29 protein-coding genes and 1 pseudogene are annotated in these 41,893 nt (G+C 40.3%); 18 read left to right on the top strand and 12 right to left on the bottom strand.

The genetic code is table 11. The annotated features are described in order from the left end of the window. The first annotated feature begins 194 nt into the window (after nt 1-194). The 5 genes from PHY84_RS09445 to PHY84_RS09425 are packed head-to-tail and all read left to right on the top strand — an operon-like array spanning nt 195 to nt 3,568. Nucleotides 195-1,247 (top strand): OmpA family protein, encoded by a 1,053-nt coding sequence (locus PHY84_RS09445; RefSeq protein ID WP_299859199.1) that lies wholly within the window; start codon nt 195-197, stop codon nt 1,245-1,247. Continuing rightward, a complete protein-coding gene (gene mobA / locus PHY84_RS09440; protein WP_299859197.1) occupies nt 1,248-1,835 on the top strand; it encodes a molybdenum cofactor guanylyltransferase MobA in 588 nt (195 codons plus the stop codon). It begins immediately after the preceding gene. Between the two features lie 27 nt (nt 1,836-1,862). Continuing rightward, a complete protein-coding gene (gene moaC / locus PHY84_RS09435) occupies nt 1,863-2,333 on the top strand; it encodes a cyclic pyranopterin monophosphate synthase MoaC (protein WP_299859195.1) in 471 nt (156 codons plus the stop codon). Continuing rightward, complete coding sequence (locus tag PHY84_RS09430) at nt 2,314-2,583, top strand: DUF493 domain-containing protein (protein ID WP_299859193.1); 270 nt, start codon at nt 2,314-2,316, stop codon at nt 2,581-2,583. The genes moaC and PHY84_RS09430 overlap by 20 nt, the downstream gene beginning before the upstream one ends. A gap of 13 nt (nt 2,584-2,596) precedes the next feature. Further along, the gene (locus tag PHY84_RS09425; protein ID WP_299859191.1) at nt 2,597-3,568 is read left to right on the top strand and encodes a DUF6781 family protein; all 972 of its coding nucleotides are present in this window, start codon (nt 2,597-2,599) and stop codon (nt 3,566-3,568) included. Between the two features lie 11 nt (nt 3,569-3,579). Here PHY84_RS09425 and PHY84_RS09420 read toward each other — a convergent pair whose 3' ends face one another. From PHY84_RS09420 to ccoG, 9 genes are all read right to left on the bottom strand, one after another. Further along, nucleotides 3,580-4,431, bottom strand: coding sequence for a nitrate- and nitrite sensing domain-containing protein (locus PHY84_RS09420; RefSeq protein WP_299859189.1), 852 nt, complete (start codon nt 4,429-4,431; stop codon nt 3,580-3,582). Between the two features lie 80 nt (nt 4,432-4,511). Beyond that, on the bottom strand, nt 4,512-5,588 hold the full coding sequence (aroC, locus tag PHY84_RS09415; protein ID WP_299859187.1) for a chorismate synthase: 1,077 nt from the start codon (nt 5,586-5,588) through the stop codon (nt 4,512-4,514). Further along, complete coding sequence (gene rnc / locus PHY84_RS09410; RefSeq protein WP_299859185.1) at nt 5,585-6,265, bottom strand: ribonuclease III; 681 nt, start codon at nt 6,263-6,265, stop codon at nt 5,585-5,587. The genes aroC and rnc overlap by 4 nt, the downstream gene beginning before the upstream one ends. After that, a complete protein-coding gene (rnhA, locus tag PHY84_RS09405; RefSeq protein WP_299859183.1) occupies nt 6,262-6,693 on the bottom strand; it encodes a ribonuclease HI in 432 nt (143 codons plus the stop codon). The genes rnc and rnhA overlap by 4 nt, the downstream gene beginning before the upstream one ends. Beyond that, nucleotides 6,668-7,714 (bottom strand): tetratricopeptide repeat protein, encoded by a 1,047-nt coding sequence (locus PHY84_RS09400; RefSeq protein ID WP_299859181.1) that lies wholly within the window; start codon nt 7,712-7,714, stop codon nt 6,668-6,670. Before PHY84_RS09400 ends, rnhA begins: the two co-directional genes overlap by 26 nt. Continuing rightward, complete coding sequence (locus PHY84_RS09395; protein WP_299859180.1) at nt 7,714-8,181, bottom strand: hypothetical protein; 468 nt, start codon at nt 8,179-8,181, stop codon at nt 7,714-7,716. Before PHY84_RS09395 ends, PHY84_RS09400 begins: the two co-directional genes overlap by 1 nt. A 64-nt stretch (nt 8,182-8,245) precedes the next feature. After that, entirely contained in the window at nt 8,246-9,292 is a 1,047-nt protein-coding gene (locus PHY84_RS09390) for a YeiH family protein (RefSeq protein WP_299859177.1), read from the bottom strand. A 37-nt stretch (nt 9,293-9,329) separates the two neighbouring features. Next, complete coding sequence (locus tag PHY84_RS09385) at nt 9,330-12,854, bottom strand: DUF748 domain-containing protein (RefSeq protein ID WP_299859175.1); 3,525 nt, start codon at nt 12,852-12,854, stop codon at nt 9,330-9,332. A gap of 58 nt (nt 12,855-12,912) precedes the next feature. After that, complete coding sequence (ccoG, locus tag PHY84_RS09380; RefSeq protein WP_299859173.1) at nt 12,913-14,346, bottom strand: cytochrome c oxidase accessory protein CcoG; 1,434 nt, start codon at nt 14,344-14,346, stop codon at nt 12,913-12,915. 174 nt (nt 14,347-14,520) lie between these two features. Here ccoG and metH point away from each other — a divergent pair, with 174 nt between their 5' ends. Both metH and PHY84_RS09370 read left to right on the top strand, forming a co-directional pair. Continuing rightward, nucleotides 14,521-18,012 carry a methionine synthase gene (gene metH, locus PHY84_RS09375; RefSeq protein ID WP_299859172.1) on the top strand — a complete coding sequence of 1,164 codons (3,492 nt, stop codon included), beginning with the start codon at nt 14,521-14,523 and terminating at the stop codon, nt 18,010-18,012. Nucleotides 18,013-18,099: 87 nt separating this feature from the next. Next, a complete protein-coding gene (locus PHY84_RS09370) occupies nt 18,100-18,663 on the top strand; it encodes a YceI family protein (RefSeq protein ID WP_299859170.1) in 564 nt (187 codons plus the stop codon). Between the two features lie 17 nt (nt 18,664-18,680). On the opposite strand, the gene PHY84_RS09365 is transcribed toward PHY84_RS09370, so the two are convergent. Next, a complete protein-coding gene (locus PHY84_RS09365; protein WP_299859168.1) occupies nt 18,681-19,439 on the bottom strand; it encodes an ATP-binding protein in 759 nt (252 codons plus the stop codon). Nucleotides 19,440-19,477: 38 nt separating this feature from the next. Here PHY84_RS09365 and PHY84_RS09360 point away from each other — a divergent pair, with 38 nt between their 5' ends. The 6 genes from PHY84_RS09360 (at nt 19,478) to PHY84_RS09335 (ending at nt 25,542) form a co-directional block, all read left to right on the top strand. Further along, nucleotides 19,478-20,191, top strand: coding sequence for a TnsA endonuclease N-terminal domain-containing protein (locus tag PHY84_RS09360; protein ID WP_299859166.1), 714 nt, complete (start codon nt 19,478-19,480; stop codon nt 20,189-20,191). Further along, a complete protein-coding gene (locus tag PHY84_RS09355; RefSeq protein ID WP_299859164.1) occupies nt 20,181-22,100 on the top strand; it encodes a Mu transposase C-terminal domain-containing protein in 1,920 nt (639 codons plus the stop codon). Before PHY84_RS09360 ends, PHY84_RS09355 begins: the two co-directional genes overlap by 11 nt. Further along, complete coding sequence (locus PHY84_RS09350) at nt 22,093-23,022, top strand: TniB family NTP-binding protein (RefSeq protein ID WP_299859162.1); 930 nt, start codon at nt 22,093-22,095, stop codon at nt 23,020-23,022. Before PHY84_RS09355 ends, PHY84_RS09350 begins: the two co-directional genes overlap by 8 nt. Further along, nucleotides 22,994-24,085, top strand: a complete 1,092-nt coding sequence (locus tag PHY84_RS09345; RefSeq protein WP_299859160.1) for a TniQ family protein — start codon at nt 22,994-22,996, stop codon at nt 24,083-24,085. Before PHY84_RS09350 ends, PHY84_RS09345 begins: the two co-directional genes overlap by 29 nt. A gap of 255 nt (nt 24,086-24,340) precedes the next feature. Beyond that, entirely contained in the window at nt 24,341-24,661 is a 321-nt protein-coding gene (locus PHY84_RS09340) for a hypothetical protein (protein WP_299859159.1), read from the top strand. Nucleotides 24,662-24,687: 26 nt separating this feature from the next. After that, nucleotides 24,688-25,542, top strand: a complete 855-nt coding sequence (locus tag PHY84_RS09335; protein WP_299859157.1) for a hypothetical protein — start codon at nt 24,688-24,690, stop codon at nt 25,540-25,542. A gap of 13 nt (nt 25,543-25,555) precedes the next feature. Here the strand turns inward: PHY84_RS09335 and PHY84_RS09330 are convergent, their stop codons facing one another. Then, nucleotides 25,556-27,388 (bottom strand): hypothetical protein, encoded by a 1,833-nt coding sequence (locus PHY84_RS09330; RefSeq protein WP_299859155.1) that lies wholly within the window; start codon nt 27,386-27,388, stop codon nt 25,556-25,558. A gap of 345 nt (nt 27,389-27,733) precedes the next feature. Here PHY84_RS09330 and PHY84_RS09325 point away from each other — a divergent pair, with 345 nt between their 5' ends. From PHY84_RS09325 to PHY84_RS09305, 5 genes and pseudogenes are all read left to right on the top strand, one after another. After that, nucleotides 27,734-28,858 (top strand): DNA methyltransferase, encoded by a 1,125-nt coding sequence (locus tag PHY84_RS09325; protein ID WP_299859153.1) that lies wholly within the window; start codon nt 27,734-27,736, stop codon nt 28,856-28,858. Between the two features lie 12 nt (nt 28,859-28,870). Continuing rightward, complete coding sequence (locus tag PHY84_RS09320) at nt 28,871-33,151, top strand: AAA domain-containing protein (protein WP_299859151.1); 4,281 nt, start codon at nt 28,871-28,873, stop codon at nt 33,149-33,151. Nucleotides 33,152-33,243: 92 nt separating this feature from the next. Next, nucleotides 33,244-33,486, top strand: coding sequence for a hypothetical protein (locus PHY84_RS09315; RefSeq protein ID WP_299859149.1), 243 nt, complete (start codon nt 33,244-33,246; stop codon nt 33,484-33,486). Between the two features lie 136 nt (nt 33,487-33,622). Further along, nucleotides 33,623-33,958, top strand: a pseudogene (locus PHY84_RS09310) (DDE-type integrase/transposase/recombinase); the annotation flags it as partial. Nucleotides 33,959-34,209: 251 nt separating this feature from the next. Then, nucleotides 34,210-34,623 carry a TRCF domain-containing protein gene (locus PHY84_RS09305; RefSeq protein ID WP_299859147.1) on the top strand — a complete coding sequence of 138 codons (414 nt, stop codon included), beginning with the start codon at nt 34,210-34,212 and terminating at the stop codon, nt 34,621-34,623. A 140-nt stretch (nt 34,624-34,763) separates the two neighbouring features. Here PHY84_RS09305 and PHY84_RS09300 read toward each other — a convergent pair. Further along, nucleotides 34,764-41,893: Ig-like domain-containing protein (locus PHY84_RS09300; protein ID WP_299859146.1), on the bottom strand; the 7,130-nt coding region annotated here is incomplete at its 5' end.

Genomic DNA, 41,893 nt, shown 5'->3' with positions numbered 1-41,893 from the left:
TCATAAAAAAGCACCTTGTATTGGTCTGTTGTCGTAAACAAATTATACTTTAAAGTGCCTATTTATGGGCTTTATTTATGCTTTTGAATGTAGGAAATTTAGGATTTTCTATGTGCGAAAGTTGAGCTCTTAAGTTATAGTTATCTTAAGAGGTAACCCGTTAAAATTCCAAAAAAATACGGAGGGTACAAAAAATGAGAAAAACACTACTGATTTCAGCACTTCTTGCAAGCAGTCTGTTGATGGCACAAGAGTATAATTATGAGATTACACCTGTAATTGGCGCAAATATTCCTGAAGGAAATTTAGATTTAGACAACCAGTTTTTGGCTGGGGTTGAACTTCAGTACAATGGTTGTGACTCACTGTTGAAGCCTGAGTTAAGCTTGCTTTATTCAAACAACGTTGACTATGAAAAAAACTCTGCGCTCGATACAGACATCTACCGTATCGCACTTAATGGTGTTTATGAGTATAAAACAGATAGCATGATTAAGCCTTTGGCAAAAGTTGGTGTCGGTTATGAAACACTTGATAAACATTTTGCAGACAACCGTGATAGCGTATTTTTAAATGCGGGTGTCGGCGCAAAGCTTCCTTTGGCTGAAAGTATCGCACTCAAAGTTGAAGCGCTTTATATGCTTAAAGAAAACGATACAAGATGGGATAGCAACTTGGCTCTCTTAGCCGGTCTTAACGTTGCGTTTGGTCCTAAGGCGCAACCGGCAGCTCCGGCACCTGCTCCTGTAGCTGCTCCGGCACCTGTTGTGGCACCTGCACCAGCTCCGGTTCCTGCTCCGGCTCCAAAACCTGTAGATGGCGATGATGACAAAGACGGTGTACTTAACTCAAAAGACAAGTGTCCAAAAACACCTGCAGGACATAAAGTTGATAACGATGGATGTTCTGTTCTTGTAAATCTTCATGTAAATTTTGATAACAACTCCTACAAAGTAGGCGATGCGTATATGTCAAAAATCAAAGAGTTTGCAGGTTTCTTAAAAGATATGCCAAACTATGATGCAAAAATCGTAGGTCACACAGACAGTGTCGGAAGCGATAAGAGCAACCAAACTCTCTCTGAAAACAGAGCAAATGCAGTGAAAAACCTTATCGTAAAAGAGGGTGTCGATGCGAGCAGAGTATCTTCTAAAGGTATGGGCGAAAAGGCTCCTGTAGCGTCAAACGACACTAAAGAGGGCAAAGCACAAAACAGAAGAATCGAAGCAGAACTGCTTAAAAAATAGATGTTTGACACCCCTTGCGTCATATTTGCAGGTGGCAAATCAAGCCGGATGGGAGAAGATAAATCTCTTCTTCCTTTTGGCTCTTTCTCCACGCTTAGCGAGTTTCAGCTCCATCATCTCTCAAAAATTTTCAAAAATGTATATATTTCCTGTAAAGACAAATCAAAATTCCATTTTCAAGCCTCTTTTATAGAAGATGCCAAGAACTCTTTGACTTATGCACCTACTGCCGGATTTATGGCTATTTTTGAACATTTGACATGTGATAGATTTTTTGCGCTCAGCGTTGACACCCCTTTTGTTAGCAAAGATATCATAGAAAAACTCCTCAGTACCGACAAACCGGACTATGACGCTACTATCGCCAAAACCGCAAGCGGTATGCAGCCTATGTGCGGTGTCTATCATCGTACACTTGCACCGAAATTTGAGATGATGCTTCAACAGCAGAACCATAAACTGGGCTTTTTACTAAAAAGTGCAAAAACTGTATTTGTGGATTTTGAAGATGAAAAGCCGTTTTTAAATCTTAACCATCCGCATGAGTACAAAGAGGCGTTAGCAAAATTGGCTAACGATAGGTTATAATAAAGATAAATTTTAATTGGAACAAAGATGAACTTAACGCATTTAGATGAAAAAGATAGGCCAAAAATGGTCGATGTGAGCGAGAAAAACTCCACCACCCGTGTTGCTGTTGCAAGCGGTATCATAGAGATGAGCCAAGATGCTTATGATGCTATCGTGAGCCAAAAAACAAAAAAAGGACCCGTGCTTCAAACAGCAGTAATTGCGGCTATCATGGGGACAAAAAAGACGAGTGAACTGATTCCGATGTGTCACCCGCTCAACTTAAGCGGAATCAATTGTGATGTTGAAGAGCTTAGTGAACTTCCCGGATTTAAGCTTACGGTTACCGCAAAACTTACGGGGCAGACGGGGGTAGAGATGGAAGCACTGACGGGAACAAGCATAGGGCTTTTGACCATTTATGATATGGTAAAGGCGATTGACAAGGGGATGATTATCCGCAACGTACAGTTGGAAGAAAAGTCTGGAGGCAAAAGTGGAGATTTTAAACGCTAGAGGCGAAAAACTTGAGCTTACATATCCATGCTCTTGGTCTTATAAACTAATCGCTAGCGAAGTAGAAGCTTTGAAGCAGGCAATCCGAGATGTTATCAGCGAAAGAGAACACAAACTCACGCACTCGAAAAATTCCAAAGGCGGCAAGTATATAAGCATGAATCTCGACATGCTTGTTCATAATGAAGATGATAGAAACTTTATATATGAAGCATTAAAAGCACATCAGCATATCAAAATGGTACTTTAAAAAAAGGAAGATAATGAGCATACAAGATTTACACACAATAGCGTTTGAAAAAATGGATTTGCATGAGATTAAAGAGGTTGCGGAGAGTCTTATAAATGAGAGAACAAGAGAGTTGCATGATGTACTTGCCGAACTTTTGGTGCAAAAAGAGCTTCTTGAGAAAAACATCCAAAAAAAACAGAGTGAACTTCAAGAGGCAAAATATGCAATTTTTGATGAGATTGAGTCTCTTATAGACAAAGAGGATGCACTTACACTCTCAAAGCTTCATCAAGCAAAGCTCCAGTCTATCGACCTTTTTGATATACTGAGCGAGACCGTTGAAGGGGCCATCATCACTGCACTTGAGAAGTCTAAGGATTCTGAAGCAAAAAACATGATTCAGGAGATAGTGAGAGAGCTAACTTTTGAAACAATCAAAGAAGGAACGCTCAACACCATACGTGTAAGAAAAATCCTCTCCACCATCTTGCACTCAAGTATAGAGATTGCAGAGGCATCGCCGAACATATCCGAAGATATTTTAGAAGCTACTCTTAAAGGGATGAGAACAGGTTTGCTTGAATCAATTGATAGATTCAAGAGGAGACTTGCATATATGCCGCTTGAAGCAAAACATATCCTTATAGAAGATTATGACACTATCATGGAGGATTTGAACCAAACTGACACCCTCTTTTTACAAGTTGTTCAGACGCAGGCAAACGAGAGTGACCCAACCATAGGAAAGATTCTTTTAGAACTTAACAAAAAGATGCGCTATGACCTTGAAGAGCTTATCCATATCTCCAAAGAAACAGCAGGTGTCATGAAGGATAGATTTTCTACTTTGGCAAAAACAGCGGTTAAAAAAGCGGACAGTGCCTTGAAATCTGAAACTGCAAAAGAGGCAAAAAGGGTAGGTATTCAAGCATGGGGAATCGCAAAAACAGCGCTTGGAACTGCTATAAAATCAGCAAAAAGCAAGATGGAGCCAAAAGAGTAACTCTCTTTTGGTTACAGCCACCCTTTTGAATCTTCTAAAATAGCTTTGTTTGTTGTGTCATATATCGCGATAATTTGTGTGATTATCTCTGTTCCGTTTGTGAAGTAACTGTCAGGGTTGATGGAGATGCTCTCTTTATAAAACTCTTTTTTTGCAAACTCTACATAAGCTTCAAGTGAGCTGTTCATTTTTGTAACTTTTTCTTCCACATCCTGCGGATAATACTTTCTACCGCTGCTGAGAACATTTTTAATACGCGCCTGCAACTCATTGTTTAGAGAGGTCAGATTTGCAATAATTACCGATAGATTCTCTTTTTGTTCTTGTGTTATTGCACCTTTGGCAGCGATTCCAGAGCCATAGCCCCTTAGCTGTCCGACATACTCTGTAAGCGGCAGCATCTGCTCCATCATCACAAAAGATGCATCTTTTGCAAATGGACTCATGTGGTCTGCGCTTCTTTTGCTTACTGTTTGCGCAAGCATTAAAATCTGCTCAATCTCTTGCGTGTAGCGCTCAAACGACTCTTCGGGTTTGAGCTTAAATGCCTTGCGGTTAAGATCTGTAAGCTTGCTGCTCATATCGGTGGCTCTTTGATTGATAACAGGGTCTGAAGCAAGCTTCAAAGATTCCATAGAACCTATGGCTTTTTTCATATTGCTTTTGGCATCTTGCACAAGCATCAAAGCTATAAGATTACCGTTAAGATAACTGTTTGTCAAGCCTCTGGTTTTTTGTGTAGCAATAACAAGATTTTTTAAAGCCTCTATATACTGAGAGCTGTCTGCCTGGTCGGTATTGCTAAAGATTGGCTTTGCCTGCAAAGCAAGCACAAGAATAAACATAAATAAAATAATACGCATCAACATCACCTCTTTTGATTTTTCAGGGACATTTTAGCTATATTAAAATTAATAAAAACTTATTACTTCAATAATTTAAACTACTGTTTATAATATCTAACAACCCCGTCCATCTTGGAGCCCATATTTAAAAGCACCATATCGGCGATAACAAGTGCTGCCATAGCTTCGCATACTACGGTTCCTCTGATGGCAACGCACGGGTCATGGCGCCCTTTGAGCGAGAAGTCAACCTCTTCGTTTTGGCTTGTAATAGTTTGCTGCTCTTGAAAGATAGAAGGTGTCGGTTTGAAATAGACATTCATAACAATCTCTTCGCCGTTGCTGATACCGCCTAAGATACCGCCTGCATGGTTGGAGAGAAATCCGCTTGCTCTTATGGCATCATTGTTTTGCGATCCTTTCAAAGAAGCACTTAAAATCCCATCGCCTATCTCAACCGCTTTTACTGCATTGATACCCATCATGGCATCCGCTAAAACACTATCTAGCTTATAGTAGAGCGGCTGACCCAGTCCTATTGGTGCACCTCGCACCACTACCCTTGATACACCGCCGACTGAATCGTGTGTATTTTTAGCTCTAAGCACTGCCTCTTTTTGTGCCTCCTCTTTCGCAGCATCAAGCGCATAAATGATGCTTTTTTTTGCTGCTTCGTAGTCAAAAGTTTCAGATTTTATTCCGTCAATCTCACAAATACCGCTAAGTACCTCAATGTCAAGTCGGCGCAACATCAGTTTTGCTATGGCACCTGCCGCCACTCGTGCCGCCGTCTCTCTCGCAGAACTTCTTCCACCGCCACGGTAATCACGTAAACCGTACTTGTGAAAATAGGTAAAATCTGCATGCCCGGGGCGAAAAATATCTTTGATATTTGAGTAGTCTTTGGATTTTTGGTCTGTGTTGTAGATAACCATAGCGATGGGTGTTCCAGTGCTTTTGCCCTCAAATACTCCGCTGAGTATCTCTACTTTATCATCTTCTTTTCTTGCCGTCTCAAACTCGCTTTTACCAGGTTTTCTGCGGTCTAGCTCGCTTTGAATAAACGCCTCATCTATCTCAAGCCCTGCTGGAATGCCATCAAGCAGACATCCGATTGCCCTGCCGTGCGACTCTCCAAACGTGCTTATTTTTAATTTTTGTCCAAAACTGTTCACTTTGCTTCCTTTAACAATTTTACCGCCACCGCTGCTGCCTCTTGTTGTGCAATTTTTTTGCTTTTTCCTACAGCCCTTGCATATTCTTTGTTTTCTATGATAACCGCTACCTCAAACTCTTTTTTATGATCAGGTCCTCGACTTGCCACCACTATATACTCCGGGGTCTCTCCAAATCTTGCCTGTGTAAGCTCTTGAAGCGTTGTTTTGAAATCACGAAAGAGCGAATCAAGCGATATGTCAGGATGGTTCTTCTCTATAAGCGCAATCGCAATCTCACGCACACGCTCTAACCCGCTCTCAAGATAGATAGCACCCATCACCGCTTCAAAAGCGTTTGAGAGCAGTGAGGCTTTTTCGCGCCCGCCGTTATTCTCTTCCGCGTTTGATAGATAGATATGCTGCCCAAGCCCTATGGAGCGTGCAAGTTTTTCAAACCCATCTTCATTGACAAGCGATGCTCTGATTTTTGACAAAGAACCTTCATCTGATTTTGGAAATTTGAAAAAAAGATACTCTCCGACAATCAAATCCAAAACCGCATCACCCAAAAACTCAAGTCGCTCATTATCGTAGGGCTGTTTATGGCTTTTGTGCGTCAGCGCTTCGATAAGGAGCTTATTGTTTTTAAACTTATACCCCAAAACCTCTTCTAAATCCTCTATTTTTTTACTCATTGTCTTTTCTCTTTCATTTTTTGAGCTTCATCTTTTGCCAAAATGTCGCACCGTTCATTTTCGGGATGTCCGTCATGTCCTCGTACCCATGTTGCACTAACTCTATGCGGTTTTGCTACTTTTATATACTCCATCCATAAATCCGGATTTTTTACCTTTTTAAAATCTCTTTTGACCCAATCACCCAGCCACTCGTTAATCCCCTTTACGACATAAGATGAGTCTGATACGATAGCAACTTCGCACGGCTCCCTTAATGCTCTAAGCCCCTCGATAACCCCCAAAAGTTCCATTCTGTTGTTAGTCGTATGCAACTCTCCTCCGCAAATCTCCCTCTCTTTGTCTCCAAAGCGAAGGATGGCGGCGTATCCGCCCGGTCCCGGGTTTCCAAGCGCGCTTCCGTCACTGAAAAGAGTTATTTTCTTCACTAAAATCCTTATGATAATCTTTTACAAGAGTGATTTCTGCTCTTGAAGTGTCTATAGCATGGCAATTGCTGCAACGATGAAATGCAAACGGGAAAACAACTTTACAGTTATTGCAGATATACTCAAAACCAAGCGTTGCATTGACTTTTGCATCAAGGTTTATAAGGATATCAAGCTCAAAAACAGAGCTTCTGTTTGCCACTTTTATATACCCTTTGGCGCTGTAAAGCTCTCTTAGGTAGCTATTTTGCATAATAACTTCAAGGTTTAAATCTTTTTTGTCAACACTCCATAAAACATCAATAAGTTCTTCTGCTTTTGAAGCGTCAAAGTTCTCCCAAGCGCTCTTAGGATTTACTCGAAATAGATACTCAAAAACAAGGTGAGTAAGTGCATGAGAACTTTTATAGATTTGCAACAACTCCTCTGCCTTTTGCTGTGGCGTGAGCTTTGTATAGTGAAGCACAAGCAGCGCCTCAAGATAGGCTCTTTGCACTACCGTATCCTTTCCAAGCTCCTCTAATGGCTCCAAAATTTCCATCGCCGCTTTATAGTCACGTGTCTGCTCATAAACCAAAAGGAGATAGTTTAATGCTTGCGGGGTTCGCGGATTTGCCTTTAGTATTTCCAAAAAAACGGTTTTGGCACGCTCTAAAAAACCGGCTTTAAAATAGGTTTTTCCTAGCAAAAACATAGTATCTCTATAATTCGCTTTATCTCCGACTTTTAAAAGTTCACTGTAAATCTCAATGCTTTTTTCATAGTTACCGCTCTTCGTATAAGCATTTGCAAGTAAAAACCAAGATTTTTCAGAGAGTTCGCCTTTAGCGATAAGCACTTTAAGCTCGTTTTGTGAAGGAAGCGACTGAAATTGTTGTAAAAACATGTCAAGATGCTTGTGGTCTTCTCTTTTTTTATATTTGGAAAGCCAGTAGGAGAAAAATGTGATGACAAAAATAAGAACAAAAAAGATAATAATCCCAAAAAGCGGGTCTTTGGACTCCAGAAAAAAAGCATCCATCAGTCGTACACCACTATGCCGTAATCATTTTTTAGGTTGTAAAATGTTGCATTTGGCGCAAACTCCAAATCTTTTATCTTCCCAAGCTGAATAATAGAATTTTTCCCAACTTTTATACCAAACTCTGTAAAAAATTTTTTGATATTGACAAACTTTACATCCTCGACAAATTTGTACTCAAACTCTTTGTAGAGCTTCATCTTCTCGTAGGAGAACAGATGCTCATTGACATGAAGTTTGTCAGAAGCGTACTTGATGGGAAGATGCCCGGAGAGATCTGTGAGTATCTTCTCCACGTACTCATATTTTTGAGGAAGCGTGTTTTTTTGTACAAAAAGATACTTGTTGTTAAGCTTAAGATTTGGAGTACTTTTCCAATACCGATAAGTCGGGTTTGAGACGCCAAGTTTTGCGCAGACCTCTCTCCAGAGCCAATAAGAGTTGAGTGTATTTGGCAGGTGAGGCATACTTGTTTTTTGTCTCCTTGAAAATAGAGCTTTATTATATAATGATTTAGTTAAAACTCTACCCCTAAAATGTCGCTACAACCCATTTTGTAATAAAATATCCTCCGACAACAAGCCATGCAAACATTGTTCCCGCCGCATAGATTGGTGCCAGTCCAAGTCCTTTAAACTTAGAAAATACCGTCCCGATGCCCAGCGCAGTCATCGCCATGGTGAGCAAAAATGTATCTATCTGGTTGATAAGCGCAACGATATTTTGCGGCACGATACCAAGCGAGTTAAATCCTGCCATTCCGATAAAGTAAACCGCAAACCACGGGATAACAAGCTTTACGCCGCCTGCCTCGCCCCCGCTCTTTTTTGCACTCATAGAGAGGTAAATCCCAAGAAGGATAAGCATCGGCGCAATCATAATAACTCTCGTCATCTTCACAATGACCGCCGAATTTGCCATCTCTTCACTCGCCCCCGGTATAGAAGCAGGAACTGCAACAACCTGTGCCACTTCATGGATAGTCCCGCCCACATAGATACCAAACTCTTTTGCGCTCATATCAAAAATGCCCATGTTGTAGAGTGCGGGGTACAAAAACATCGCTATGGTTCCAAAGAGAACAACCATAGAGACGGCGATGGCTGCTTTATGCTCCTCCGCTTTTAAAACAGGCTCTGTCGCTAAAACTGCCGCTGCTCCGCAAACCGAAGCCCCGGAAGCACTGAGCATGGCTGTGTCTCTATCCATCTTAAAAAATCGCTGCCCTGCCCATGTTCCGAGTATAAATGTAGTCGAGAGCATGATAAGTGAGACCAAAAAGCCCTCCGCGCCAACCTCCGCTATCTGCTGAAAAGTGATGCGAAATCCATAAAAAACAATAGCAAAGCGAAGGATTTTTTTGGCAGAAAATGTTATCCCGCCACTCCATGCTTTTGGGGTGTTGTTGTGTAGTGTGTTGGCATAAAAAATCCCGATAACAATCCCGATAACAAGTGGTGAAATACCAAGCGATTTTACAAAAGCAATTTCTGAAATCATCGTTGCCGCTGCGGCAAAGATGGCTACGAAAATCACTCCGTTTACCGTACCTTTTCTATTTGTGGGTGAAAATGGCATAAACTATCCTTTAAAAAAATGTAATTATAGCAAAAATTTATAATGCATCTATTCTAAGTGTGCTTTTTACCCACTGCTCTTTGGTATCATCTCTTTTTTGTACTTTCTCTACGACAACTTTTGTTGCATCTACGTTTTTTACCCCTATAAGATAGGTCGCTATGGTATCTGCCCTACTGTTTGCCAGAGCCACAAGCTCCTCATCCAAAACACTCCATGTTGTCATACACTCATCTACAAGTGCTTTTTGGAACTCTGCCCTAAAGAGTTCTTGATGATATTTTTCTCCTATTTTGGCTCTAAGGGACACTACCTTCTCTTTGCCAAGACGAGGGATGCAAAGCATTTCAATAGAGTTTACACTAACGCTACCGCCATCGTTACCTTGTTTGATAACCTCCTCCGTAAGCTTTTTAGCCTGAATTGCCTCTTTGTCTTTTTGGGTATCATATCCGCCGGAAATTTTAAGCGAGAGTTTTGGTTTTTCATGCAGTATTTTTGCAATATTGTCAAGCTTTTCTCTCTCGGGAGGCAATAGCCCAAACTCGGAAGCACCAAACTCTATAAACTCAAGCTCATCGGATTTTATCCCAAGCGCAGCACCCAAAAACTTAAACGGAGACGCCACTGCCTTGATGATTAGATTTGCAAATGTTTTAAGAACCATTGCGCCATATTTAAAATCAGGTTTACTCAAATCGCCATCTACTGGCATATTGATATCTATAACCCCCTCGCTGTCTTCTAGGAGTGCAACCGCAAACCCTAGAGGAAGCTTGGTGATATTTTCATCCTCTATCTCCTCTCCGAGTTTGATTTTTTTGATGATAAGACTGTTTTCGCCAAGAAGCTGTGAGTCAAAAATCTTGTACTGCAAATCTAGGAAAAATTTTCCCTCATCTATTTTGTAGCCTGCAAACTGGGCACTGTAACCGCTAAAAGAGTTAAGACTTAGATTGCGAAAGTTTAGATTCAAATCCATATAAGATTTAAAATCCGAAGCCTCCACGCTACCCTTGAGTTTCGCAGAACCATAAGCGTCCACCTCTCCGTCCATCTCAACATAACTCACGCCGCCTTTGATATTAGATAGTGCATAGATGTCGCCGTTTAGGTCGTGAATGGATGTTTTAAAATCAATTGGCAAAGAGTAGTCCGCAAAATTTGCACTTCCGTTTTTGACTTTGAGCTTAAGAAGCCTCGCATCAAAAGGCTCTTTCTGCTGTACGACCTCTTTTTTTGTCTCCTTTTTTGGTTCTTGCATCTCTTTGGTTAACTTTGCAAGATTCATACTTTTGTCTTCATTGATTTGGGCATCAACATAAAAAGAGTCAAGCAAAACCTCATCGACACTCAACCTGTTTGGCGTACTTTTAAACGCAAATGAGTTAACATCTGCTTTGACAAAAGAGGCAATCGTACTGTTGTCCCGCGTATCATGCAAGAAAAAATCTCTCACATTGAGACTTCCATCCACAGAAGCGTCAAACTTCTCGTCTCTTTGCTTATAGCTGTTTTTGCTGTTCAGAGTTAGATATCCGTCGCTGATTTTTAAAAATGTACTCTCTTGCAGATAAGGGGTAAGCTCTTTTAGGGAGATTTTTTGAAGCCTTAGCGTCCCTTTTTGCTCTAGCGGTGTATGTTGCAGCGACCCTTTTGCATCTATCTTGCCTACTTTGTTGACTCGCATATCTATGGCATACGCTAATGTGCTCTTTGCATTTGAGTCTATATTTTTTGCACCTGCGTGAATCTTGTCTAAAACAACTTTCGCACTGTTTTGTACACTTTTATCCTCAAAAATAACCTCTGCATCATTCATATCAAAAGCCCCTATCGCTACCCTGTAGGGCTTCTCTTGAGGTGTGTCTTTTGCGATATTTGCTTCGGCGCCTTTTTTGACCTCTTTTAGCTCTACAAGCTCTGTAACGTCTATTAAGCCGTTTTTCTCTTTTTTGAGACCAAAAGAGAGCTTCTCTAGCGTTGTGGTTGCCACATGCGCCTCTTTTTTAGCGGTGTCTATAGAAGCATTTTGAATGGTAAAAGTTTTAAAAGCGAGAACTTTTTCTCCGCTTTTTCTTTTTGCAAGATGGAAATTCTCAAGCTTCAGATCTGCTTTATCGATAACCGTACTAATTTGCGCATTTTTATCCTCAATGGCAACATGCGCATTAAAACCTACAACCCCGCCCTTTAGTGCCACGTTGTATGTTTTTAGTTGCTCTAAGGCTATCTTGTCTATATATGGAACATAGTGCAAAAGTCCTAAATTTGAGCATTTGGCGCTGGAATCAAGCATGAGGTTTTTATGTTTGAGCAATCCTTGAAAGTTACACGCAGCTTCACCCAATCGCACATCTGCTTTATAAGTTAACGCCTCTTCTCCCAAAAGTGTCACATTTTTTATCTCTGCATTTACCACATCCATTTTCGTTTTAACGCTAGGCGTGATACTTTTATCTTCAAAGAGCGCTCCAATGCCATTAAGTGAAATCTTTGCGACCTCTGCACTCCACGGCGCATTCTCTTTTTGCGGCTTCTGCTCTTTTGCGCTTTGCTGTTTTGCCTCCAGATAACCAATCCAGTCTATATTGCCCTGCGTATCTCTTTTTGCGTTTGCGCTTAAAGATTCGATGATAATATCCTGTACAAACAGCTCTTGACGCATAGGTTTTATGCGTACATCCTCTAAACGAAGAGTTTTTAGCGTAAGCAAATCATGGTTTTTACTCTTTGGTTTGACGCGAAGATTTTCAAGAGAGATAAAAAGATTTTCAAGCGTTGTTGCGTTGATATCTGCTGCATTAAAATGGTAGTTTGTGACAAAAAAGAGCTTCCCGTCGGCAATCTCAAGCTTGAGGCAGTCTTGCATATATTTCCAAAATGTATAGAGCTGTGTCGCTTCAATGTTGACATTGCCATCAATGATAAAAGGGTCGTAACTTGCGATATCGCCTCTCACATCGACGCTTCCTCCATCTCCAAGCCGTGAAGTAAGGCGTACTTTTGCACTCTTTGCATCAAAACTTTGCGTATCAATATCACTCACTTTAAGGTTGATGGCATCTGCCACAAGCTCAAAAGGGGTTGGATTTCTCAAATCATGCAAAGCAAAAGAGCCATCCTCCAGTGCAACCGTATCTATGACGATGTGAGGAAGTTCGCTGCTTGAGCGTGTCTTATTCGGTTCGTTTTGCGTACTGTTTTTGACAAGATTGTCAAAATTTAGTTTTCCCTCTTTATCAAAGTTCAGAAAAATTTGTGGCTTTTGCAGAGTGATGTTTTTAAAATAAACCGACCCGACAAAAAGCAGATGAGGTTCAAAATTTGCTCTAAATACTTCAAAAGAGGCGAGTTTTTGTTCTCTTTCATCTTGAAGCTCTACCCCATAAACATCAAGATGAAAAAGAAACGGATTAAAAGAGATATCTTTGATAGAGAGTTTTGCGTGAAGCTGATTTGAGACAATTTTTGGTATTTGCATCTCTAAAACAAAAGGAATGACAAAAAAACCTAAAAGCGTATAGAGCATAAAAAGAGAGAGCAGAATTTTTTTTATCATCGATAGACCTTTTAAATGCCAATTTTTAAAGTCTATCGAATTGTGTTTTAAATGAAGATTATTTCGCCTCTTTTAAAACATCTGCTTTTGGATATGTAAATGTTGACTCTCTCAAAACAACGATTTTGTCTTCATGCCCCAGTGCATACGCACGAATCGTGATTGGGATGATAGTATCGTGACGTGCATCATTAGCAAGCTTATCGTATGTTTTTAGCACAACAATCTTCTTCTTTTTGACATCAGGCGTAATATCAAAAGGCTCCGTTGGCTTAACAATCTCAAGTTTCCCTTCCATGCCTTGCGGTAAATTTACTTCAAAATAAAATTTGAGCGTCTCGCTTTGTGTGTTTTGAAGTAAAAACTCATAAGCATTTTCCACCGCCACTCTTCCTTCGCCTTCTTTGTTGATGGAGTAGAGACGATTTTCTTTGTTGATGTTAAGGAGCATATGCTCTTTTTTACTTCCCATCACAACCATAGCAACCGCCAAACCGACAAGAAGCAGAGCGTATGCAATAATCTTTGGACGGAAGTAGCGTGTTTTTCCCTTCTTTTGGATAATCTCATACTCACTCGACCAAGTAACAAGCGACGGTTTACCCAGTTTGCCCATAACGACGGTACAGGCATCCACACACTCCAAACAGTTGATACACTCAAGCTGCAACCCTTTTCGGATGTCTATATGGGTCGGACAGACCGTTACACAACTCTCGCATGCCGTACACTCCGCGTGCGGCTCAAAGGCTTGTAAATCTTTTTGTTTTGTAAACACCTTCTCTTTATGCTCATTATAGATATGCCCGCCACGGTTAGTGTTGTAGAGTGCCATAACGGTGTGGTCATCATAGAGAACAGACTGAACCCTTGAGTACGGACAGACATAGATACAGTAATCTTCTTGCAAAAAGACGATATCATAGATAAGAAAAAGAGCGGACGAAACAAGCGTTCCAAGCAAAATCATATGCTCAAAAGGGTCTGCCATATAAGCAAAAAAATCCTCAGGCGGCACAAAATACCAGATAAGATTTGCGCTTGCCACAAACGACAGTGCTACCCACAAAACAACGGCTATAACTTTTTTTATCTTGTTTTCACTCAGTGACATATCCGGTTCTTGCTGCTTGTTTTTGATGCGTTTTCTAAGCTTGAGAAGTTTTGTCTCAATCACATCACGGTAGATAACACGAAAAATAGTCTGCGGACAAATCCAGCCGCAAAATACTCTTCCGCCCATAACAGTCATCCCAAAAATCCCCAAAAAGAGTATCATCAGCAAAAACGGCATAAGGTAGAGTTCTTGCATATCAAACTGCACAAACCCAAGATGCAGCTTGAGTTTGTCAAAACTCAGCAGAAAAAAGTGGCTTCCCTCTATCTGTATCCACGGCATAACCAAAGCCGTAACTGTTAAAAAAGTAAAGAAAAAATATCTATTATATCTCCACGGAGTAGGCAACTTGATGCCTGAACTACTCTCACTCATGTAAACTCCTCGTCAGTTTGACATTATTTTGCCAAAATTATAGCAGATTTTATAAAAAAATATATTATCAATCATAATAATTATTATAACTTTACATATCTTTTTTCTAAAAGTCTCTTTTATGCTCTCTTTTGGTAAAATCAAATCACCATTTACCTTACCAAAAGATTATGCATGACAACGAAAGAGTATATCTTAAAAACCATAAAAACCAGACCGCTTATTATTGACGGAGCCATGGGAACACAGCTTCAACAAAGAGAAGCAAAAATCCCAAAAGAGGCGTGGGAGGGCAATGAGGGGTGTAACGAACTCTTGAACACCACGTGCCCCGAAGTTTTGAGCGAGATTTACCGTGCCTATCTGAGGGCGGGTGCAGACCTTATCACAACCAATACTTTTGGTTCATTCTCTTGGGTTTTAGATGAGTACGGCATCTCTCATCGCGCTTATGAACTGACCCGTGAGGGAACAAGACTTGCAAAAGAGGAGTGCGAAAAATTTTCCACACCGGAGCATCCGCGCCTCTGCTTAGGCTCCATCGGACCGGGGACAAAACTCCCATCTTTAGGGCATATAACTTATGATGAGATGCTTGAGGGCTACACGGAGTTTTGTCTGGCACTAATTGACGGCGGTGTGGATGTTTTCTTGCTTGAAACTTGTCAAGATCCGCTCCAGATAAAAGCCGCGCTTCACGCATGCGCCGAGGCTTGCAGGCAAAAGGGCGTAGAGATTCCTATTATGGTTTCCGTAACTATCGAGCTAAGCGGAACTATGCTTATAGGAACTGACGCTTCGACTATTGCGACTATTTTAGAGCCTTTTGACATTATATCACTTGGATTTAACTGCGGAACAGGTCCTGAGCAGGTCGAAAAACATGTAAAAACTCTAAGCGAGATTTGGCATAAACCCATCAGCGTACACGCAAACGCAGGACTTCCGCAAAACCGAGGCGGCTACACCTACTACCCGATGGGACCAGATGAGTTTGCCACAAAGCAGGAAGGTTTTTTAAAGTATGACGGAGTTGGCTTTTTGGGCGGATGTTGCGGCACGACACCTCAACATATCCGTGCACTGGTAAACCGTGTAAGCAAAACCGCTCCAAAAGAGCCAAAAGGTTCACAGCCCAACTCTCTTGCCTCACTATTTAACACCGTCTCACTTACTCAAGAGTCATCCGTTTTGCTTGTCGGAGAGAGAAGCAATGCAACGGGTTCAAAAGCGTTTCGTGAACTGCTTTTGGCGGAGGATTATGAGGGAACTCTTAGTGTCGCTCAACAGCAGGTAAGAGTGGGTGCGCATGTACTTGATGTAAGTGTGGGTTTTGCGGGGCGAGACGAGACAAAAGATATGAACAGGGTTATGAGTTTGTATGCTCAAAAGATAGCACTTCCGCTTATGCCCGACTCCACACAGACACCCGCACTAGAAGAAGCGCTAAAACTCATCGGCGGCAAGCCTATCATCAACTCCGTAAACCTTGAAGACGGGATAGAGAAGTTTGACAAGGTTTGCGCTTTAGCTAAAAAATTTGGGGCGGCTCTTGTTTGTCTGACCATAGATGAAGAGGGAATGGCAAAAACGGTTGAGAGAAAACTTGAGGTTGCCGAGCGTATATATGAACTTGCCACCAAAAAACATGGCATAAAACCGCAAGATTTGGTTTTTGACCTACTTACATTTACCCTTGGAAGCGGTGATGAAGAGTATGTGGATGCCGGTATAAACACCATCGAAGCCATAAGGGAGTTGCGTACCAAACATCCAGAAGTCGGGGCGATTTTGGGGCTTTCAAATATCTCTTTCGGACTAGACAAAGATGCAAGACCCTACCTGAACTCCATGTTTTTGCACCACTGCACACAGGCAGGGCTTACAAGCGTTATCATAAATGTTCAGCACATTATACCCATAAATAAAATCAGCGAAACAGACCAAGAGATATGCGACAACCTTATCTTTAACCGCAAAGCAGGCGGTGCGGCTCTTTTTGAGTTTATAGAACACTTTAGCACAAAAGAAAAAGTCGATAACAGCGCAATAGACGAAGCCTATCTTGCCATGAGCATGGAAGAGAAAATCGCAAAACTACTTATGGATGGCGACAAAGAGCGGATGATTCCTTTAGTGGAAGAGGCAAGGCACTCCATCGCACCGGAAAAAATCGTAAATGAGATTTTGATTGATGCCATGAAAGTCGTCGGCGAACTTTTTGGGCGTGGCGATATGCAGCTCCCCTTTGTTCTGCAAAGTGCCGAAACCATGAAAAAAACGGTTGACTATCTAAATCCATATTTGCCAAAGATAGATAAAAAAGTAGATACCACGCTTATTTTGGGAACGGTAAAAGGGGATGTTCACGATGTCGGCAAAAACCTGGTTGACATCATCCTCTCAAACAACGGATTTAAAGTCATAAATCTCGGCATAAAAGTTGATATAGAGGCGTTCATAAAAACCTTAAAAGAGTCAAATGCAAGCGCAATCGGCATGAGCGGGCTTCTGGTAAAATCTACTCAGGTTATGAAAGAGAACCTAGAAGCACTTCAAAGAGAAGGGATAAAAATCCCGGTACTTCTAGGCGGTGCGGCGCTTACTCGCTCTTTTATAGATGATTTTTGCCGCCCTGTTTACGACGGACCTATCTTTTACTGCAAAGATGCGTTTGACGGCGTAACTGCCATGAGCCGCATAGAATCTGGCAATCTTGATACCGACCTGCACGGTAAAGATGGCGAAGAGAAGATGGTTAAAGTCAAAGAAGAGATAATTATCCCGCCGTTTTCTGAACTTAAAATGCCCTCTCGCGATGTCAAAGTCCCGACTCCGCCGTTTTGGGGAAGAAGAGAACTAAAACTTACACAAACGCAAATTGAGATGGCGTTTGAGTGGCTAAACCACAAGCTTCTTTTTAAAGCTCGTTGGGGCTACAGCTCAAAAGGATTGAGCAAAGAGGCTTATGAAAAACAGTTAAATGAAGTCGTTTATCCCGCATATGAGAAGCTAAAAAAACGCTTTATCGAAGAGAAACTCTTTGAACCGACAATTATTTACGGCTACTGGCCATGCAGAAGCGATGATGACACTCTTCTCATTTTTGACGAGAGCGAAGGCTACAACAGCGAGAGTGAAATAAACCGTGAGCCTCTATATGAGATTATGGGCAGAACCAAAGAGAAATTTACTTTTCCTCGTCAGTCAAAACAACCACACCGTGCATTAAGCGACTTTTTTCATAGAGACAGACACGATGTGGTAGCCTTTACCTGTGTGAGTGCGGGAGCAAAACTTAGCGAGGTCGAGAGAGAGATTTATGAGAGAGGCGACTACACAGAGTATTATCGATTTCACGGACTAGGCGTTGAGCTTGCTGAAGCTTTGGCGGAGATAGCACATAAGCAGATACGGCTTGATCTCGGCATAGCAAAAGATGAGGGAAACAGACTAAGCGATGTAAAAATGTCGGCGTACGAGGGATGCCGCTACTCATTCGGTTACGCAGCCTGCCCAAACCTTGAGCTTAACCGCCCACTCTTCAATCTCTTAAAACCTGAAGAGTTCGGCATAGAGTTAAGCGAGACATTTCAAATCCACCCTGAGCAGTCCACCTCTGCGCTAGTGGTTTACCATCCAAGTGCAAGTTACTATAATGTATAAATTAAATAATGTCACTAATTGACATTATTAAGAGCGAAAAAGCAAAAAAAAGCGGATAATGCTTCAAACCAAATTAAAGGATTGAAGATGAAAATATTACACTCGTTGGCGGCTTTGCTGCTTGGATTTAGCTCTCTTTTTGGTGCATCTTATAATGTAGATGTTTCACATACAAATGTTGCTTTTAAAGTAAAACATATGATGGTAAGTACCGTTGGCGGGGAGTTTGAGGAGTTTTCAGGAACATTTGAGCTAGATGACAAATCTGCTCTTTTGACAAAACTTCAGGGCGAAATCGAGGTTGCTTCTATCAACACAAATATAGAAGACAGGGATGCGCATCTTAAATCATCTGAGATTCTTGATGCGGAAAAATACCCAAAAATCAAGTTTGTGCTAGACAAGGTAAAAGGCGACAAGGCATACGGGAAACTGACCATAAAAGATGTCACAAAAGATGTGGTGCTTGACTATGAGTTTGGCGGAACCGTTATAGACCCAATGGGCAAAAAAAGAGCCGGATTTACACTTATGGGAACAATCGACAGAAGAGATTATAATGTCAAATGGAACAGAGTGCTGGAAGCCGGCGGCGTTGCAGTAAGCGAAAAAGTAAAACTTGAGATATCTGTTGAGGGTATCGCTAAGTAACCACTTGCTTTTAGAGGCTATCTTCTTCTGTAGCTGAGTGCCTCTAAGATATCGCCTTTTTCTATCACATCTCCCGCACGCAAATCTGCGATGGTTCTGGCAACCTTTTGAATCTTTTTGATACTTCTAAAAGAGAGTGCAAATTTATGAACCGCCATATCCAAAACGGCTTTTGCCTCTGCACTTAAAACACAAAACTTGTCTATCTCTGCATCGCTGAGTTTTGCCGTAAAACTTTTTTGTCCCCGCTGCTTTACCATGCGATATACCTCAAGTATCTTTTCGTGCATCTGCCGTGAACTTATGCTTGATGTGTCACTCGGAGCGACTTGTTGCATCACCACGCACAAATCTATCCTATCCAAAAATGGATCGGAAAGCCTGTTTTTATACCGTACTATGTCAAGTTCACTGCATCTGCACTCTTTATGCGCATGAAGCAGGTTGCCGCATGGGCATGGGTTCATAGCAGCCACAAAAAGAAAATCGCTTGGGTACTCTACTTTTGCGTTAACTCTTGAAATGTGGATTTTGTTGTCTTGCAGCGGCTCTCTGAGAGCTTCAAGAACACTTTTGCTAAAGTGCGGCAGTTCATCAAAAAATAAAATCCCACGATGCGCAAGCCCTACTTCACCTATTTTAGCCTTATGGCTTCCCCTGACAGTTCCAATAAAAAACGCTAAAATAACCCAAATAAAGGCTGAAAAATGAGATTTTATCCAGCGAAAAACGCTAATATATTCAATAAAAAGCAATACAAAGTGAAAATAACCCATTTAAATACGCTACAAAGTAACAAAAGCGAGTATATGAAATGAAAATATCTCTGAAAAATCGTACTGCGGCATATACTTACGGCAGTTCATCCGGATACTATCCCTTCAGGGGTGAAAAGAGCATATGGCATGAATCACTCCTTGAAAGAGACTTGCTGATCTTGCTTGAGTTTAATGACATGGTTCTTGATGTGGAGGAACAGCCTGTTACCATTGAATACGAAAACAAAAATGGGAAAACAGTAACCTACACGCCGGATTTTCTTGTCACTTTTAAATCCTTGCCTCAATACGACTCTCAATCTATCTATCCAAAATCGCTACTCATTGAGGTCAAGCCCCATGAAATATTGAAGAAAAAATTTCATGAGTTGCGCCCAAAGTTCAAAATTGCGACACGCTACGCACAAGAAAATGATTACATTTTCAAAATTTACGATGACAATAAAATACGAGGTATCGAGTTAGAAAATATTCTACTACTAAAACGCTATAAAAAAATGTCATTTGACCAACGTGAAGAATCACGTATTTTGGAATATTTGCAAGCCGTAGGGCATACACAGATTGACCATCTTATAGAAGCTTTGTATGCTACCAAAACCCTACAGGCCATTGCGATATCCCAGTTATACCATCTAATCGTCCATAAAAAGATTGCTATTGATATTGGGCAAGAAATCAATGCGTGGAGCACCATTTGGCTTAACATCGATGAAACTTATGAAGAAGGAATTTTAAATGAACTCTGAAAACTCATATAAAATAGACCGCCGGAAACTAAAACTGCTCGCTAACGAATATGTCCAGTACAACAACGACATCTACAAGATCACGCAAATACTTGATGCATCCGAATTGATAGGCGTAAACATAAAGACAAAAAAAGCAAAGCGCCTTCTAATCAATGATCTAAAACCGGTAGATATGGAACAAATTCCCGAAAATGATTTTATCCATAGGGATCTTTCCGATATCTCTGACTCTGACTGGAAAGAAATGGAAAGGCGATTTACTGCGATTCAGCCGATACTCAACAACGGTTCCAGAGAGGAAGTTGAAGAATATGCCAAAAAAGCCGGAGCACATTTTACAACAGTATACAAGTGGGCGAGAGGATACACCTCTACAGGAACACTCACAGGTCTTTTACCAAGAAAAAGGGGGAGATCAAAAGGAGAGGTTCGCATAGAACAGCAGGCTGAGAAAATCATTCAAAAGGCGATTGAAGAACATTATTTAAAAAGAATAAAGCCATCCGTACAATATGTGATCAATGTCGTTTTAGCGGAATGCCAGAAGAAAAACCTCACGCCGCCAAGCAAAAATACCATTCGCAACAGAATCAGCCAAATCAGCGAATACCAAAGGGCAAAACGACGAGGCAGCAAAAGCGAGACAAGAACAAAGTTTGAACCCGCTCCGGGTGAATTCATTGCAGACTATCCGCTGCAAATTGTACAAATCGACCACACCAAAATGGATGTCATTATTGTAGATGAAGAGACACGCCGACCTATTGGCAGACCATTTATCACACTAGCGATTGATGTCTACAGCAGGATGATTACCGGCTACCATATGTCGCTTGATGCCCCTTCCGGTTTATCTGTGGCAATGTGCGTAGCAAACTCCATTTTGCCAAAGAATGAATGGCTGATGAAAATGGGCATTGAGTCAAATTGGGACGTATGGGGTTTCATGGATACGCTTCATGCCGATAACGGAGCCGACTTCCGGGCTGAAGCGCTCACGGAAGCTTGCCGTATTCACGAAATCAATCTTCAATGGAGACCTGTAAACAAAACCAATTACGGAGGACATATTGAACGTCTTATAGGAACGCTTATGAAAGCGATCCATACAATACCGGGAACAACTTTTTCAAATATACGCGAACGCTTGGATTACGATTCTGAAGGTAATGCCAGCATGACGTTTCATGAACTGGAATTATGGCTTGTAACATTTATTACAAAAATTTACCATAAGCAAAAACACTCCACGCTGGGGATGTCTCCAGAGGCAAAATGGGAAGAAGGGGTATTTGGAACTCCTGCTCATAAAGGAACAGGACTTCCGCCAAGACCCGCTGATGCTGAAACCCTATTGATTGATTTCTTGCCTCTAGTCAAGAGAAAAATACGCAAAACCGGGGTACACATCAACAGTCTTAAATATTATGACTTTGTATTGAGATCTTTCATCGAAGAAGAAAACTCTGCAAACGACACTTCTAAAAAAGACTATACGTTCAGAATTGATCCCAATGACATCAGCTACATATGGTTCTATGAAGAAAAGAGCCGACTGTATCACAAAGTTTCTTTGGCAAATCGCGCAATCCCAAGTATGAGTTTATCTGAGTACAATGCGATCAAAGCGAATCTTACGCCTCAGCAGAAGTCATCCGCCTATGATGCGCAAATCATCAGAGCGCATGAGGAACTGAGAGAGATGGCGTCAGACTCGGCGAAAAAGACCAAAAAGGTCAGAAGAGCCGAAGAGAAAAAGAAAATACACCAAAAAAGCAACAGCGTTACAAACCTTCATATCCAAAAGATGAAACCTCTTAAAGAAGAGGCGGAAAGTGTTGAAGAGTTTGATGAAGGCGATATCCCGGTATTTGATGTTTTTATTGAAGGAGGCGACAATGCCTGAGACATATGCCCACCTTTTGCCCGAATCCAAAGAGGTTGTCATCCATAAAAATACGGAAGAGAGAATTGAGTATTTAGAAAACAAGGTTTGGATCAACTATCCGCTTGCCCAGAAAGTCATACTCTATCTCAATGATCTTCTCAAGTATCCCAAACAGGACAAAATGCCCGGACTTTTGATTGTGGGCGAACCCAATATCGGGAAGAGCGCCATCGTTTCCCAATTTGCGAAACTGCATCCCGATAAAACTCTCGAAGATGACACAGGGATGTCCAAAGCCATGAAGACCGTCGTAGTGGCGAATATGGAAGGAGGCGATGACAGGACGCTGTATATCTCCATCCTTGAACAATTGTGGACGCCGTTCCGCCCGACGGATACGACCCAAAAGCTTCGCCATCAGACCATCCACCTCCTGAGAGAACTCAACGTCAAGATGCTTATATTGGATGAAATCCATAATCTTCTCAAAGGAACTGCGATCAAACAGCGGGCTGTCATGGATGCGATCAAGAATCTTACAAACTCTCTCAAAATACCTATCGTGCTTGTGGGAATAATGGATGCGGTTACCGTCCTCAATGAAGCCCAGCACGTCAGCAGATTCGAGATAGTGCAATTGCCAAAATGGTCAAACGACAAAGAGTTTGCAGGACTTCTTGCGGCATTTGAAAGATGGCTTCCTTTAAAAAAACCTTCGGGACTATACAAGGCGGAAATGAAAAAATTACTTTATGAGCATTCCAACGGAAATCTCGGACATTTACGCAGAATTTTAATCACCTGTGCCAAATATGCCATACAAAACGATGTCGAGCAGATCACACCGTGGATCATCAAAAACGTTCCGACAAAAAATTCAAAAAATCCTATGGAAAGAATAGTCAATCTCGATGTACTATACGGCGACACCTCTACCTGACGAGCTTCTCAGCTCATGGCTTATAAGAAGTTCGATTCTTAATGGAACCGACCCACTTGGGTTTGCCGATGGCTTATGGTTCAATCAAAGGATATGGACAAAAGACCTTGACAGGCATTTGTCAACAGATCAAATCATGCAGCTCAAAAAAAATACCAACCTCTCTTTTGAACAAATAGAGAATATGACACTGGAACCGATCTATAAGGCTCTTGTTCATCCGCATACAGTCAATCCAAAGAAGTCATGGGAATATATTATTCCAACTGGCATAAGAAACAGAACAGCTACAAACGGACTTCATTTTTGCCCGATGTGCCTACAGGAACCAAACCCATACATGAAAAAGCAATGGAGACTCTCATGGAACTGTATATGCGAAAAACATCATATTCTTTTACAGCTTGCTTGCAGTAAATGTGGTCACTGCTTTGCTCCCCATCTTATCGCCTATACCGATACGGATTTCTCCAGATGCCAGTATTGTCAATCTTCCCTGATCAGGGGGAAGATGATCCCTGTAAGCAAATCCGTTTTGAACCTTCAATCCTTTTTGAACCGCACCATTAAAGAGCGGCAAATTCCCCCTCATACCTATCCCATCATCGATGAAAATGCAGCCGATCTCTTTGCAACCGCAAGAGGACTCATGCTCTTCTTTAGGGACTTGATCCACGCAAAGATATTCCAGCCACATGCGGAATATCTTTTTAAAGAAATAGGCTATCACTATGAACCTGTTAAAAGAGAAGATGATTCTAGGCAGTTAAGTATTGATGCCCTCTCGTCAGAAAAAAGACATCAACTATTGGATATGGTTTCCCATCTTCTTTATTTTAGCCTTTCAGACATTGTTGCAATACTTAGAGAAGCCGATATATCAAAACAACTGTTTATGCGATCCATAAAACTTCATTCGCCTACGCTTAGCCATATTGCAAACTCGCTAAAAGAAAGAAAACGGACTGCGAACAAAGAAATATTACGGACATATTCAGACTTTCAGCCACGCCCCAAAGAGGAGGTTGAGCTTCTGATGGATGAGATCAGGAAATACCTTTGAGATTTCAAATAACCCAGCCAAATTGCAGCTATTGCAAAAACAAACTCTCAGACTGGGACTATAGGTTTCAAGGCAAGCACTACTGCCGATCATGCTATGAACGCTTCTTTGAGTTGACCACGTGCAGCAAATGCGGGAAATCAAAAAAAATCTTTATCTTCCTGACAGAGCGTATCTGTAAAAAATGCCTTGTAAAAGACAAACCGTGTATCCGGTGCGGAAAGACAGAGTACAAACATGGGCTTATAAACGAATATGGACCTGTATGCGCCTCATGTTCTCGATATTTCAGAGAGCAAAAGCGATGTTCTTCATGCCATCAAGAATCCAATCATATTTCAAACAGAACTCTGCTTGACGGCAGCACGAAACTTCTTTGTACGAATTGCTATAATCGAACCTTGCCTATTTGCACTAGATGCCATAGACATACAAAGCCATATGAACTCATCAACGGCAAAAATGTATGCAAAGTATGCGCCACACAAAAAGATAGAATCTGCAAACAGTGCCAGTCTCCATTCCCAGCGGGAAGGGGTAGAATATGCAGAGAGTGCTCATACGATAATCTTTTAAAGAGAAAAACAAAACAATATTCTTCATTGCTTTCCTCCCACACGGCACATTTGCTTCAAGGCTTCTCCGATTGGCTCAAACAAAGAAGAGGTGCTATATACGCTTCTTTAAAACTTCAACGATATTACAAGTTTTTTTCCAAACTTGATCAAGTAGCCAAAGAGCTTGACAGATTCCCGACTTATGAGGAGATGGTGCAATTCCTTAGCGTAATGGAAGCAAGAAAATATCTTCTTGTTACACTATATCTACAAGACATCAAACAAATCATTATAGACAAAGCCGTTCAAGAAGAATATGCGAACCTTGATATGATCGACAGGCTTTTGCAATATTTTGAAAAAGATGATTATCGATACAAGCTCCTTTTTGAGTATTACACCGCACTCAGGACAAAAGCCGATCAAGGCAAAACAAGTATCCGATCCATCCGCTTGGCATTGACTCCGGCGGAGAAGTTTCTAAAGTATTGTGATCATTTTGAAAAGAGTGAGATTAGCGATGAAGCTCTGAGCGGATATTTGTGGGTTTATCGCGGTCAAAAAAGTGCTATTTTTGGCTTTGTGTCATTCCTCAATCAGAAACACAAGTTTTCGCTTGAAGCCCATAGAAACCTACTGCCGATCAAGACACCAAGATACTCAAGAAAGCAGCTCAAACAAAAATTTATAGAACTGCTTCAAAATCCTCAAGATGATTTAAAATATCAACAAAAACTGCTGCGCTTCAGCTTGGGATATCTTTATCATATTGATATTCCTAACAATGCATTTATCAATCAAAAAGATATTCAAAAAGACAAAAACGATGCATACTGCCTGCGCTTGGTAGGCAAAAAGTTTTACCTTCCGAATGAAATTACACGACTAATGCTGGATTGATACGGATTCCCTCCTAATAAAACTCATTATTTATATCATCAATCATTTTAGAAAACAACATCACAAAAAGTTTTGTATACTTATCTTTGTAGTGGGTATATGGAATACTTTTAGCCACGCTTTCCAAATCAACCGCCTGCAAACTTCCATTTTTTGTTCTAAATCTTCCTCTTAGCTGTACGATTTCCAAAAGCAGTTTCTTTATGTCAGATGCCGATAATATTACAGATATAGGATGAAACATCAAACCAGAAAACCCTTTTTCTTCTGCCTTCTGCTCAATCTCCAAAAGATAGACCCGCTCTCCATCTTTTAATAGCAACTCCAAGACCAACGCTCCCCGTGGTTTAAAGATTTTCTTTTTTCTGTCGTATTCTTTATATGCCCACTTTGTCCCCGAGTTTGCCAATTTCGCTTCTTTATACAAAAAACTGCACAGTGCTGCTTCGCTTGATCTGTTGCTCTTATTGTCTATATACAGAAAATCTGTCAACGGGCAATTTTCATCGTCTTTCAATAAAGAAAGCGACTTGATCACCTTGGTGAACATGTCGGATTCATCAATACATTCCTGAGGATTATCAATTGTTTTTTCGACTTGATTTAGTTTTCCTGTTCCTTGTGTATCTTGTGAATTTTGATCGTCTCCCGAAGATAGATTGTTTGGTGCCTCTTTAATAGTGGGTTCATCTTGATCAGTTTTATTGTCGGATACTTTAATCGGCGTATCACTCTCCTTGGTTATTATTTCTTTTGACACTATGTCCTTAATGCTCCCGACAGTCACTTCGGATCCAATATATACTCTCGGTGATCTTGGATTTGGATTATTCTCTGGAGTAACCGGCAAATCATCTATATCAAAATCCTGAACCTGTTGTTTTGGGCTTGATTCAACAGGCGTGTTTTCTTTTTCAATAGGCTTTTTTTCTCTTTCAGATTCTTCTTTTAAATTAAAATCACGTGGCAGATCCATGTGTGTGACTCTCAAGCACAAAAATGTTTTGTTATCCATCCAAATCCCATCACATACGATGTTTAATCCGGAAGGGTGATAAGGCAAAACGACTGGATACTTTGGACTATATCGTGATCCAGATGCAACACTGCTGTAAATTTTCGATATTCTTGCTCTTGATATTTCATTCATGGCAAGATAAGCGAGGAATGACAAATTGGTTTCCTGCTTTGAATTTCCAAAGTATTCAACAACATAAGTATTACTGTCGGCATCATGACGATAGCTTTTAAGATACTCATTTACGATAAAATCCATTGGATTTATAATAAGCTTACTTCTTATTGACTGTTCAGCCGGAACGAGCAAGGCAGTAAGTACTTCATATGAAGGTATCAACACCGATACACCATTATCTGTGGTAAGTTTGGTGAGTGGGCTTCTTAGAAAACGGGCTTTGACCGCTTTATCACTTATTGCATCAAACGAAAACTTACTTTTCCAAATGTAATATTGGCCGTCTTGGTTCTTAGCTCCAAAATGAATACTCTCCGGCTCGTTATTCCGAAAATCAAAAGAAAAATTTACATTTTCTCTATATCCTTTGAAGTCTACCCATATCTGTTTTGTCCTTCTGTTTCCAATAAAAACGGTACCGAATCTTACGGTATCTACTTGAGGTATTCCAATCTTCGCTATATAAATTTTATCAGATAATTTTTCTTTATTTTCATACTCGTGCACTTCCACCAATAATACTTCAACCAACGGTATTGCTGGGTTTGTCTCATTGTAAAATACTGCCCCACCAGCCAACACAACTCTTTTTGCTTTATCATCCGGTAAACCACCAATCTCTGGTAATTTTGCATACTCTTCCGCTTCCATCTTTTCCTCAACTTTTAATAGTTGAAAGATTGTAGCGTATTTTGTAGGAAAAAAATTATCTATTGAATTGATATGAGGAGATAGTCCTGGAAATACTCATATATTTTAGATACTTATTATGGAAAATTTAATCCGAATCCATTGCTAACCCAAAAAGTACAAGAAAATGGTAGACAAGACTGGTTGGGATGTTCAAATTTAAAAGTCAATAATAATACTGATATTTCTCAGTATTATACTTATTTTTATCATTATTTTTATAAAAAAACTGTAAAAAAACTGTTTTTCATGCTATACTCTCTTTTATGTATTCATAATATAACTAAAAATATAGGAGGAGAGGGCATGAAGCAACTACAATACACACAAGAAGAGATATCAAGCCTTCTTTCTCAAAGGACACCAGAGGGTAGATGGGCTACATTTGGACCATATTATGCAATGTTTCCTGTTGATTTTGCATTGGAAGTTATAAACAACTATTCAAATGTAGGAGATTTTGTTCTAGATCCATTTAGCGGAAGAGGAACAACAATCTTTGCTTCATCAATACTCAATAGACAAGGTGTTGGCATTGATATTAATCCTCTTGGATGGCTATATGCTGCTGTAAAAATCAATCCAGCAAACAAAAAAGATATTTTAAAAAGACTTCATGAAATAGATTTTCTTGCAAAAGAGGTATATGCAAATGAATATCAAGAGTATGATGAGTTTTTTAATGCATGTTATTCCAAGAAAGTCTTAAATTTTTTAATAGCAGCACGAGCTGAATTAGATTGGAAGAAAAACAAAATAGACAGAACACTAATGGGATTCATAGTTGTTCATCTTCATGGTAAACACGGGGTTTCTTTATCTAATCAAATGCAATCAGTTAAAGCATGTGGAACAAACTATGCCTTGAAATGGTGGAAGGAAAAAGGTTTTGTTGCTCCTGATATAGATCCTATTGAATTGATTTCAAATAAAATCGAATGGAGATATGCAAAGGGTCAAATACAATTCAAAAACACTAAAATTTATTTAGGTGATTCTACTGAATATCTCTCAAAACAGCCTATACGAAAAAACGAATATAACTTATTATTCACTTCTCCCCCATATTATGGTATTACAGATTATTTTCATGACCAATGGTTGCGATTATGGATGCTTGGTGGTATTGCTAAACAACAAAAACAGCAACACAAAAATAAAAATTCATTTTCAGATAAAGAGCATTATGAAAGTTTGATTCATAATGTATTTAAAAAAGCTAAAAGGTCTTTAACTGATACAGCATCAATATATGTTCGTACAGATGCTAGAAAATTTACACAAGAAGCTACAATCAAGATCCTTTCTGATTTATTTCCTGAAAAAAATATGGAAGTAATACACAGACCTTATACAAAAAGAACACAAACCGCACTTCATGGCGACAATCGACAGAAACCTGGTGAAATTGATATCATCTTAACAGCATAAAGGAAAAAATATATGGCAACTCCAAAACTAACAAAAAAAGTAATCTCTGATTATTTCAGAACTGACTGTGAACGATTTTTGGCACTTTCACTTTATCGTACATCTACAAAAGAAACTCCAAAATACAATATGCCTAAGCCTATTATTGCAAGAAAAAGCCAAGGTGTGTTAAGTGCCCCTGGTAAAAAAGCAGAAGAACTAATTTATAAATTATTAATAGATGAGTTTGGTAGTTCAACTGTGAACTACCGACTACTCAAAGACATTACACTTGAAGACACTTTAAAAGCTGGACTAGATGATGTCATATTTTTATGCGAAGCAGAGTTTATCACAAATGATCTAATTGCAGATTTCTTTGCTAGCTTGGGAGTTGATGTAAGCCGTTTTAAAGATATCATCGATATGTCTGATATGAGACCAGATATCATTGTTAAATTGATTGATACAGATAAAACTTACTATGAAGTTTTAATAGATGGCACATTGAAAGAAATTCCATCAAATGACACTCGTATAAAACTTGGTGTAATTGATATTAAGTATACTGAGCAGTCAAATAGTGGTTATGATGCAGAAGTGGTCTTATACTCAATGATTTTCTCTTTGTGGCTAAAAAAACATAATTTAGACACTCAGTATGTTGTTACAAGTGATGCAGGTATTTTAACGGGTGCACTACAAGTAAATGCATTCACAGAGGAATGTGATCCGCTTATTGGAGGTAATCAAGAAGAAAAATACCATTTCTTCTCTACTTTTACTTCATATGTAGAATTTGATCAATTAGCCATAACATTACGAAAAGTTTTACAGGAAGATATTGTAAAAATTTTATCTGATCCAGAAAATTGGGAAAATTTAAAATGGCATGTTGGACAAAAATGCGGTATGTGTGACTGGCTTGCATTTGAAGAATGGTTAAGTGATGAAGATAAAAAACTAGTAACTCCACAACACTGTTATTTATGCTCTAATACAAATGATAAATTATGCAAAATCCCTTTTGTGTCAAGAGGGATGACAAGTGTTTTAAACGATGCATCGATTTCCACAGTTAATGATGTTGCATCAACAGATGGTTCAGAAGAAGTTTATTCAGAGCATACTGGACTTAAAAAGAATTCTTCCATTCTTCCAAAAAGAGCACAAGCCTTAACAGGTGAATCATCACTTGAAGAACGATTTATATTATCTATGCCTAGCTATTCTTTCACTTCTATCTGTATCACAGTTAATTTTGATCCATCCACTGGTGTAACATCATCAATTGGGTTATATGCATATTGGCGAGAATATTCCACATTTCAAGATAAAGATCAATATACAAATAGTAAAAAATGGAATGAGCAATTCTTTACAGATATTCCGAATCAACAAAGTGAATTCGATATGCTTAGCAGATTTTTAGTGAAGTTAAGCGATATTTTTCAATATGCTATCAGTCCTGAAAACAATACTCATCCAATGTACGACCCTACAAAAATAAAAACTTCACAGACATACCAAATGTATTTTTGGGATCAATCACAATTTGAACAGCTACAAAAAAGCATAGGTCGTCACATCGGTACAATTATGAGCAACCAAAATTTAAAAGGCTTAGTGTGGATGTTCCCGCCAGAAGAAATATTGGAAGATCCTTTTAAAATAACTAGCCAGCCAATAACATATATCAAAGATGTGTTAAGACAAAACATTGCATTAACAGTACCATATGAATACACATTATTCAATGTTGCAAAAGCTTATCTAGATGATCCAGGTTCATTTAACTATATATCAAAAGCTTTTTACGATCCTTTTTCTGATGCTATTCCAAAAGATAGATTATACGAAATTTGGCAAAAAGTCTCTCGTCCTAACTATCAAGAAGTTATGGCAAACTACATGAAAACAACTAAGCAACAAGCACTTGCTTTATATCTGATTGCGAATAAAATTCGTGCTGATTTAAAGCCTTATCTTAAGGGAGAAGCAAATCGTTTAAACCTTTCTGTATTTGACGAATTAAGAGGCTTAACTAGATGGCCGAATGATAGCCAATTATGGTACTTACACGATTTATTGAATGAAAAATACACTACTCTCGAAAGTACATTAATTTCTTCAACACCAGCATCTGAGTTAGAAGCTTCTTATAAAGCGATTATTTTAGAAAGAAGATTAACCCCAGAAGAAAAACAACAAGTATTATCTGATCATTTTCCTGATCTACATAGTGGTGGAATTGAAATATATACTGTTTCAAATGATTCTAAAAATACAAAAATTAAAGATGATGCCAGTTATTTGTCGGTTGGATATAGATATGAAGAGGGATTACCAAACAGAACAATTGCAAGCCTTCTTTATGAACATGGAGTAGATCAAGCTCCATATGGAGACAAAATCTATGCAAAAATAAAAAATATTTTAATTGTAGATATCAAGTCGTTTGATAGAGTTGAAGGGTATATTGCTATTAGCTTTAGATCCAGTAATAAAGAAAATAGAGATGCTATGATTCAATTACTAAGTGATAGGGTAATCAATATAGATTCTGATTTATGCTTAATGGATATAGGTGCCTACCCTTCATCAAAAAACACATGGGGATATTTGAAGCAGATCAACAATCCATCCATTGCAAATGCTCATGAATCTACAATCGCTTCATTAGGTATACTAACACCGAAACTTGGTGGAAAATCTAAAATATATACCATCTCTAAATTGTTATGGGATGCTAAATCTCTTGAATTAGCTAACTCAGACTTATCAGATTCAGATGCATCTGGAAGTTTAAAAACAGTTGTATCAGAAATGAATGAAAAGTTAAATGTTAGTCAACATGATGCTGTCATGAAATCACTCACAAAACAGTTAAATATAATTTGGGGACCACCAGGAACTGGAAAAACAAAAACAGCATCTGTTCTGCTATCATCTCGTATTCATGCGAGCCAAAGCAGAAGATCCTCACTTCGTATATTATTAACTGCACCGACATATCAAGCATGTATAGAGTTGTTTGAGAGAACTTCTCCATTTATCATGAAAACATCTGGTATCACAACCTATGCTTTACAATCATCTTCTAGATCAGATTTTCAATACCTAAAAGATTTAATGAACGGAGCTAAATCTGATTTCATTTTATTTCAAGGCAAAACAGAAAAAGATAATTCACAAAACACCTTAGATAATCTTAGACATGGATTGAAAACCAATACTTTTGATGGAATAACTATCGTTCTTGCAGCTACTGCAACTCTAAATGGTTTCTATACAACAGGTACAGACAGTGCGAAGAGACCAATTTTTGAAGGTATAGGGGAACTGTTTGACTATGTAATGCTAGATGAAGCATCACAGGTAGATGTAGCAAGTAGTTTGAGCACTATGTTTGGTTTAACAGATACAGCTCAATTTACATTACTTGGAGACCACTTACAAATGCCACCTATTCATAAAGTTTCTCCTCCTGTCGGTATAGAGTTCATGGTAGGTTCCATACTGGAATATTTCATTAAACGATTTGATGTGCAACCTTATATGCTGAATATAAACTATCGTTCATCTAAAAAGATTGTTGATTTCATTAAAACAGTTGGTTATCCAAATTTACAAGCTAAAAATGATGTTATTGAAATTGACTATCTACCTACACCTAGAAATACCAATAAATTTGAAGTAGATCTCAACAACAATGATGTTTTTAAGTTCTTACTTGATCCAGCATACGAAACAATGGCTGTAACATATGAGGATGGAAGAAGTTCTCAAGCTAATGAATTTGAAGCTACATTAGTTGCTGGAACAATCTTAGAGGCATATAATAATTTTGATTCTAGTTCTGCAAACTATGACGAATGGTTTTGGAAAAACGGTATTGGTGTTGTTACGCCACACAAAGCTCAAAAAGTGGCAATTGCAATAAAACTCTATGGAGTGTTCCCAAAATCTCAACATAAATTTATTGATGAAGCTATTGATACTGTTGAGAGATTTCAAGGTGGACAAAGAAAACTCATATTAGTTTCTTTCGGTGTTGGTGATCCAGATATCATAGCCCAAGAAGAAGAGTTTTTATTAAATCTAAACAGAACTAATGTAGCTATTTCACGAGCTGAGTCAAAAGTTATTGTATTTATATCAGAGAACTTAATCCATCATCTTCCACAAGATAAAGAGATTATAAAAACAGCAAGAGCTATCAAAAGTTACACACATCAATATTGCGACAAAAAAGATATATTACAAGTAAGCTTCAAGAGGAAAATAAAGGATTTATATGTTAGATATAAATAATATACTTAATTTTTTCAGTATTTTTATGAATAAAGTCCATAAAGAACTTATTTCATTCTATAATATTCTTTTTACTGAACAAGGTATACGACATGAGTTTAGATAAAGTATATAGAAAAATACATCGTTTAGTTAGTGACAATGAAGATAAAGATATTTCTCAAAAAGAAATGTCAGAAAGAATTGGTTGTTCTTTGGATTCATATAGTGCCCACTACAGAGGCTCGAATAAACCAAAGGCAGCAGCACAATTACTTGAATTATTAAATATGCTAGATGATGAGCAAATTGTCACAGCGGTTAGAACATACAAAGAAGAAGATTTAAAGGATTGATCTGTCAACCCTATATCATACTCAGAATACAAGATTCTAAGCAGCTGTTTCATTAAGTGCCATTTTTTCTTCAAACTCAATAGGTGAGAGATTGTTGTTGGCACTGTGCATCCTTTGTCGATTGTAAAAAACTTCGAGAGTACTGACGACAGATTCAAACCATAACTATGCTATCGCTCCCAATAGACTAAGACAAGACTTTTATGCTTCACAGCCTGATCAAGTCTATGTGGGAGACATCACCTATATTCCTACTTTGAAAGGATGGCTCTATCTTGCAATAGTGATAGATCTTTATTCACGACGGGTTATCGGTTGGTCTATGGATGTACATATGACAACAACCCTTGTGAATGATGCACTGTTTATGGCTTTAAGGAAGCGCAACCCTGATCATGGATTGATCTGGCATACCGATAGGGGAAGCCAATATGCTTCCAATGCGCATAAAACACTGCTTAAGGAGTATGGGATCACTCAAAGCAGTAAATAGCAAACTACCTCCTGTTGTCACCATTCCGACAGAGGAACTATTGGGAAAAAATGAAAGTCAATTCGGTAATCCCTAAAATATGAATTACTTACGAAAACTAAATACTTTATTTAAAGATGGCCTGCACATCTTTTCTCTGAATATAATTGTCTTTTAACAGACTATCTATTTCGGCTTTTTCAAGCGCATTCAAATACTTATTAAGATATTTAGCCCTACAAGAATTGCGTATGCTTGAAGATGCGATCAAAGAGCTGAGCGGGCAGGACAAAGAGGTCAGCCAGCATGTGGATATGAAGCTCAATGTCGATGCCTACCTGAATGAAGAGCTGATCGAGGAGGACAGGCTCCGCTTGGAGCTCTACCGCCGTCTTTCGCTCTGCGAGAGTACCGGAGAGGTCTACGAGATCAGCGCCGAGATCGAAGACCGCTTCGGCAGACTCGACAGGGTCACCAAGCAGTTCATCGATGTGATCGTGATGAAGGTGCTTGCCCGCCAGAAAGGGATCTCAAAAGTCTCTTCCTACGGGGAAAATGTCTTTATCGAGTTCATTGAGGAAGGCAGAGAACGGGTTGTGCTGAAGTCTCCAAGCAAAGACGACGATGATATCATCGCAACGGCGATGGGGTATCTCAAGGGATGAGATAATCATTATAAAAACGCCATCAAACCAATAAAACTTTCTGATCAATTGCTCCTGTCTCAGTGAGATAGGAACTTTTCTGTGATCTTCTCTTTTCGTTATACCGGCAGATGCCGGTATAGATTCGATTGACATATAGCTTAAATGACCACAAAATCTGTATAATCAATATCTGCAGGCTTATTGCTAAGCGTTGCAAACAGTATGGCAGCACCAGCTCCATTTCCATCGGCATCGTACCAAGTGTTACCGGTAGTGCTATCGTAGATGATATAATCATCTGCATCTGCCGCTTCGGTTCCGCTCACAAAATTATCAGCAGACAATGCACCTGCACTAAGTGCACTGAAGATACTGCTATCTAATGAAATCGTATCATCATTGTGGCTAAAGTCCAAAATCGTATCTACATTGAGCAACTCATCCAACGCTGTAGTAAATACAAAAGTATCCGATCCGGTGCCACCTGTAAGCGTATCGTTTCCTGCGCCACCATAGAGGGTATCATTCCCAGTGCCACCGCTGAGGCTATCATCCCCACCACGACCATCGATTGTGTCGTTACCATCCAATCCAGTAATTGTATCACTACCATTGTATCCATTGAGTGTATCATCTCCCGTTGTCGGCGAGAGAGGATCAATATGGAGTGTGAGGTCATCTGTTACTGTCGTTGAAGTGCTTGAGCCGTCAGTTGTATAGACAGTGGTTGTGAGGGTATAATCTCCTTCTTTATACAAAACGCCAAGATCTAACATCTCTTGATAAGTAAGACCGCTTAATGTATAGGTATCACTTCCGCTATCGTATATGGCATTTAGTGGTGTAGTGTCTGTATAAAATGCGGCATCTGCCCCAACCCCTGCGATGGATATAGTAACCAATTCATCAATATCAGGCATTTGAATGTTGTAGTTAAGAGGAATAATTTCTCTATGATTTCCAAATGAATTTGCCGGAGCTATACTAATACCATCTGCAACGCCATTCACCGTAAGTTCAAACAGCGCAGTTGTATCAGTTTTCAAATCCGATCCATCTTCAGAAACAACACTAAAGCTAAGCCCAGTTATATCGCCACTTTCATTTTCAGGCGGCAGAATATAAACATGCTGGTTAGGATCTACGAGCCAAGTGTTAGCACCGCTTCCATTGTCTCCGAGATTACTCGCCAATACGGCAGTAGCTGCGTCTGCACCGATATAGACCAAATAGTCGTTAGGAACATTGTTGAGTGTCATATTCAAAATGGTTTCTGAAGAATCTATTTGAGAGAGAGTAAATGGAACCTCTATTTTTGTATCTTCATCGCCGCTGATAGGAAGAACAGGAGTGATATTGACACCATCAGCAACAGGAGTCACCGTAAAACTATCTGTTGCGCTGCTAGTAACCTGATTTGCGGCATTGGTTTCTTGGGACACCACATAGGCGTTCACGGTGACGCTACCTGATTCATTTGTAGCAGGAGTGTATTCCAGCGATAAAGAGGAGTTATATGCAACATTATCGATGACATAATACTCTCCGTCACTGATGCCCGCTACACCACTAATCGTTTGTTTTGTAACCACGTTTCCGTCATATTTAAGCGTTCCGTCAGTCGTTCCGTCATCTATTTGCATATAAAGCTTGCCGTCTATGATATTCGCATTAGCACCATCGGCAGGATTTGATAGATCAACCGTGAAGGTTGTTGCGATATCTTCTGGCGTATCATTGGTGGTTATAACGATTGTCTCATTATCGCTTACAGGAGTGATAGGCTGAGTAATGTTAAGTGAACTGGTATCTTGATCGCCACTACTACTGTAAGTAGTAAGCGTTGCGTCAAATTGCAATCCGCTTGTAGTATTATTGTCATTACTGTCTGACGGAGGCGTTACTGTAATGCTCTCAAGTAAAGCGGCAAGAGCGGCATTATCTCCGGAACTTGAAGCGGTATAAACGGTTTCTCCATTGATCACCTCAGCGGTCATACCGGTCACGATCGTTCCTGCAGGAAGACCTGTAAGAGTGATACTAAATGGGCTGCTGCCTGTAATCTGGGCATCGATCAGATCTGATAATGCGATTGGTGTATCTTCATCGGCACTGATAGTGTTTTGACTAAATGTATCAATCGTGGCAGGTTCATTTGGAACATAAGTAGCATCGGTGATAGTTACGCTGCTGTCTTTTGTAAGCGTCCAATTTTGAGAAGAGCCCTCATAAACCGCCGGCGTATTATCTTGGGATAGTGCCGTGATCGTAATGGTTTGATCATTTATAGCGTTTAACTGATCGGCATTTCCGGCAATATCAAATTGAATGATATTGGTTATATCTTGAGTATTAAATGAGTCTCCGACTTCTACTATCCATCGTCCTGTATTTGGATTACTCGGCGTAGCTCCGACATATGTTCCGCCTACAACAGTTACCCCTTCAGGAACGCCATCGATAACAAATCGAACCAGTGTTTCACTTCCATCAATATCGACTCCGTTGGCCACGCCTCCGTTTTCCGTGCCATCATCTACTTGAGAAACTTTGACTTTTATATCCACTATGGTTCTTTCTGTGAAGGTAACAGTAGTGCCTGATACGCTCATATCGGTCGTGCCATCACCATCATTTTCGCTAAAGCTTACCAACTCTTCTGAGATAGGATCGGTAACCGCCGTTGTGTTTATGGTATATGTAGTATCGTCTGAAGTAACCGTTACAGGTGCTATTGTGCCGTCATTAGATGGATCGCTGATAGTGTATTTGACCGTAAAGCTGCCATCGGTATCCTTATCGGCCGCATTTTGCGCATAGATATTATCGATAGCCGAACCGCTTAAAACATAATATGTCCCATCATCGGTTATATCTCCTGCATCTGCTGCATCACTTAAAGAAGTTTTATCAGTTCCATAATAGAGAGTAAACTCTTGTCCGTCGAGAGAACTTTTTAAGATATAAACTTCAGTTAGCGTTTCATTAGTATCTCCGTTTTGGTGGATAACGCTAAAATCCACTTGAGTGAGCGTATCTTCATTGATAGTAGTCGCTAAACTCATCGTCGCTTCAGGGGATGGCGATACGGTTACAGAGATAGGAATTTGCGTACCAGTCGAAAAATCTCCGTCATTTTCGGTTACAATGCCTTTAGCGTTAAAATCAATCGTTCCGCTATAGTTTTGCGGAGCAATAATATTTACATTGTCAATATCTGCATAATCAAATACCCATTTGCGATCTGCTCCAGTTCCGCTAATATAGGTCGCACCCTCGACATCAAATTGCGCATCAAGTCCGCTTATAATAACGATTACCGTTTCAGAACCATCGCTGCTATCTGATTTTATGATACCGCTGCATGCGGTAGTAAATGGGATCTTTCCTCCGGCGCTATCAACCGTTGCTTCTGCTGTACCGTCTTTGGATAATGAAGGGGTCGCGGTGTCTGCTACTCCTTTTATACTGATCGGTAGATCAAGAACATCTGTTTCCGGACCCGTATCCGTGTCATCAACACTGTGCGCTGAAACTTGCAGAGTTACATCTACATTACTATCCGCTATAGGGATATAATTGAGTGTTTTTGAGCTGTCAAAATTCTCTATCACTACTTTGGATGTACCATCGCCATTATCGGTCAATGCCAATAAAGCTCCGTCATAATAGATAGCGCTTCCATTAGGAATGGCATCTATAGTAACCGTAAAGGTTTCAGAGCTGTCCGACGAAGTCGGATTGACGACAAGCGGTATGCCATTTGCTGCGGATGCTGCATCAACGCTTCCATCTGGATTTCTTCCGGCATCTTCTAAGCCCCGAGCTTGTTGAATTGTAATAGTTGCCTGGTCGCCCACTGGGTCAATGACAAGATTGGACAACGTGGCAGAACCGGAGGTACTGGTAACAGTTGTCCCTGTTTCAGGATCAGTATCGATAGTCTTTGCCTGAACAGATATATCAAATCTTCCCGATACATTTGGAGCAGGCATAAACTCTACAGTATCAAGATACGCCATCGGTATCTCCACCGGTGTTCCGTTGTAGGTAATGATGATATCATCTGTTCCGTCATTGTATTTAAATTGTGATCCGATGATGGATTCAGCTCCGCCTGATAAAGTAGGATCCAGGATAGCATAAGTTTCTTCATCGGTGTCTTCATTGCTCCATGGCGTTTTAAAATCAAAACCGTCAGTTGATAGAGGATACCAAGTATCTTCAGTTCCATGAGTAGAGTACTCAAAATTGCCGTTCATTGTCAAATCATCGGTTCCGTTACCATCCGTATCGCTGCTCACGACTTCTGCCACAGGAGCTACCGTGATCGTCGGTGTATGGGTAAAGATGCCTGTTTCACCATTGTCGTTCGTTGTTACATCTATATCAAGTGTTATATCTGCGCTGCTATGCGCAGGAGGGGTTAGGGTATAGTTTTGGACATTATCCAAACCTACAGCGCTAACATCAATGGTAATGCCAGTAGTGCCGTCTCCTGTCAATAGAATATTGCCGTTCTCATCTTTTAGTACCCAATCTGTTGGAAGATCATTGATCGTCAATGAAGTGATCGTCTCTGCTAATGGATTGTCATTGGTGTCGGTTACACGCAGTGTTTCCAAAAATTTCACAGGGGTATCTTCGTTGGTCGTTGAATTATCCAAGGCAACATCATTGGCAACAGGCGTAATGGTCAAGTTAAGCGTAAGATCGCTCTGCGTATTATAGATCGTAGTATTCTCAAGTGTCGTTGTCTCAACAGTCTCACTATCACTATGTGTGGAGTCAGTATCCGTATCGTGTGCTACCAATCGCAATGTAATATCGCTCATTGTTCCACTATAATCATGTGGCGCTTGCAGAGTTATATTGGGCAATGTCGTACCGCTATTTGTTAAAGCCACCCCATACCCGCCTGTTTCAGTTGCGCTAATCGTATGAGAAACGCCGTTAGCAGTAACAATAGCCCCCTCCGGAAGCCCGATAAACACTAAAGACCGCGATTCACTGCCATCTGTATCCACAAAAGCATCCATACTCACAAGATCGGTGATATTGATAGCTGTATCTTCTGCAACAGTTTGGTTAATAATGCGATCATCTGTGCCATCATAATTTGTCGCGCTTGTATTTTCATTCAAGGTCACAGGATCGGTTACGGCAAGTACATCAACTTCCACGCTCACACTGTAAGTTGCACCTTCGATACCACTCAAAGGATCGCCACTGTCGTCTACTTCATACTCTGTGACGCTCATGGTTATATGTGCATCTGTGGCGGACTGAGGAACAGGATTGTATTTGAGCGCTTCAAACTGTTCTGTTGTCATCGCAATGGAACCTTCCGGCTGCCCTCCTGCAATATGATTTGTCGCATCGCTAAGCCAGATTGTAATATCTGAACCGTCGGCTGTTACCAAAACGGCATCACTGTTTGTCCCGTCTAACAACTGAGCTCCGTTTGGGATACCACTTAGCGTAATTGCGCCAAGGCGTTCAGGATTGTCTCCCGCTCCGCCTCCATTTAAGTCAGTGTCATCCGTAACGGTTGGTGCATTAAAGCCAAGTGCGACCGCAGTATCTTCAAGCGTATTAACTATTGTGCCATCAGCAGTAACTCCAGGGGCATCGGCTACAGGGGTGATACCAAGGGTAAGCGTTGCGCTGTCGCTGTTTGTAGCGCTGCCCATAGTGTAAGTTACCACAGGTACAGAGCCACTATAATTGGCTGCCGGAGTAAAGATATAATCACCGTTGCTGTTGAGCGTAAATGTTCCAATGTGTGTAGAACCATCTGAAGTAATATCAACTGTATCGCCTGCGTTAAAGCTTTCTTGGACGCCGTTGCCGTTGCTGTCAAGGGTAAATGTCGTTACTGTTGTAGCCTCATTATGATCAGGGTCAAGCGTATCGTTGGCTAATACATTGCCTATCACATCACCTGCCGTATTGGAATCTTCCTCGACAGTCAGGCTGTCATTCTCCGCGACAACACCATCGTTTGTACCCCTAATAGTTACCGTAACATCATGAGAAGTAACCGCTCCTTGAGAGTCTGTTGCATTGACCGTATAGGTAAGTGTGAGCGTTTCACCTTCAAGGATCGCATCGAAATACTCACTGCCTGAACCAAACGACCAGTCAATACCGTTAGGGTTATCTTGTTGTGTTGTACTTGGCTCTCCGCCACTGACGCTGAACATTGCGATAAGCTCGTCATCTGTCGGCAATGTACCTGAGTAGTCTCCACCTACAGTTACGCTGTTTGCTTTATCGGCTGAAACTGTATCGCTTGTATCCACATCAAAGATACTGAGTGTTCCGCTTGTAGTGAGCGTTGTGTTTGTTTCGGTAATTGTTTCGGCATCACTGTCTCCTGCTTCAACACTAATAACAGGGGTATCGTTTGTACCGTTAATTGTGATCGTAAGGGTGGTGGTAGAAGTAGCCCCCTGGCTGTCAACCATTGTATAGCTGAATGTTTCTGTTGTGTGTTCACCGACCGCAAGAGCTTGAACAGTAGAATTGGTATTATCAAGCGTATAAGTATAGGTTCCATCGCTTGCGATTTTAACCGTTCCGTATGTTCCTGCGACATCTGCACCGACTGTAGAAGCATCAGTCAGGTCGCCTGTTTGTGTACCTGCAGCAACACCGCTGACAGCTTTAGTATCTCCATTATCTACATCAGTATCATTGGCTAAAACTGTAGTTCCTTCGATAATGGTTGTATTTGCATTGCTATCATCACGTCCTTCGGCATCTGCTCCGTCTTCCGTCACGGCATTGGTATCAGGGTTAGCAACAGGGGTATCGTTAACAGGGTTAACTGTAATAGTAAGCGTTGAAGTATCATCTGTACCGCTTCCATCGGTCAGTGTGTATGTAGCAACAGGAACGGCTCCGTTGTAATTGGCCTCAGGGGTGAATGTGTATGCTCCGTCTGTATTGATAAGCAGTGTACCGACACCGGCGATAGTGGCGGTATCTCCTGCATTGTAGGTTGTGGTATCGCCATCGATCGTAAATGTAGTGACACTAATCGGTCCATCTGCGCTGGTGCCGTCGATCACATTACCTGTAGCTGTCGTATCTTCATCGGTAGCTACGGTCTCATTGTTATCAGTAAAGTCATCATTCACAGGGTCAACACTGATCGTAAGCGTTGAAGTATCATCTGTACCGCTTCCATCGGTCAGTGTGTATGTAGCAACAGGAACGGCTCCGTTGTAATTGGCCTCAGGGGTGAATGTGTATGCTCCGTCTGTATTGATAAGCAGTGTAC

Origin of the sequence: Sulfurimonas sp. (genome assembly GCF_028694605.1) — a bacterium.
Taxonomy (GTDB): Bacteria; Campylobacterota; Campylobacteria; order Campylobacterales; family Sulfurimonadaceae; genus Sulfurimonas.
The sequence above is the reverse complement of the archived record's forward strand: the minus strand, read 5'-3'. Positions and strand labels throughout refer to the sequence as shown.

Bases quoted from the DNA above. Each gene is read 5' to 3' on its own strand.
- PHY84_RS09395 (WP_299859180.1), bottom strand. From the start codon at position 8,181: ATGCCTCACCTGCCAAATACACTCAACTCTTATTGGCTCTGGAGAGAG.
- PHY84_RS09445 (WP_299859199.1), top strand. From the start codon at position 195: ATGAGAAAAACACTACTGATTTCAGCACTTCTTGCAAGCAGTCTGTTG.
- PHY84_RS09340 (WP_299859159.1), top strand. From the start codon at position 24,341: ATGGACCTGTATGCGCCTCATGTTCTCGATATTTCAGAGAGCAAAAGC.
- PHY84_RS09325 (WP_299859153.1), top strand. From the start codon at position 27,734: ATGAAGCAACTACAATACACACAAGAAGAGATATCAAGCCTTCTTTCT.
- PHY84_RS09315 (WP_299859149.1), top strand. From the start codon at position 33,244: ATGAGTTTAGATAAAGTATATAGAAAAATACATCGTTTAGTTAGTGAC.
- PHY84_RS09370 (WP_299859170.1), top strand. From the start codon at position 18,100: ATGAAAATATTACACTCGTTGGCGGCTTTGCTGCTTGGATTTAGCTCT.
- PHY84_RS09390 (WP_299859177.1), bottom strand. From the start codon at position 9,292: ATGCCATTTTCACCCACAAATAGAAAAGGTACGGTAAACGGAGTGATT.
- PHY84_RS09400 (WP_299859181.1), bottom strand. From the start codon at position 7,714: ATGGATGCTTTTTTTCTGGAGTCCAAAGACCCGCTTTTTGGGATTATT.
- moaC (WP_299859195.1), top strand. From the start codon at position 1,863: ATGAACTTAACGCATTTAGATGAAAAAGATAGGCCAAAAATGGTCGAT.
- metH (WP_299859172.1), top strand. From the start codon at position 14,521: ATGACAACGAAAGAGTATATCTTAAAAACCATAAAAACCAGACCGCTT.
- PHY84_RS09345 (WP_299859160.1), top strand. From the start codon at position 22,994: ATGTACTATACGGCGACACCTCTACCTGACGAGCTTCTCAGCTCATGG.
- mobA (WP_299859197.1), top strand. From the start codon at position 1,248: ATGTTTGACACCCCTTGCGTCATATTTGCAGGTGGCAAATCAAGCCGG.
- ccoG (WP_299859173.1), bottom strand. From the start codon at position 14,346: ATGAGTGAGAGTAGTTCAGGCATCAAGTTGCCTACTCCGTGGAGATAT.
- PHY84_RS09305 (WP_299859147.1), top strand. From the start codon at position 34,210: ATGCTTGAAGATGCGATCAAAGAGCTGAGCGGGCAGGACAAAGAGGTC.
- PHY84_RS09355 (WP_299859164.1), top strand. From the start codon at position 20,181: ATGAACTCTGAAAACTCATATAAAATAGACCGCCGGAAACTAAAACTG.
- PHY84_RS09365 (WP_299859168.1), bottom strand. From the start codon at position 19,439: ATGGGTTATTTTCACTTTGTATTGCTTTTTATTGAATATATTAGCGTT.
- PHY84_RS09320 (WP_299859151.1), top strand. From the start codon at position 28,871: ATGGCAACTCCAAAACTAACAAAAAAAGTAATCTCTGATTATTTCAGA.
- PHY84_RS09385 (WP_299859175.1), bottom strand. From the start codon at position 12,854: ATGATAAAAAAAATTCTGCTCTCTCTTTTTATGCTCTATACGCTTTTA.
- PHY84_RS09330 (WP_299859155.1), bottom strand. From the start codon at position 27,388: ATGGAAGCGGAAGAGTATGCAAAATTACCAGAGATTGGTGGTTTACCG.
- PHY84_RS09350 (WP_299859162.1), top strand. From the start codon at position 22,093: ATGCCTGAGACATATGCCCACCTTTTGCCCGAATCCAAAGAGGTTGTC.
- PHY84_RS09420 (WP_299859189.1), bottom strand. From the start codon at position 4,431: ATGCGTATTATTTTATTTATGTTTATTCTTGTGCTTGCTTTGCAGGCA.
- rnc (WP_299859185.1), bottom strand. From the start codon at position 6,265: ATGAGTAAAAAAATAGAGGATTTAGAAGAGGTTTTGGGGTATAAGTTT.
- PHY84_RS09360 (WP_299859166.1), top strand. From the start codon at position 19,478: ATGAAAATATCTCTGAAAAATCGTACTGCGGCATATACTTACGGCAGT.
- PHY84_RS09425 (WP_299859191.1), top strand. From the start codon at position 2,597: ATGAGCATACAAGATTTACACACAATAGCGTTTGAAAAAATGGATTTG.